Source organism: Streptomyces sp. NPDC056734, from assembly GCF_042790455.1.
Taxonomy (GTDB): Bacteria; Actinomycetota; Actinomycetes; order Streptomycetales; family Streptomycetaceae; genus Streptomyces.
Genome location: NZ_JBHTZD010000009.1, coordinates 65,774 through 122,692, shown reverse-complemented (window position 1 = coordinate 122,692; position 56,919 = coordinate 65,774). Strand labels below are relative to the sequence as shown.

Here is a 56,919-nt window from a genome sequence, read left to right as displayed (position 1 = left end):
GCCGTACGGGTCAGCGCAGAGGCCGTACGGGGTCAGCGCACAGGTCGTACGGGGTCAGCGACCCTCGCCCGTCCCCCGGCGGCGGAAGCCGAGGAAGACGGAGCCGCCGCCGACCACGACCAGTGCCCCGGCGATACCGGCGACCATGCCGGTGCTGGAACTCGCGCCGGTCTCCGCGAGGTTGGACTCACCGGCCGCGGGGGAGGGCGCGTTGCTCACCGACTCGGCCGGTGCGGGAGCGCTGCTGCTCTCCTCCGGCGCGGACGGCGTCGGTGTCGGTGTCTGGGCCGGCGTCGGTGTCGCGGACTCCGACTCGGCCGGCGGGGTGGACTCCGGCGGGGTCGGGGTCGGGGTGTCCGTCCGGCACGCGGTGGACGGCGTGACCAGGTTCGGCTTGATGTCCTCGTCGACCTGGTCACCGGCCTTGACGTGGACGCGGTACTCCGCGTTCGGCTGCCAGTCCTCCTCGAAGGTGATGGTCACGCCCTCGAGGGAGCCCTTCACCTCCTGGCTGCCGACCAGCCTTTCGTCGGCGCCGTTGTTCTCCAGGTAGACCGTGACCGTGGCGGAAACGCCCGTCGGGTCCTTGTCCGTGACGGTGATGACACCCTTGCTGCCGTCGCAGTTCGCGGCGGCGGAGAACTCGCTGATGTCACACGCGAGCGCGTTGCCCGCGGCGCTGAGCGCGAGTGCGGCCGCGGCGGCGGCGACACCGAGGGCACGCACGGAACTCCGTGCGGTGCGGCGGGATATGGACACGTTTGTCCTTACGGGATCTGAAAATGCGGGGGGTTGAGGGAGTCGCCGTGAAGACGGCACCCCTTGAGGCTCATAGCTCTATAAGCGTCCCGTAAGGACCGTCAATCCCCCTGTCCGTTTGATCCACCCTCTTTGAGATGTCTTTGCTGAGCCCGGTGTTTGGGTGGATGCGGGGGAGGCGTGGATCAGCCCTCCACGACCGCCGGGTCCATCCAGACGATTTCCCAGGTGTGGCCGTCGAGGTCGTCGAAGGCGCGGCCGTACATGAAGCCCTGGTCCTGGGTCTCGCCGGTGGCGGTGCCGCCCGCCGCGATTGCCCCGTCGACCAGTTCGTCGACCTTCTCGCGGCTCTCGGCGCTCAGCGCGATCAGCACCTCGCTGGTCCTCGTCGCGTCCGCGATCTCCTTCTTGGTGAACGTCCCGTAGAACTCCTTGGTGAGCAGCATCGCCACGATCGTGTCGCTGATCACCACGGAGGCGGTGTTGTCATCGCTGAACTGGGGGTTGATCGGGTAGCCCAGCTCGGTGAAGAACTTCTTCGAGGCGTCGAGGTCGCTCACGGGCAGGTTCACGAAGATCATCTGCTGGTACATGCGGATCTCTCCCATCGGTGTTGTCGTGTTCGATGGGGTAGACCCGGGCGGGGCGGGGAACTCATCGCCGGGCGCCGATCTTCTTCGCCGGGGGGCGGTCCTTTTTCGATTCCGTTCGACCGGCCGTCACGGCAGCAGCGGCTGTGCCGCCAGCTGGGCCACCACCAGGGTGAGCGGTCCGAACAGGGCCAGCAGGGCGCCCGCGCGCAGGGCCGCCGCGCTGCGCAGGGTGGCGGCCGGGGCGCCGAGCCGCAGCAGCGCGGCCGTGGTGTCGGCGCGGGCGTGCCGGGCCTCGACGGCGGCCGTGCACAGCGTGGCCAGGGTGCAGCCGGCCACCAGCAGCGCCCCGAGGGTGGTGAGCGGGCCGAAGACCGGTTCGTCCGCGCCGCCGGGGCCGCGCAGGGCGGCCGTCGCGAACCCCGCCGACGCGACCGCGCAGACCACGCCGAGCGGTCGGCCGATCCGGCCCGCCTCGGCCATCAGCACCCGGCCCGCCAGCAGCCGCAGCGCGCCGGGCCGTCCGGCCTGGAGCAGCCGCCCGCACAGATGGGTCAGACCGGGTCCGGCCAGGGCCAGCCCCACGGCCGTCAGGGTCCAGCCGACCAGCACACTGACCGGCCCGGCCGCGAGCCCGCCGGGCAGGGTGGTGGCGTCGGTGCCGGGGGTGACCCGGGTGGCGTACGCCTCCACCGCGAGCCCCGCCGCGAGCACGGCGACGCCCCAGGGGAGACCGGTGGGGGCCTTGTCGGGCGCGGGGATCTGGCCGGTTTCGCGGGCTGTCGGCTGCGGGGTGCTGCCGGGAGCGCCGTCCGGGTCGATCCCGGGCGCCGCCTCCGCGGCCGCCTGTGCCTCCGCGATCCGTGCGACCTCCGCGGCCCGTGCGGCTTGCACGGCGTGTGCGGCGTGCGCGGTCTGTGCCGCGGCCGTCCGGCGCTCGTGCCACCAGTTCCGGGCCCTGCGCCGCGCGGCCCCCGGCTCGCGCGGGCGCAGGACGAGGGCCGTCGTGACGGAGGCGGCCACGGGGATCACGGTGAGCAGGGTGAGCGCGGCGGGCAGCGGCAGGGGACGGCCGGCGGCGAGGACGTCGGCCGCGGCGCCGTCGAACGGCATGCCGGTCAGATCGCCCCGCAGATGGAGGAAGAAGAGCAGGGCCAGCATCGAGCCCAGCACGGTCGACAGGGCGGTGGTGGTCGCCGAGACCGCCATCAGCCGGGCCGGGCCCAGGCCGATCGCGGAGAGCCCGGGACGCGGCCGGGTGCCCGGGTCGGTACGGGCCACCGCCACCGCGAACTGCACGGTCGCGGCGATCGGCACCAGGCACCAGGCCAGCCGCAGCGCCGACCCGGTCGCGTTGCCCGGGTGGCTCATGGCGTGGCCGAGGATGCACAGCAGCAGGAAACCGGTACCGCCGGAGGCCGCCGCGACCAGCAGCCGGCGCAGCTGGACGGCCGGGCGGCCGGCCCGGCTCAGACGGACAGCGAGCACGCGGCCCGGCCCTCCTCCGCCTCGGCGACCGGCGGCAGATGGACCGTGCGCACCCGCCGCCCGTCCAGCAGCGCGACGGTGCGGTCGGCCAGCGCGGCGGTCTCGGCGTCGTGCGTGGCCAGCAGCACGGTGATGCCGTGCGAGCGGGCGGCCGTGGTGAGGGTGCGCAGCACATGGGCCCGGTCGGCGCGGTGCAGCGGCGCGGTCGGCTCGTCGGCGAACAGCACCGAGGGCGCGGGCGCGAGGGCGCGCGCGATACAGGCGCGCTGCCGCTCGGCCTGCTTGAGCTGGTGCGGGTACTTGCGCGCCCGGTCACCGATGTCGAGCCGTTCCAGCCACTCCAGGGCGGCGGTCTTGGCCCGGTGCCGGCTGGTGCCGCGCAGCATCAGCGGCAGCGCGGCGTTCTCCCAGACGGTCAGCTCCGGTACGAGGACGGGGGCCGGGTCGATCCAGCCGAACCGGTCGCGGCGCAGCCGTTCCCGGGCCAGCGGGCCCATGGTGTGCACGGGGACGCTGTTGAACCAGACCTCGCCCTGCCGGGGCCGGGCCAGTCCGGACAGACAGCGCAGCAAGGAGGTCTTGCCGCTGCCGCGCGGGCCGCCGACGGCGAGGATCTCGCCCTCCTGGACGCCGAGCGAGACCCCGCTGAGCGCGGGGGAGCCGTCGTCGTGGGTGAAGTGCAGGGAGCGGGCCCAGAGCACATCGTTGTCCGGCGGGGCCTCCATGGGCGTACACCTCAGTTCGGATCGTCCGGGTTTCCGGGTCTCCCGTGGCCGTCTCCCCGGGCGGGGGAAGGAGGGCTGGGCCGATCGGTCACTGGGCACGCTAGGGACTGGGCGCGGCGGGGCCGGACAGCACGCGGCCCCGGGCCGCCGTTTCTCACTCGAACGGACGGCACCGGGGCCGGAAATGATCATCCAGAAGGAAGATCACAAGCCAGGTGGCTGTGCCACTGCCGCTGCCACTGGAGGTGGCTGGGGCCTACAGCTTGGTCCACGCCTCCGTGAGGGTGGCGCGCAGGATCTGCTCGATCTCGTCGAAGGTCGACTGGTCGGAGATCAGCGGCGGGGCGAGCTGGACGACCGGGTCGCCGCGGTCGTCGGCCCGGCAGTACAGGCCGTTGTCGTACAGCGCCTTGGACAGGAAGCCGTACAGGACGCGCTCGGTCTCCTCGTCGTCGAAGGACTCCTTGGTGACCTTGTCCTTCACCAGCTCGATGCCGTAGAAGTAGCCGTTGCCGCGGACGTCGCCGACGATCGGCAGGTCGTGCAGCTTCTCCAGGGTGGACTTGAACGCCCCCTCGTTGTCCAGCACGTGCTGGGTGAGGTTCTCCCGCTCGAACAGGTCGAGGTTGGCGAGGGCCACCGCGGCCGACACGGGGTGGCCGCCGAAGGTGTAGCCGTGCAGGAAGGTGTTGTCGCCCTGGTAGAACGGCTCGGCGAGCCTGTCGGAGATGATGCACGCGCCGATCGGGGAGTAGCCCGAGGTCATGCCCTTGGCGCAGGTGATCATGTCCGGGACGTAGTCGAACTTGTCGCAGGCGAAGAGCGTGCCGAGCCGGCCGAAGGCGCAGATGACCTCGTCCGAGACCAGCAGGACGTCGTACTGGTCGCAGATCTCGCGCACCCGCTGGAAGTAGCCGGGCGGGGGCGGGAAGCAGCCGCCCGCGTTCTGCACCGGCTCCAGGAAGACGGCGGCGACCGTCTCCGGGCCCTCGAACAGGATCTCCTGCTCGATCTGGTCGGCGGCCCAGCGGCCGAACGCCTCGGGGTCGTCGCCGTGGATCGGGGCGCGGTAGATGTTGGTGTTGGGCACCTTGTGCGCGCCCGGCACCAGCGGCTCGAAGGGGGCCTTGAGGGCCGGCAGGCCGGTGATCGACAGGGCGCCCTGCGGGGTGCCGTGGTAGGCGACCGCGCGGGAGATGACCTTGTACTTGGTGTGCTTGCCCTTGAGCTTGAAGTACTGCTTGGCGAGCTTCCAGGCGGTCTCGACGGCCTCGCCGCCACCGGTGGTGAAGAAGACCTTGTTCAGGTCGCCGGGCGCGTGGTGCGCGAGGCGCTCGGCCAGCTCGACGGCCTTCGGGTGGGCGTAGGACCACACCGGGAAGAACGCCAGCTCCTGCGCCTGCTTGGACGCGGCCTCGGCGAGTTCGACCCGGCCGTGACCGGCCTGGACCACGAACAGACCGGCCAGACCGTCGAGGTAGCGCTTGCCCTTGTCGTCGTAGATGTAGGTGCCCTCACCCCGCACGATCGTGGGGACGGGGGAGTTCTCGTAGGACGACATGCGGGTGAAGTGCATCCACAGGTGGTCGTACGCGCTCTTGCTGAGGTCCTTGGTGCTCACGGTTATCGGGTCCTCACGGGTTATCGGGTTCCCCACATATAGGTCTGCTTCTTGAGCTTCAGATAGACGAAACTCTCGGTGGAGCGCACGCCGGGGATGGCCCGGATGCGTCGGTTGATGACGTCGAGCAGGTGGTCGTCGTCCTCGCAGACGATCTCCACCATCAGGTCGAACGAGCCCGCGGTCATCACCACGTACTCGCACTCGGGCATGTCCGTCAGCGCGTCGGCCACGGACTCCACATCGCCCTCGACATGGATGCCGACCATCGCCTGCCGGCGGAAACCCACGGTGAGCGGGTCCGTGACGGCGACGATCTGCATCACTCCCTGGTCGAGCAGCTTCTGGACGCGCTGGCGCACGGCCGCCTCGGACAGGCCGACGGCCTTGCCGATCGCGGCGTACGGCCGCCTGCCCTCCTCCTGGAGCTGCTCGATGATGGCGAGGGAGACATCGTCCAGAGTGGGACTGCCGTTCCCGGTTCTGGACTGACTGGAGCCCCTGGGCTCTGCGCTTCGACTGGCCACGCAGCTCACTGTGCCCGAGGTCTCGACCGTTTAGCAAGAGCTGCGCAATGAATTTCGTTGATTATGGCGTCCAAGTTTGCGGATTTCGCAGCTCTGATGCGGCGAGGGGTGTTGAAACCGTCGGCATTCCGATTAGTCTGGGTGTCTCAGCCATTGGACATGGGACACCGACACTTGGAGGGCCGGCAGTGAGCACCGAGCTGCGTCGTCTGCGCAACTACATCGACGGAGAGTTCCGGGACGCCGCCGACGGGCGGACCACCGAGGTGGTGAACCCTGCCACCGGCGAGGCGTACGCGACCGCCCCGCTGTCCGGACCGGCCGACGTCGACGCCGCCATGGCCGCCGCCGCCGCGGCGTTCCCGGCGTGGCGGGACACCACCCCGGCCGAGCGGCAGAAGGCCCTCCTGAAGATCGCGGACCTTGTCGAGGAGCGCGCCGAGGACCTGATCGCCGCCGAGGTGGAGAACACGGGCAAGCCCATCGGGCTGACCCGCACCGAGGAGATCCCGCCGATGGTCGACCAGATCCGCTTCTTCGCGGGCGCGGCGCGGATGCTGGAGGGCCGCTCGGCCGGTGAGTACATGGAGGGGATGACCTCGATCGTCCGCCGTGAGCCGGTCGGCGTCTGCGCGCAGGTCGCGCCCTGGAACTACCCGATGATGATGGCCGTGTGGAAGTTCGCCCCGGCCCTCGCCGCGGGCAACACGGTCGTCCTCAAGCCCTCGGACACCACCCCCGCCTCCACCGTCCTGCTCGCCGAACTCATCGGCTCGGTCGTGCCCAAGGGTGTCTTCAACGTCATCACCGGCGACCGCGACACCGGGCGCCTGATGGTCGAGCACCCCACGCCCGCGATGGCCTCCATCACCGGTTCGGTGCGTGCCGGTGTCTCGGTCGCCGAGTCCGCCGCGAAGGATGTCAAGCGGGTCCATCTGGAGCTGGGCGGCAAGGCGCCGGTCGTCGTCTTCGAGGACGTCGACATCGCCAAGGCCGTCGAGGACATCTCCGTCGCGGGGTTCTTCAACGCGGGCCAGGACTGTACGGCCGCGACCCGGGTGCTGGTCCAGGAGTCCATCCACGACGAGTTCGTGGCCGCGCTCGCGAAGGCCGCCGCCGAGACGAAGACCGGGCAGCCGGATGACGAGGAGGTGCTGTACGGGCCGCTGAACAACCCGAACCAGCTGCGGCAGGTCTCCGGCTTCATCGAGCGGCTGCCCGCGCACGCCAAGGTGCAGGCCGGTGGCCACCGGGTCGGTGAGACCGGGTACTTCTACGCGCCGACCGTGGTGTCCGGGCTGAAGCAGGACGACGAGATCATCCAGAACGAGGTGTTCGGGCCGGTCATCACCGTCCAGTCCTTCTCCGACGAGGCGCAGGCCGTTCAGTGGGCGAACGGCGTGGAGTACGCGCTGGCGTCCTCCGTGTGGACGAAGGATCACGGGCGGGCCATGCGGATGTCCAAGGTGCTGGACTTCGGGTGCGTGTGGATCAATACGCATATTCCTCTCGTGGCGGAGATGCCGCATGGGGGGTTCAAGAAGTCGGGGTATGGCAAGGACCTTTCCGGCTATGGGTTTGATGACTACACCCGGATCAAGCATGTGATGACTTCTCTGGACTGAGGTGTTGTCCGAGGTACTGGGTGGCTGATCTTTCGCGGGGGACTGCGGGACCGTTGTGGCTGGTCGCGCAGTTCCCCGCGCCCCTTGCAGGGGCGTCTTCGACAAGGTGTCTTGGACAGTGCCGTTCGCTTGACGTTGCGTCTGTTGCCCGAGGTTCGGGAGGCGGCGCATGCTGCGGGGATGCTGGCTATGAGTGCTTCCGGGGTGTCTCGTCGGAGTCTGCTGCGTGGGCTTGGTGGGGGTGTTGCCCTGGGGGCGCTTGCCGGGTGTGGGGTGCCCGCCGCCTATGTGGCGGCCGGGGATCGGGGCGGGGCCGATCGGTCCGAGGAGGACCGGCGGCTGGTGTTCGCCAACTGGCCGCTGTACATCGACACCGACGACGAGGACGCCACCAGGCGGCCGACGCTGGACGCGTTCGAGCAGCGGACCGGGATCTCCGTCGACTATGTCGAGGAGATCAACGACAACGACGAGTTCTTCGGCAAGATCAGCCCGTCCCTGATGAACCACCAGGCCACCGACCGCGATCTGATCGTCATCAGCGACTGGATGTGCGCCCGGTTCGTCCGGCTGGGCTGGGTGCAGGAGATGGACCGCGCCCGCCAGCCGAATGTGACCCGATACCTGGATCCCCTGCTGCGCTCGTCCGCCTTCGACCCCGGCCGCAAGTACACCGTGCCCTGGCAGTCCGGGATCACCGGCATCGCCTACAACCGGCGCCGGGTGGGCCGGGAGATCCGGCGGGTGTCGGACCTGTGGGAGAGCGACCTCAAGGGGCGGGTGACCCTGCTGTCCGGGCTGGACGAGGCGTTCGCGCTGCTGATGCTGGGCAATGGCGTGGACATCACCCAGTGGACCGCCGACGACTTCCACCGGATCTGCGACCAGGTCGACCGGCAGGTCCGCAGCGGCCAGATCCGCCGCTTCACCGGCAACGACTACATCAAGGACCTCTCCAGCGGGGACGTCCTCGCCTGTCAGGCGTACTCCGGCGATGTCATCCAGCTCCAGGCCGACGACCCCGACATCGAGTTCGTCGTCCCCGAGGAGGGCGCCGAACTGTGGGCCGAGTCCCTGATGATCCCCAACCTCGCCGCCCACAAGGCCAACGCCGAACAGCTCATCGACCACTACTACGAGCCCGAGGTCGCCGCCGAACTGGCCGCGTGGGTCAACTATGTGTGCCCGGTCCCGGCCGCCCGTGACATCCTCGCCTCCTCCAAGGACCAGGAACTCGCCGCCCTCGCCGAGGACCCGCTGATCTTCCCCGACGACGTCATGCGCGAGCGGCTGTCCATCGCCCGGGACATCACCTCGCAGGAGCGGGTGGAGTTCGGGAAGCGGTGGAACGCGATCGCGGGGTTGTGACGACGGGGGCCTCCCGGGGTGGCGGGCGGGCCGTCCGTCCGTCCGTGGCTACTTCTCCTTCCGCCGCCGGCGCTGCCCCCAGTGGCGGAAGCTCGCCGCCGGGTTCCAGGCCGGGGCCCGGCCCCAGGTCACCGGGTAGCAGGCCAGCCCGATGAGGACGGCCGTGAAGTGGCCCACGTCGGTGAAGGTGCGGCTGATGAACAGCGGGGGCGTGAACACCGCCAGGACGCCCGCCAGATACACGTACCGCCAGGGGGCGGTGATCCGGTACGTCAGCACCGCGACCACGCCCGCCAGCGCGTAGCTCACCCCGATGTCGAGGGTGTTCACGGCGGAGTGCGGTGCCAGGCCCTGGCGGATCGCCCAGGCCAGGGTGGCCTGGCTGATGTAGGTGGCCAGGACGTGCGCGGTGAACGCCACCAGCAGCCAGCGCGCGGTGCCCAGCCAGCGTTCGGCCTGCGCGTGGAAGACGCTGTACAGCACCGCGTACGACAGCCAGCCGCCGCCGTCGATCCACAGTGCGCTGGAGATCAGGACCCGCACCGGGTCGGTCCTCAGCTCGTGGATGTTCGTGGACCGCTGCCGCAGGAAGTCCGTCTCGAAGTCCGGTGACATGTAGTGCAGCAGGACCGTGGTGACGAGGAGGACGGCCAGCCAGATGTAGGTACCGGGTGCGCTGCGCACGTACGCGACCACGTACCGGCCCGCGCGCCGGAGCTGCCTTCGCATGCGCTGATTCACCCACGCGGTACCGCCGGGGCGGGGGACCGACACCCCGGCCGGGTGGTCCCGGGGCGGGAATCGGGAAAATCGTGAATAGCGGCTGCCGTGCTCGGCAGGATGAGGGTATGGGGTATGGGCACAGCAGCAGGGACAGTGGCAAGGACAGCGGCAGCGACGACGTCAGGGGTCAGGACGGGCGGATGTGGCCGATCGTGGTGCGGCAGCCGCAGGATCCGGTGGAGGCGGTCGTGGAGGCCGACGCGTACGACGCCTCGCTGAACGCGCGGACGATGCTGGTGCGGGGACCCTTGTTCGGGGTGGCCGCGCAGGACGCCGGGCAGGCGCCGCGCTGGCGGGTGGTGGTCCCGGTCGCGGCCGGCTTTCCGCAGGAGGCCCGGGACAGCCTCAACTCACGGCTGTGGGACCGGGCGCGGAACGAGGCCGGCAGCCGGGAGGAGCGGCGGGCGCTGCTCGCGGCGGTCGACCGGCTGGAGCGCGAGCGCGTCGATGAACTCACCGTGCTCGGGACCCGTTACCGGGTGGTGCGGGCCGAGGAGTACGCGGGTGCGGGGCCGGACGGCATAGAGCAGCCCCGGCCGACCGACCCGGAACCCGCCGACCCCGACTGGGAGCGGGCGACCAAGGAGCGGCGGGTCGACGCGGACCTGGTGCTGGACCCGGAGGCGCCCCTCACGCCCGTACAGGCTGCGGAACGGCTGATGCTGCGTGACCTGGCGTACACCGGGAAGCGGTTCCCCCAGCGGGTGCGCGACGAGTCGCGGCGGGCGCTGCGGACCCATCCCGATGTGCTGCTGATGCCGGCGGCGTTCCGGGTCGTGGAGGGGCGGATGCTGGAGAACGGGTCGGCGGGTGGCTGGCAGATGGGCGGCAGCCTGCACACCACCGCGCATGACGCCCGCCGGGCCCTGGACTTCTCCCTGACCTGGTTCGCGCCACGCCAGCGGGGGCTGATCCCCTGGCAGACGGAGGCCCCCATGGCCGACGCCCGTACGGTGTCCGCCGAGGGCGACGAAGAGATGGTCGGCAAGCTGGCCGAGTACGTCCGGGCCGCCGACCGGCTCCGGGCCGAACGCGCCAACCAGGTCGAGATCGGGGGCTGCGTCCACCGGATCTGCCGGGCCCGCCGGCTGCTGCGCTGGGGCCCCGACGGTCCCGAGGGCCCGCGCCCGACCGACACCGAGTCCGACCCCCACCCGCCCAGCCGGATCCACCCCCGGATGGACGAGGACGGGGTCATCCACTACGACGAGGAAGGCGACGAGGGCGACGACGACTTGGAGAGCTGAGCGTGGCAGCACCCGCTCCGGCGGGTGCCCCGACCAGGACTCCGGGTACGCCGTCCGCACGAGGGTGATCCGTGCGCGGGCCGCCGCCGACGGGCGGCGGCCCGCCGCTGTCACCAGGGAGGTCACGAAGAGCGGCTGCGGGTGGACCGGGCGCGGGGTCAGGCCCCGGGAGCCGGTGGCCGGGAGCCGGTGGCCGGTGAGCGGTGAGCGGCTGAGGAAGGCGAAGCCGAAGCCCGCGCGGACCAGTTCGACGCCCGTCGGGATGTGGCGACCTCGACCGCGACCGTGCGGCGCAGGCCGGCTGTTCTTCGCCGCACCGCGACCTGGCTTGCCGCCCTCTCCGTGTTCGGCGTCTTCACCTCGTCGGCTCCCAGCTTTCTGGTCGACACCCTGCACCGGGACTCGCACGCCGTGGCCGGCCTGGTCGCCTTCGCGGCGGGCTCGCCTTTCGGGGCGCGCCGGCCGCCGCCGGTTCGGCCGCCCCGCCCGGGTCCCGGGCCGAGGTCCCCTCCGGGTTCTTCCTGGGCGCCTGCATCGGTCTCGGGTCCCGTGGTGGGCCTGGGCGTGGCCGGGCTGTTCTTCTCGTCCCGGGTGGTGATGCCGGCGTTCGTGGTGCTGGTGGTCGCCGCCATCGTGCTGTGCGGCCGGGCGGTTCTGGCCCATCGGGGTGACGGCGAGGCGGCTCACCGCAATGCCGATGCCGATGCCGACGCCGACGCCGCGGTGCGGTCCGTGCAGCCGGGATCGCGGTATGTCCGTGCCGATGGTCTGCCTGGACCGGCGGCAGGGTACATACCGGGATATACATCCCGGCACCCCGGCCGGGCGGCCCCACCGGCCCTCGCCGGTTCCACTCGGTTCCAGTCGGTCTCGGCCGGTCCGCCCGGCCCGAGGGGCCGTCTGCCGTACCGAGTTCGGCGCGGCACCGGGGCATAGCATGGAAAGCATGGACGGTATGGACCGTATCGGCGATATAGGTGGTATGGGTGGTGATGCCGCCCTGCGGACCGATCGGCGCGTGGCCCTGCTGAACGCGCGCCGGGACGCCTGTCTGGCCGCCGCCCTGCGCGCTATCCAGGCCCGGCTGCACCCCGGTACCAGCACCGCCTATCTGGTGACCGGCGGTCCCGTCGGCCTCACCGAGGGTGACCTGGGTGAACCCGCGATGCTGCTGCCCGCGATGGCCGTCGACACCCCGCTCGGCTTCACCCTCACCCCCGGCATGCCGACCGACGACAAGCGGTTCTCCACGGCCGTCGCCCATCGCACCGGCAAGCCCGTGATCTGGGACAACGAACGCGTCCGCAGTCTCGTCCGGAGCGAACCCGCGATGATCCAGTACGTGCCGTACGCGATGATCGCGATCTCCGTGCCCCTGCGCACCCAGCGGCACCGCTTCGGCACCCTGACCCTGCGCTGGGCGCCGCCCCGCGCACTGACCGCCGAGACCGTCGAGTACCTCACCGGCGCCGCCGACCGGCTCGCCCTCGAACTGGAGGCGCTGGCCGGACAGGGCGCACGGCTGGAGCCGCCCCCCGCCCCCGTGTTCATCCCGGAGAACCCCGAGAACCCCGAGAACCCCGGCCCCGAGTGGGGCCCCGCCTCCAGCACCGGTTTTCTGTACCGCTTCCAGCGGCTGGCCACCGGCCTCACCGCCGCCAAGGGCGTCCGGGACGTCGTCGCCACCAGCCTGTCCGAGGTGGTCCGGCCCTTCGGCGGCCGGGCGATGGCCCTGTGCCTGACCGAGCGGGGCCGGCTACGGGTGGTGGGGACCGCCGGATTCGCCCGCCCGGAGCTGCGCGGCCTCGACGGACTGGTGCTCACCGGGCACTGCCCGGAGGCGGACACCACCGTCGGCCTGCGCCTGCTGTCCTTCCCGTCGGCCACCGCGCTGCACCGCGCCTACCCCGGACTGGACCGCTACGACGACGACTCCAGCAGCTGGCTCTTCCTGCCGCTGATCGCCGACGGACAAGCGGTCGGCTGCTGTGTCCTGGCCGCCGAACGGTCCTGCACCCTGCACGACGCCGACCTCTCCGTCCTCATGATCATGCTGGGCCAGGTCGGCCAGGCGCTCCAGCGGGCGCGGGCCTACGAGCGCGAACACCTGATCGCCCGCAGCATGCAGCACGGACTGCTGCCCCGCACCCTGCCCCACCTCCCGGAGATCGTCTCCACCGCCCGCTATCTGCCCGCCGACGCGGGCGCCCAGCTCGGCGGCGACTGGTACGACATGATCCGGCTGCCCGTCGGCAGCGGCGTCGGGCTCGTCATCGGGGACGTCGAGGGCCACAGCCTGGAGGCCGGCGGCACCATGGGCCAGCTCCGCAGCGCGGTCCGCGCCTACGCCACCGAGGGCCACGACCCCGCCGGGGTGCTCAACCGCAGCAACCGGCTGCTGGCCGCGCTCGACACCAACCACTTCGCCACCTGCTGCTGCCTCTGGCTCGACCTCGACACCGGTACGGCGACCATCGCCTGCGCCGGTCATCCGGTCCCCGTGATCAGCGGCCCGCAGGGCGAGGGCGTCGCCCTCGACGTCCCGGTCGGCCCGCCGCTCGGCGTCGACGCCGACTCCGTCTACCGCCAGACGGAGTTCGCGCTGCGGCCCGGCTCCGTCGCCGCCCTCTACACCGACGGCCTGCTCGCCCTCAGCCACCGGGACGTCGACACCGGTGTGGCCCTGCTGCACAGCACCCTCGCCGACGGCCGGGACGAGGACCTGGAGATCCTCGCCGACCGGCTGGTGGGGGCCGCCGGCTCGGCCGCCCTGCGCGACGACGACCTCGCGCTGCTGCTGGTGCGCTACGACGGACACAGCGAGGGCCCGTACGGGCATGTCGCCCAGGTCTTCGTGCAGCGCCGGGATCTGCGGCACGTCCGCCGCCTGCGGCACTATCTGCACGAACTGCTGCCCGGCTGGGGGCTCGCCGGGCTCCAGGACGAGCTGGAACTGCTGCTCACCGAGGTGGTGACCAACGCGCTGGTGCACGCCGACAGTGATGTCGACGTACGGCTGCGGGAGTACCCCGACCATCTGCGGGTCGAGGTCCGCGACAGCGACCCCCGGCCGCCGCTGCTGGTCGCCGACCTCGGGCCCGGGGCGACCGGGGACGCCGAGGCCGAATCCGGCCGGGGCATGCTCATCGTCGACGCGCTGGCGTCGGCGTGGGGCAGCTCACCGGCCGGCCGGGGCAAGACGACCTGGTTCGAACTGGGCGTGCCGCAGCGCGTGTGACGTACGGCTCCGCGCACAGGACCGCAGTGCGGCTCACGCCGTGTGCGGGGCCCACCGGGTGCCGGTCAGCGGGCGGTCGCGGTGGACGCGCCAACACCTCCCGCACGTGGCCGTCCTGCGGGCACACCGCGAGGGAGAACCGTGTCACCCAGGCGAAGTTTTGGTGCACGGCGTGCAGATACACCGCGCACGCGGACCACGTCGGCGCGATGAACGTCCTCAACAGGGCCGGGCTGGTCCTCTGCGACGTGGCGTAGCCACCGACACAGGAAGCCCGCGCGCATTCGCGCGGGGGCGCCAGTCACGGAGCAGTTGACGACCGTGCGGGCGGCGGCGGCCAGCAGGGTCCGGCCGACCTCGGTGGAGCCGGTGAACGACAGCTTCCGCACCCGGGGGTCGTCCAGCATCGTGCCGACCACCGCGCCCGAACGCCGGGAGGGCAGCACGTTCACCACCCCGGCGGGCACCCCCGCTTCCTCGAAGAGGGCGGCGACGGCGAGCGCGGTCAGCGGGGTGTCAGTGGCCGGCTTCAGGATCACCGTGCAGCCCGCCGCGAGCGCCGGGCCGACCTTCCGGGTGGCCATCGCGGCCGGGAAGTTCCACGGCGTGACCAGCACCGACACCCCGACCGGCTGGCGCAGTACGAGGATCTTGTTGCCGCCGGAGGGCGCGGTCCGGACGCTGCCGAGGGTGCGTACGGATTCCTCCGCGTACCAGCGGAAGAACTCGGCGGCGTACGCCACCTCCGCGCGGGCGTCGGTCAGCGTCTTGCCGTTCTCCAGCACGATCAGCTCGGCGAACTCCTCGGCCCGCGCGGTCATCAGGTCGAAGGCCCGGCGTAGCAGCTCGGCCCGCTCCCGGAGCGCGGCGCGCCGCCCAGCCGGGCAGCGCGGCATCGGCCGCGGCGACGGCGTCCAGCGCGTCCTCGGGGGTCGCGGCGGCGACATCGGCGAGCTGGTCGCCGGTCGCCGGGTCCAGGACGTCGAACCGGGCGCCGTCGCCGGAGGGCCGCCACCGGCCGCCGATGAACAGGTCGGTGGGGACTCTCTCGATCCGGAGCCGGGCGGCGGAGCCCGGGTGGTGTGCGCTCACCGCTGTATCGCCTTCCGCGCGGTCGAAGTGGGTGACTCTCGGGTGGCCGGTCTCCGGGGAGGGCCGAGACCGGCGACCGGCTCGAAGGGGGCGCTTTCGCCGGGTATGCGGTTCAGTACGCGTTGGCGACGAACAAGTCCTGCGCCGGGAACCTGGTGAGGATCCGCGGACCGTCGGCCGTGACGACGACCTCCTCCTCGATCCGCGCGGCGGAGAAGCCGTCCGAGGCCGGGCAGTAGGTCTCCAGCGCGAAGACCATGCCCTCCTCGATCTCCACCGGATGCTCCAGGCTGTTGAGCCGGCTGATCACGGGCCGCTCGTGCAGCCCGAGGCCCAGCCCGTGCCCGAACTGGAGCCCGAAGGCGGCCATCTCGCTCGGGAAGCCGAACTCGGTCGCGGCCGGCCACACCCGGGCCACGTCGTCCGTGCCGATCCCCGGCCGTACGACGGCGATCGCCGCGTCCATCCACTCGCGGGCCCTGGTGTAGGCATCCCGCTGGGAGGCGGTGGAGCTGCCCACCGCGAAGGTGCGGTAGTAGCAGGTCCGGTAGCCGTTGTACGACTGGATGATGTCGAAGAACGCCTGGTCGCCGGGGCGGATCAGCCGGTCGGAGAAATTGTGCGGATGCGGGTTGCAGCGCTCGCCGGAGACCGCGTTGATGGCCTCGACCTGGTCCGAGCCCATCTCGTACAGCCGCTTGCTGGCCAGCGCGACGATCTCGTTCTCCCGGATGCCGGGCCTGAGCACATCCACGATGTCCTGGTAGACGCCGTCGACCATGGCCGCGGCCATCGACAGCAGGGCGATCTCGTCGGAGGACTTGATGGCCCGCGCGTCCAGCATCAGCTGCTGCGCGTCGACGACCCGCAGGCCCTGGCGCTGCATCTCGAACAGGAACGGCGGCTCGACGATGTCCACGCCGACCGGCAGGTCCGCCACTCCGGCGTCCTGGAGCATGCCCTTGATCTCGCGTACGGCCGACTCCATCAGCCCGGCGTCCGGGGCGATGGCGCCGCGCAGGCCGAGCATCCCGGCGCGGGAGTTCTCCGGCTTCAGCCAGGGGGCGTAGAGCTGGTGGTGGCGGGCGGCGGAGCCGAAGTCCCACAGCACCGGGTCGCCGCCGTCGCGGGTCAGCAGCGCGTAGCGGGTCATCTTGTCGCCGAGGGCGCCGCCGATCCAGGTCTGGGTGGAGTAGCGGATGTTGTAGAAGTCGAAGAGCAGGAAGGCACCGCACTCACTGGCGTCCAGCGCGGCGCGGGTACGGGCCAGCCGGTAGGCGCGCAGCCGGTCGTAGTCGACGCGCGTCTCGTAGTCGACCGCGCTGTGGCCGGGGGCGGGGAGGGGGCGGGCGGGGGTGGTCGTGGGGGTGGTCGCGGTGCCGTTCGCGGAGGTGCTCGCGGTGGTGTTCACCGTGGTGGTCGGTGTGGTGGTCGGTGTGGTGGTCGTGTGGGTCGTCATCGGGTCTCCTCCGTCAGGCCGTCGTCCTCCGTCAGGCCGTCGTCCACCGCCGTGCCCTCCGGTTCCAGGGTGACGCCGGAGCGGCGGGCCTGCTCCAGGATCAGGGTGGCGAAGTCGTCCGCGGTGTGTCCGGCGCCCACCGCCGACTGCACGAGCTGGGCGGTGGCGGCGGCGACCGGCATCGGGACCTCCAGCTCGCGGGCGGCGGCGAGTCCGAGGTCGAAGTCCTTGCGCAGCAGCACATTGGTGAAGGTCGGGGTGAAGTCCAGGCTGACCAGCGCGGGCGACTTGTACCGGGTGAAGACGGAGCCCATCACCGAGTCGTTGAGGAACTCCAGGAAGGCCGCGCGCCGCACCCCGCCCTTCTCGGCGAGCAGCGTGATCTCCGCGAGCGACTGGGTGACCACGCCCAGGAACACGTTGTGCGCGATCTTCACCAGCCGGGCCACCTCGTCGTCGCCGACGTAGGTGACACCCCGGCCGAGCAGGTTCAGCAGCGGCTCCACGGCCTCGTAGACCTCACGGGGTCCGGAGACGGCGACGGTGAGCATGCCGGCGGCGATCACCTTGGGGTTGCCGCTGACCGGGGCGGCCAGGAAGTCGGTGCCGCGCTTGGCGGCCTCGTCGCGGACGAGCGCGGACGCCTCGGTGGAGACGGTCGAGCTGTCGATCAGCACGCCGGGCGCGGAGCCCGCGGTGAGCACCCCGCCGGGGCCGGTGGTGACGGACCGGAGGTCGGCGGAGGCGGAGACCATCACGAAGACCACGTCCCGGTCGGCGAGCTGGTCGGGCCGGTCCACGATCGTGGCGCCCCGCTCGGCGAGCGGCTCGGCCTTGGCCCGGGTCCGGTTGTACACGGCCACGTCATGGCCGGCGTCCAGCAGCCGGGCGGCCAGCTGGTAGCCCATCCGGCCGGCTCCGATCCAGCCGATGCGGGGGCGGTCGGTGGCGACGTACGTCATGGTCTTTCCTCACTTCGGGAGAACCCGGGACGTCGGGAGAACCCGGGGAGATCTTCGAGAACGGCTCGGGGCGGCCGGGGGATGCGATGCCCGTGTGCGATGGCGGTTGCGATGGTGGTTGCGATGGTGGTTGCGATCGCGGTGCGAGAAGTGCCTGCCGGGTCCCGGGACGGCCCCGCCCCGGCTCCACGGGCTTGGCTTGTCATCTCCACGGCTCTGCAATCGATTGCATTCATCGTTGTCCCGTTCCCGTGGTGCTGTCAAGAGGGTGAGATGCAACCGATTGTTACGAGTACCCGATTGTCCCTAGACTGCCGGGGTGAACAAACGCCCGACCATCGCCGACGTGGCCGCCCTCGCCGGGGTGCACAAGGCCACCGCCTCCCGTGCCCTCGGCCCCAGCACCAGCGCTCTGGTGAACGCGGCGACGGCCCGGCGGGTGCGCCAGGCCGCCGAGCAGCTCGGGTTCACCCCCAATTCGGCCGCCCGGAGTCTGCGCACCAACCGTTCCTTCACCGTCGGCGTGCTGCTCCCCGACCTCACCAACCCGCTGTTCCCGCCCATCGTGCGCGGGATAGAGGAGGCGCTGGGCCCGCGCGGCTACACCGCGCTGCTGGCCAACACGGACAACGACGAGGCCAAGGAGCGCGCCGGTTTCGACGCGCTGCGCGGGCGTCAGGTGGACGGTTTCATCGTCGCCACCGCCCGGCGCGAACACGCTCTGCTGGACCGGGCGCGGGCGGCGGGCGTCCCGATCGTGCTGGTCAACCGGCGGACCGACGATCGGCTGCTGCCGTGGGTCGCGGGCGACGACGCCACCGGTATGACCCTCGCCGTCGAGCATCTGACCGGCCTCGGGCACCGGGCCGTCGGCCATGTGGCGGGGCCGTCGTCCATGTCGACGGGGGTGATCCGCGCCCAGGCGTTCCGCGTGGCGGCCGAGGCCGCCGGGATCGGCCCGGGGGCGGCGCCGGTGGTGGAGAGCGAGGCGTACACGGTGGCGGCGGGGGAGAGGGCCACCCGGGACCTGCTCGACCGGTACCCCGCCACCACCGCGATCTGCGCGGGCAACGACCTCATCGCGCTCGGCGCCCTGCGCGCGGCCCGCGCCCGGGGGCTGCGCTGCCCGGAGGATCTCTCCCTGGTCGGCTTCAACGACATGCAGTTCGCGGACGAGTTCCAGCCACCGCTGACCACCGTGCACGTGCCGCACCTCGACCTGGGCGCGGAGGCCGCCCGCCTGCTGCTGGAACAGCTCGACCGCAACGAGGAGCGGGGCACGCCCGCGCCTTTGGCGAAGACGGTCCTGCTCCCCGTACGGCTGGTGGTGCGGGCGTCGACGGCGGGGCCGGGTGGCGGTGTTGAGGGTGGTGGCTGTGGTTGAGGGCGCCGTTCAGGTGTAGGGCCGGGCGGCGCCGCGCGGCGGTGTTCATGGGCGTTGCCAGGTGGCGTGGCTGAGGGTGGTGGCTGTGGTGGCTGTGGTGGCGTTGGCGTGCGGCGGTGGCTGTGGGGGCTGGTCAGGTGTACGGCTGAGCAGCGTCGGCGGTATCGCCGCGTGGCGGTACTCACGGCGTCGTGGCTGAGGGTGGTGGCTGCGTGCGGCGGTGGTTGAGGGTGCTGCTCAGGTGTACGGGCGAGCGGCGTCGGCGGCGGGGCCGCGTGGCGGTACTCGCGGGCGTCGCTCAGGCGCACGGCTGAGGGTGGTGGCCGTGATGGCGTCGGAGTGCGGCGACGGCTGAGGGCGCCGCTCAGCCGCACAACTGAGCGGCGCCGATGGGCACCACCGCGCGCTGGTACTCGGTCCCCCGGCCGAGGGCGGCGGCGCGCGGTGGTGCCCGGCCTGTGCCGGTCGCTCAGGCGACCAGCCGCAGCGGCTCCTCCAGGGCGTTGATCAGCGCGCCCATCCACTGGGCGGCCAGCGCCCCGTCGATGGCCCGGTGGTCGACGGACAGCACCAGCGCCATCTGGGTGGCGACCTCGATCGCCCCGTCCACGACGACCGGTGCCGGGCGGCCGGCGCCCACCGCGAGGATCGCCGAGTGCGGCGGGTTGATGATCGCCGAGAACTCCTCGACGCCGTACATCCCCAGGTTGGTGACCGTGATGCTGCCGCCCTCCAGGTCCCGCTGCTGCAACGCGCCCTCGTTCGCCCGCCGTACGTAGTCCTTCACCTCGCGGGCGATCGCGCTCGGGGACATCCGCTCGACGCCCGTGAGGACCGGTGTCACCAGCCCGCGCTCCGAGGCGACGGCCACCGCCACATCGACCGACTCGAACCGCCGCATGCCGTCGTCGGTCCAGATCACATTGGCGTCGGGCACCTCCCGGTGCGCGACCGCGACCGCCGCGATCACCAGGTCATTGACCGAGATCTTGTGTGGCGCCACCGCGTTGAGCTGCTGCCGCAGGGCGAGCAGGGCGTCGATCCGGGCCGTGCGCCTGAGATAGAAGTGCGGGATCGTCTGCTTGCTGGCGGTGAGCCGGTTCGCGATGGCGCGGCGCAGCCGGGTGTGCGGGACGTCGTGGAAGCCGGTCGCGGGGGCCGGAGGCTGGGGGAGCGCGACCGGCGTCGCGGGTGCGGCCGGTTCGGGGGCTGCGGAGGCCGCCGTACGCTCCGCTTCCGCCACCGCCTCCGCCACCGCCCGTTCCGCGTCCCGCCGCACGATCCGTCCGCCCGGCCCGGTACCGCCGACCTGGCCGATGTCCAGGTCCGCCGCCCGCAGGATCCGCCGGGCCAGCGGGCTGCTGAACACCCGCCCGTGCTCGGCGTCCGTGGTGACCGGCGGTGCGGCCGGGGCCTCCTGGGTCTCCGGCCGCACCACCGGCGTCTCGTGGGGCCCACCGGATCCCGTGCCGGCGGATCCGGTGCCGCCGGATCCCGTGCCGGGGGAACCCCCTGCGTCGGAAGCCCCGCCACCGGACCCCCCGCCACCGGACCCCCCGTCGCCGGACCCCTCGTCCACGCCGAGTTCCGCCAGCAGCCGGGCCACGTCCGCGCCCGCCTCCGACGGGTCGCCGACCAGGGCCATCGGGGCGCCCACGGCGACGGTCGTGCCGCCGGGCACCAGGGTGCGCAGCAGCATGGCGTCCGTCTCGGCGGCCACCTCCACCAGCGCCTTGTCCGTCTCCAGGACGACGATCGGATCGCCGGTCCGGTACGGGGTGTGTTCCTTGACCAGCCATTCGGACAGGACGGCTTCCGTCGCTCCGGCGGCGACTTCGGGTACCCGAAGCAGCGTTGCCATGGGTCTTCTCCTACCTGGGTCTTGGGCCGTGGGCTCAGTACGCGGCGATCTCGCGCAGCGCGGTGACGACTTCCTCGGTCCGGGCGATCGCCGCCCGCTCCAGGACCTTGCTGATGTTGGGCGACGCCTCGCCGCCGGTGACCCGCTCGATCGGGGCGTCCAGCCAGTCGAACAGGCGCCGCTGGATCTCGTCCGCGAGCCAGCCGCCGTACGACGTCCCGCGCGCCCCCTGTTCCACGATGAGGACCCGGTTGGTCTTCCTCACGCTCGCCTCGATGGTGTCCCAGTCGAGGGAGGCCCGGTCCAGCCAGCGCAGATCGATCAGGTCGGCCCGGATCTCCGGCACTTGGTCCAGCGCCTCCTGGCAGTGACGGACCATCGAGAGGTACGAGATGACGGTGAGGTCGTCGCCCTCGCGGCGCAGGGCCGCCCTGCCCACCGGGATGCGGTAGTCGAGGTCGTCGACGGGTGCCGGGCCCGTCGAGGTGTACAGGTCGACGTGTTCCAGGACGACGACCGGGTCCTCGCAGGCCAGCGCGGTGTTCATCAGGCCCACGTAGTCGAAGGGGGTGGACGGGGCGACCACCCGCAGACCGGCCGCCGTGGTGAGCACGCCCGCCGGGTCCATCGTGTGCTGGGAGCCGTAGCCGGAGCCCGCCGCGAGCTTGGAGCGCAGCACGAACGGCACCGCCTCGTCGCCGCCGAACATGTGCCGGGCCTTGGCCACCTGGTTGAACAGCTGGTCGGCGGCGACCCACATGAAGTCGGCGTACATGAACTCCACGATGGGCCGGAACCGCCCGTCCATCGCCATGCCCCCGCCGAGCCCCGCGAACGCGTTCTCGCTGATCGGCGTCCCGAGCACCCGCTCCGGGGCCACCTCCTGGGCCCGCTTGGTGGCCCCGTTGGTGCCGCCGCGCAGCCGGTCGACGTCCTCGCCGAGGACGACGATCCGCTCGTCGGTCTCCATCCGGCGCCCGATCACATCGCTGACCAGGTCGATGAACCGCCGCTCCGCGAGCTGCCCGGAGAACGTCCCGGCCTCCTCGTAGCGGCTGCCCGCCAGCTCGCTCAGATCGCCGCGCACCCCGACGTCCACCAGCGCCGGGTCCGGCCAGGCCGAGGGGCGGATCCGGCGTACCCCGGGCTTGCCCGTGGGGTCCTGCTCCAGCAGGGTGTCGCCGATCTCGCGGAGCACTGCGGCGACCTGCTTCTGCGCGGCGGTCACCTCCCGCGCGGTGGCCAGCTTGCGCCGTACGACATGGCGGCGCAGCAGATCCAGCGGGTCACGCGCCCGCCACGCCTGCTCCTCGGCCTTGTCCCGGTAGCCGAACGCGCTGCCCGGGTACGGGCCGTTCTGGTGGAAGTAGCGGTACACCTCCGCCTCGATGACGGTCGGGCCGTGCCCGGCGCGCATGTGCGCGAGCGCCTCGGTCATCGCCAGCTGCACGGCGAGCGCGTCCATGCCGTCCACCCGCCAGCTGGGGATGCCGAAGCCGGGGCCGCGGCCGGACAGCCGGGCCTCGGCGGTCACCTCGCCGATGGGGGTGGAGACGGCGTACAGGTTGTTCTCGATGAAGAAGCAGACCGGCAGCTTCCAGGCCGCCGCGAGATTGAAGGTCTCCAGGACCGAGCCGATGTTGACGGCCCCGTCCCCGAAGTAGGTCACCGTGACCGCGTCCGTCCCGGCGCGCAGCTGGTTGAAGGCGAACCCGGCGGCCTGCGGGACCCCGCCGCCGACGATGGCGTTGGTGCCCATCGCCCCGGCCTCCCGCCACTGGAGGTGCATCGAGCCGCCCCGGCCCAGGCAGAAACCGTCGGCGAGGCCGCAGATCTCGGCGAGGGTGCGGTGCAGCACCATGCGCACGTCGTCACTCAGCTCGGGCAGTCCGTCGGACTTTTTCGGCAGTACGTGGGTGAGCGCCTTGGCGAGGAACTGGTGATGGCCGCGGTGGGAGCCGTTGACGAAGTCGTCGCTGCGCAGCGGCAGCACCGAGCCGACGGCCCCGCCCTCCTGCCCGACGCTCGAATGCACCGGGCCGTGGATCAGACCCTGACCGGCCAGTTCGAGCGCGTACTCCTCGAAGGCGCGGATCCACAGGCCCTGGCCCAGCATCCCCAGCAGCAGGGCCGGGTCGGCGGCGTCCCAGTCCCCGGTCGAGGCGCTCAGCTCCACCCAGGGCGAGCTGGGGGACAACGGATCACGGCTGGGCATGGGCCCTCCCTGGAGATGACTGACCGATGAGAAACGGCGGGGAACGGTGAGAAACAGTGGGGAACGGTGGGGAGCTGCGGGGGTCGGCGGCGCTGGATTGGATCCATTACCGAGCGACTGACCCGCACTCGGGGGTCGTATGACCTAGACTATGCGCCCAGCGAGACGTGATCGCAAGACCGAATGGATCCAATCGTTCGGATTCATCGAAGAAGGCGGAGGCGGCATCATGGCGATTCCCGGACTGACCCGGCTCGACCACATCGGGCTCACGGTGCCGGATCTGGACGAGGCCCATACGTTCTTCGTGGAGGTGCTCGGCTGCGAGTACCTGTACGCGCTCGGCCCCTACCAGGACGACGGCCACTGGATGAGCACCCACCTGGACGTCGACGACCGGGCCGTGATGCGCCGGCTGCACTTCTACCGGCTCGGCGGACAGGCGGTCTTCGAGGTCTTCGCGTACGAGGCCCCGGACCAGCGCACCAGGGGCCCGCGCAACAGCGATGTCGGCGGCCACCATGTCGCCCTGTACGTGGAGGACCTGGACGCGGCGGTGGCCGATCTGCGCCGGCGCGGGCTGCGGGTGCTGGGCGAGCCGACCACCAGCCGGGGGGCCAGCGAGGGACAGCGCTGGGTCTACTTCCTGGCGCCCTGGGGGATGCAGTTCGAGCTGGTTTCCTATCCTGGCGGCAAGGCTTTCGACCATGATCCCGGGGCCTTCGCCTGAGCAGGGGAGTGAGTGAGCCAGTGTCCGACGGCAAGGGCGACAAGGGCGACAAGGGCGGCACCGGCGTGCTGCGGGCCGGAGTGGCCAGTCAGCGGATCGCCGATCAGCTGCGCGAGCGCATCCTGGCGGGCCGGCTGGCCCCCGGGACGCGCATCATCCAGGACGACCTCGCGGACGAGCTGAACACCAGCCGGCTGCCGGTGCGCGAGGCGCTGCGCATCCTCCAGTCCAAGGGGCTGGTCACCCTGCGCGCCAACCAGGGCGCCTGGGTCACCCAGATGGACATGCGCGAGTGCGAGCTGAGCTACAAGATGCGCGAGCGCCTCGAACCGCTGCTGCTCGCCGAGTCCGCCCCCCGGCTCACCGGCGCGGACATCGCCGAACTGACCGGGATCCAGGACCGGATCGAGGAGACCCGGGACGTGGAGGAGTTCCTGGTGCTGGACCGGCGGCTGCACTGGGCGACGTACCGTCACCACCGGGCGGACGAACTCGCGGGGGTCGTGGCCCGGCTGTGGGACACCACCCAGCACTACCGGCGGGCCTTCACCCGGCTGACGCTGGGCCGGCACGGCTGGATCATCAACGCCGAGCACCGTCTGCTCATCGAGGCCCTGCGCGACGGCGACGGCCGCTCGGCGGAACGGATCCTGGAACTGCACATCCGCCGGACCCGGGTGGAACTGGCCCAGCATCCGGACGTGTTCCGCGGCGAGGACGCGGCCGGCTGAGGCGGGCGGTCCCCCGTGACTCGCCTCGGCGGTAGTTGATGCGGTAGTTGATACGGAGGCTCCGCGCGCCGCCGGTTCGGCCCGGCAGGCGGTCGCGGGGGCCGACGGGCGGCGCGTGTGCCGGGCCCGCCGGCCGTCGCGGTGGACCGGTGACAGCCGTGGTGGATCGGTGACCGTATCGCGGTGGATGGCTGACCGTCGCGGTGGACCGGTGACCGTATCGCGGTGGATCAGTGGCCGTGCGGAGCCTCCTCGCCCGTGTTGCCCGTGTCACCCGTGTTGCCCGTGTCGCCCGACGGCTCGCCCGCCGGGCCTTCCCCGGCGCTGACCGTGAACGCCGCCGTGTGGACCTTGCCTTCCGCCTTGAAGTCGAGGAACAGACGGTAGTCGCCGGTGCTGGGCGCGGCGGCCGTGAAGGTGACGTCCGGGCTGCCGGACAGGGCGTCGCCGCTCGCCTCGTCGTGCGGGTGGACGTGCAGATACGCCAGGTCGCCGGAGCGCAGGGCGACCAGATGGCCGTAGGCGCCGAGGTAGGGCTCCAGGTCGGTGACCGGCTCGCCGTCGCGGGTGACGGTGAAGGTCAGCTCGCTCTGGGCGCCCGCCGCCAGGGTGCCGGTCAGCTTCACCTCGTAGCCGTCGACCGTCGCGGTGGCACCGGCCGGGGGCAGTGCGGCGGGCTCGTACGCGCCCGAGACGGCCAGGTCCGCGCCCAGGGTGAGGCCCTCCTCCTCGGCGGCCGGGCGGAAGTCGGCGAAGACGCGGTAGCCGCCGGGCTCGGGGAGCGTGGCGGGCGTGCTCCAGGTGCCGTCGGCCGCGCGGACCGGGTGGAGATGGCGGAACGTCGTCAGATCGCGCGAGGCGACGATCAGATGCAGTTCCTTCTCGTGCTCACGGGCGAAATCGGTCACCGGGCGGCCGTTCGCGTCGCGGATGGTCAGCCGCAGCTCGGTGGGGTCACCGGCCGCCACCTGCCGGGTGGCCAGGTCGAGGGTGTAGCCGTCCTGGGAGATCTGGAGACCGCCCGGGGTGGTGTCGGTTGCGGCGTCCTGCGTATTGCCGGTGGCCTCGGTGGGGTGGCCTTCCTGGTGCGCGGCCGGCTCCGGGTCGGCGTTGATCGGAGAGACCGCGGTGCCGACCCCATAGGCGGCGGCGAAGCAGACGGCGACGGCCGCGCCGAAGGTGCCGATCTTCTGGAGGGCGTTCATCTCGGGCTCCTGAGGTCGATGCCGAACATGGAACGGGTGGTTCCGTGCGGTCGGGCGGTTCTGTGCATTCCTTGCCTTTGATACCCGTGGGGGGTATACATGGGTAGAGCTTATACCCCTAGGGGGTATAAAGTGAAGAGGAAGCGGCCCAGGAGGAGCGATGAGGAGTGAAGTCGCCGTGAGTACCACCACAGCACCCGGCGCCACCGAGGTCGAACTCGCGATTGGCGGGATGACGTGCGCCTCCTGCGCTGCACGCATCGAGAAGAAGCTCAACCGCATGGACGGCGTCACCGCGACCGTCAACTATGCCACCGAGAAGGCCAAGGTCAGCTATGACGGCGAGATCGCCGTCGCCGACCTGATCGCCACCGTGGAGGCCACCGGTTACACCGCCCGTGAGCCCGCGCCGCCCCGGCAGGACGGCGGGCCGGGGGAGGGGGCCGCCGAGGCGCCGGACGAGCTGCTGCCGCTGCGCCAGCGGCTGATCACCGCCGTGGTCCTCTCGGTCCCGGTGATCGCCATGGCCATGATCCCGGCGTTGCAGTTCGAGTACTGGCAGTGGCTGTCCCTGACCCTGGCCGCGCCCGTGGTCGTCTACGCCGCCTGGCCCTTCCACAAGGCGGCCTGGACCAACGCCCGGCACGGCGCCGCCACCATGGACACCCTGATCTCGGTCGGCACGTCGGCGGCCCTGATCTGGTCCCTGTGGGCGCTGTTCTTCGGCACCGCGGGCATGCCCGGCATGACCCACCCCTTCGAGCTGACCATCGAGCGCGGCGGCGGCGCCGGGAACATCTATCTGGAGACGGCGGCCGGAGTCACCGCCTTCATCCTGGCCGGGCGCTACTTCGAGGCCCGCTCCAAGCGCAAGGCGGGCGCCGCGCTGCGCGCCCTGATGGAACTGGGCGCCAAGGACGTGACCGTCCTGCGCGACGGCCACGAGACGCTCATCCCGGTCTCCGAGCTGGCGGTCGGCGACCGCTTCCTGGTCCGCCCCGGCGAGAAGATCGCCACCGACGGCACGGTCGTCGAGGGCACCTCCGCCGTGGACGCCTCCATGCTGACCGGTGAGTCCGTGCCGGTCGAGGTCGCCCCCGGCGACGGGGTGACCGGCGCGACCGTCAACGCGGGCGGGCGCCTGGTGGTCGAGGCCACCCGGATCGGCGCAGACACCCAGCTCGCCCGGATGGCCAGGCTGGTGGAGGACGCCCAGAACGGCAAGGCCGCCGCCCAGCGCCTCGCCGACCGGATCTCGGCGGTGTTCGTACCGATCGTGATCGCCCTGTCCCTGGCCACCCTCGGCTTCTGGATCGGCAATGGCGCCGGGGCGGCCGCGGCCTTCACCGCCGCCGTCGCCGTACTGATCATCGCCTGCCCCTGCGCGCTGGGCCTGGCCACGCCGACCGCGCTGATGGTCGGCACCGGGCGCGGCGCCCAGCTCGGCATCCTGATCAAGGGCCCCGAGGTGCTGGAGACGACCCGCAAGGTCGACACCGTCGTGCTGGACAAGACCGGCACGGTCACCACCGGCAAGATGACCCTGCTGGCCGTCCGCACCGCCGAGGGCACCGACGAGAAGGACGTCCTGCGCCTCGCGGGCGCCCTGGAGCACGCCTCCGAGCACCCCATCGCCCAGGCCATCGCCACCGGCGCCGCCGAGCGCACCGGCACCCTCCCGGTGCCGGAGGACTTCGCCAACATCCCCGGACTGGGCGTCCAGGGCGTGGTGGACGGCCACGCGGTCCTGGTCGGCCGGGAGAAGCTGCTCGCCGAGTGGGCGATGGAGCTGCCCGCCGAGCTGAAGCTGGCCAAGCAGCAGGCCGAGACCGCCGGCCGGACCGCCGTCGCGGTCGCCTGGGACGGCGAGGCACGGGCCGTCCTGGAGGTCGCCGACGCGGTGAAGGACACCAGCGCCGAGGCCATCACCCGGCTCCGCGCGCTGGGCCTGCGCCCGGTGCTGCTGACCGGCGACAACAAGGCCGTCGCCGAGTCCGTCGCGGCCGAGGTCGGCATCGACGAGGTGATCGCCGAGGTGATGCCGGAGGACAAGGTGGACGTGGTCAAGCGGCTCCAGGCCGAGGGCCGCTCGGTGGCGATGGTCGGCGACGGTGTCAACGACGCCGCCGCGCTGGCCCAGGCCGACCTGGGCCTGGCCATGGGCACCGGCACGGACGCCGCGATCGAGGCGAGCGACCTCACCCTGGTCCGCGGCGACCTGCGCGCCGCCGCCGACGCCATCCGCCTCGCCCGCAAGACCCTGGGCACCATCCGCACGAACCTGTTCTGGGCCTTCGCCTACAACGTGGCGGCCCTCCCGCTCGCCGCGGCGGGCCTCCTCAACCCGATGATCGCCGGAGCGGCCATGGCCTTCTCGTCGGTCTTCGTGGTGGGCAACTCCCTGCGGCTACGGGGGTTCCGCCCCACCGGCTGACCCCGGGGACGCCCTCGCGCCCCCGCGCCCCCCCCCGCAGTCCGACGCTCCGGTGCCGACAGGCCCGGGGCGTCGGGTGTTTTCCCCATCCGTCGTGGGCCGGAGGGCGTCGGGGCGTTCGCTCTCCGGTCCGTCACCGGCTTGGGGTGTCGGTGCGTTCGCCCTGTCGGCCAGTGGTCCGGAGTGTCGGGGCGTTCGGTCTGTCCGTCGCGGGCCGGGGGCGTCGGGGCATTCCCCCGCAGGTCCGCCACTGGCCGGGGGCTCGGCGCGTTCACCCCGTCGGCCACAGGCCCGGCGCGGTGGCCCGTTCGGCCCGTCCGTCATCGGCCCGGCGCGGTGGCGCGTTCGACCCGTCCGTCGCAGGCCGGGGGCGTCAGGGCGTTCGCCCCCCCGGCCAGCCACAGGTTGGGACCGTGGGCGCGCGTTCACCCCGTCCACCCCGGCCTCACCCAGTCCGCCTCCCCCGCCGCACACCCTGCCCCCACGAGCGCAGAGCCGCCCAACCGAAGCGCCCCGTACGCCACCCGCCGGAAGGTCGAGCGCCTGGAGTCACCAGCCGCCCCGCCCGCCCCGGCTCACCCGCCGGCGGTCACGGCCTGAGTGCCGGGACGGCGAAGCGCAGGGTCTCGGTCTGCTGGCCGTCGCCCTTGGCGTCGGTGGAGTTGACCGCGATGACGACCGTCCGCCGCAGGTCCGCGGTAGCGGCGACGGCCGTCACGTACCCGGGCCGGGAACCCGACTTGCCCCAGAACTCCACCCCGTCGAGCGTCAACCGCTGAACGCCCATGCCGTAGCTCGCCCCGGCGAGGTCCGGCACGGTGAACATCTCGGGGAGCAGCGCGGGCGGTACGGCCTTCCCGCCGAACACCCCCTTGAGCAGCCGCTCCAGATCGGCGGCGGTGGAGATCAGATCCCCGGCGGCCCAGCGGTCCGCCATGTTCCACTCGGTGACATCGGTCAGCGTCCCGTCGATCCAGTCGTAGCCCAGATTGTGCGGCCCCTGGATCGTGGGGTCCGCCCCGGAGGGGAAGGAGCTGTGCCGCATGCCGAGCGGCGTGAGGACCCGGACCTGGGCCTGATGGGCGTACGTGTCGCCGGTCACCTGCTCGATCAGCAGCCCGAGCACGGTGTAGTGGATGTTGCTGTACTGCTGTGTCTCGCCGGGCGCGGAGCCGGGCCCGGCCGCGACCGAGGAGGCGACCACCTCCTGCGGGGTCACCGTCTCGAACCGGTGCGGATAGCTCGCCTCCACCGAGTCGCCGGGCTGCGCGGCACCCGGCTGGAGCCCGCTGGTGTAGTTCAGCAACTGCCGTACGGTGATCGGCTCGAAGTCGTCGGACAGCAGCCCCGGCAGATACTGCTGGACCGTGCCGTCGAGACCGATCCGGCCCTCGGCGACGAGCTGCAGCGTGATCGCCGCCGTCACCATCTTGGTCACCGAGCCCGCCCGGAAGCGCCCGTTCTCCAGCGCCGGGGCCTGGGTCCCGACGTCCCGCACCCCGCTCGTCCCGGTCCAGGCACAGGTGCCGCCCACCCGCACGGTGGCGGCGGTCGCGGACGCGTCCGGCAGCGTGGCGAGGGCGGCGGTGAGCGCCGCGACATCCGGCCCGCTCGGCGCGACGGCACACACCGGGACCGGCCGGGCGGCCCCCGCGAACGCCGGACCGGCGGCGGGGCCCGCCGCCACGGCGAGGGCGAGGGTCGCGGCGGTGACGGCGAGGACGGACCTACGACGGGGCATCTGCGGCTCCTGACGAGTCGTTCGAGGGGAACGGCTCATCCTGTGGCCGCGGGGGACACCCCGGGATCGTCGGCGAGTAGGGCACCCGGCCCTGAGGTGTCCCTGATCAACTGACCCGATATTCAAGGGGGTTGTGGGGATGCTCCCCTAGGGATGGGGATGTTCCCCTAGGGAGCCGAGCGCACCCGGCACAGGACATCCACCCGGTTCGTGGTGATCGAGTCCACCCCCATGTCGATCAGCCTGCGCATCGAGCGGCCGGTGTCAGGGGTCCAGCAGGAGACCAGGAGGCCGTCCCGGTGGACGGCGGACACCAGGTCCCGGTCCAGCAGGGTGAAGCGGAAGTTGAGCCAGCGCGGCCTGATCGCGGCCAGCAGGGCCGCCCTCGGCGGTGCCAGGGTCGACCGGGTCAGCGCGATCTCCGCCGCCGGGTCGGCCCCGCGCACCGCCAGCATCGCCTGGGCGTCCGCCGTGTAGTACACCCGCTCCCCGGCACCGCGCTCGCGGATCACGTCCACGATCCGGCGGGCCGCGCGGACGTCCGGCAGCCCGGGCAGGTCCAGCATCAGCCGGGCCTCACCGGTCGCCGTCAGCGCCTCGGCCAGTGTCGGCACCCCGCCCCCGGTCAGCTCCCGCACCTCGTCCGCCGACAGCGCCGACAGCGGCCGGTCGTGCTCCCACAGCCGTTTGAGCGTCGCGTCGTGGAGCACGACGGGCACGCCGTCGCGGGTCAGGCGTACGTCGATCTCCACGGCGTCCGCACCCCGGGTGAGCGCGGAACGCAGCGAGTCGAGGGTGTTCTCGCGGAAGCGGTAGGGGTCTCCGCGGTGGGCCACGGCGGTCACGTTCTCCATGGCCCCATTGTGGCGGCCCCGCCGTACCGCTCGGGGGCGCTCAGCTCAGGGCGCGAGCCACATCGTCGTGTACGTGTCGATCTCGGCCGTGATCCGCTCCTTGCCCGCCCGGTCCAGGAACGACGCCTCGACCGCGTTCTTCGCCAGGCCGGCGATACCGCGCTCGTCCAGGTCCAGCAGACGCGCGGCGATCGCGTACTCGTTGTCCAGGTCGGTGCCGAACATCGGCGGGTCGTCCGAGTTGATGGTGACCAGGACCCCGGCGCGGACGAACTCCTTGATGGGATGCTCGTCCAGCGTGGTCACCGCGCGCGTGGCGATGTTGGAGGTCGGGCACACCTCCAGCGGGATCCGGTGCTCGGCGAGATGCGCCAGCAGCTTCTCGTCCCGCGCGGAACTGGTGCCGTGGCCGATGCGCTCGGCCCGCAGATACGTCAGCGCGTCCCACACCGTCTGCGGGCCGGTCGTCTCGCCCGCGTGCGGCACCGAGCGCAGCCCGGCGGCGATGGCACGGTCGAAGTACGGCTTGAACTGCGGGCGCGGCACGCCGATCTCCGGGCCGCCGAGCCCGAAGGACACCAGGCCCTCGGGGCGCAGCCGGTCGTCCGTGGCCAGCCGGACCGTTTCCTCGGCGGCCTCCAGACCGGCCTCGCCGGGAATGTCGAAGCACCAGCGCAGCACCGTCCCGAACTCCGCCTCGGCCGCCTTGCGGGCGTCCTCGATGGCGTCCATGAACGCCCGCTCGTCGATCCCGCGCCGCGTGGACGAGTACGGCGTCACGGTCAGCTCCGCGTACCGCACCTGCTGCCGGGCCAGCTCCCGGGCCACCTCGAAGGTCAGCAGCCGGACGTCCTCCGGCGTGCGGATCAGATCCACGACCGACAGATACACCTCGATGAAGTGCGCGAAGTCCGTGAAGCTGAAGTAGTCGGCCAGCGCTTCGAGGTCGGTGGGGACCGTGGAGTCGGGGTGACGGGCGGCCAGTTCGGACACGATCCGCGGGGAGGCGGAGCCGACGTGGTGCACATGCAGTTCGGCCTTGGGCAGTCCCGCGATGAAGGCGTGCGGGTCGCGCCCGTCACGGGCGCCGGAAACGGACTGCTGCACGGAGTGATGCGCGGACTGCTGCGCGGAGCGCTGCTCGGTCAAGGGGACCTCCCCGGAAAGGGCGCCGGACGCCCTGGCGGGGCGCGGCGCGGGCGATCGGCTGATCAGGTTGCAGGGACATCGTAGGACGGAACCGTCCGGCCCCTTCGTGCCGTCGTTCCCGGCGGAGCCATCACGTCCCGGGACCGGCGGCGGCGCCGTCGGATCAAGGCCGTAGCATGGCGGGACGATCGACCAGGGGGGCACGACATGACGGACCCGATAAAGCCGGATGGGACGAACGGGGGCGGTTACGACCCCTGGGCACCGCCCGAGAGCAGGCCGCCCGCCGCCCCGGACGGCCCCTCCGGCGGCCCCGCGAGCGGCCCCGCCACCCCCGGCCCGCCGCCGTCCGGTCCGTCCGGCCCGCCCTCCGTGCACGACCAGGCGACCGTCACCTCGATGCCGTCCACCGGCTACCCGCCACCCGGCGGCCCCACGCCGTTCGACACCGGCGGCCACACCCCCTATGACACCGGCGGCCCCACGCCGTACGGCACGGGCGGTCCCTCGCCGTACGACACCGCGGGCCACTCCCCGTACGACACCACCGGCGCCGTACCGCCCCCGCCCACCGCGCCCGGCGGCCCGCAGCCCGGCGGCTACGGCTACCCCGGCTACCCGCAGGGCTACGGCTGGACCGGCGCCCCGATGGCACCGCAGAACGGCATGGGCACCGCCGCGATGGTGCTCGGCATCCTGGCCTGCTGTCTGTTCTGTCTGTACGGCGTGGTCTCGATCGTCCTCGGCGTCCTCGCCATCGTCTTCGGCATCAAGGGCAAGAAGCGCGCCGAGCAGGGCCTCGCCGCCAACCACGGTCAGGCGCAGGCCGGTCTGATCACCGGCATCATCGGTCTGATCCTGGGCATCGCGACGGTCGTCCTCATGGTGATCGGCTTCACCGCCGCCTTCAACGAGATCGAAGAGGACCCGTACTACGACGACCCGTACTACGGCGCCCACAGCGCGCCGCTGGATGTCACACGGGCCGCCTGAGTCCCCCCGGGCGGCGGTGACCGCCATCCGTCTCCCGGCCGGTCGGCGAGGCCACTACGATGCCTTGTCGGTCAACGAGGGGAGACAACTCCATGTCCGGTGCCAATCCCGGTGGGTTCGGACCGCCAGAGCCTCCGCAGCAGCCGCCCGGCGGCTACGGACACCCGCAGGGCACCCCGGGGTACGGCTACCCCAACCCGGCCTATCCGCCCGCCCCGCCCGTGGCCTACCCGGGCGCCTACCCGCAGGCACCCGGCTATGTGATGCCGATGCAGCCGAGCAACGGCATGGGCACCACCGGTCTGGTGCTCGGCATCATCGGCGCGGTGTGCAGCCTGACCTTCTTCATGTGGTTCCTGGGGGTCATCCTCGGCATCCTCGCGATCATCTTCGGCGCCATCGGGCGCGGCAAGGCGAACCGGGGCGAGGCCACCAACAAGGGCGCCGCGACCGCCGGTCTGGTCTGCGGCATCGTGGCCACCGTGGTGCTGCCGGTGCTGGGCTTCCTGGTCTTCGCGAGCTTCATGAGCGTGGTCTGAGCGAGCCTGGTCGGGGAGCGAGCCCGGTCGGGGAGCGAGCCTGGTCTGAGCGAGCGTGGTCCGGGCGAGCCTCGTCCGGGCCAGCCCGGTCCGAGCCAGCGTGGTCCGAGCGATCACGTGCGCTTCATGAGCGCGGTCCGAACCGGCGGGCGCGTCCGCTCACGCGCCCGCCGCCAGCCGCCCCCGCGCCGCCATCAGCGCGAACCCCAGCAGATTCAGCCCCCGCCAGCGCTCGGGATCCGCCGCGGCCGGATCGTCGGCGGCGAGTCCGATGCCCCACACCCGGTCCACCGGACTGGCCTCCACCAGCACGCGGTCCCCCGTGGACAGCAGAAACGCCCCCAGCGCCGGGTCCGCGGCGAATTTATGGACGCTGCCCTCGGTCACGATCCGCAGCCGCTCGCGCTGCCACACCGTCTCGTCGAAGCCGCGCACCAGCCGCCCCGCCTTCTTCGCCTCGGCCGGATGCCCGGCCGCCAGCACCCGCCGCTCCGCCTCCGCGTCACCGAACAGCCGGGCCTTGGCGGCCATCATCCAGTGCTCGGCCGTCGCGTACCGCACCGATCCCACCTCGAAGGGTGACGGCCACCACTGGCTGAGACAGCTCGCGCCGAGCCGCCCCGACGGCAGCGGGCGATGCCCCCAGAAGGTCAGATACCGGACGCGGGACCCCGCCCGGACCGCCCTGACCAGGGCGTCCAGCGAGGTCGGCGAGTCGGGGGTGTCTGTGATCCGTGCCATACACGCGAGTCTGGCAGGCACCACTGACAGTCCGTCCTTCCTTTTCCTGGCGCACTCGACACCTGGTCGACAGATTCCGTTGCGTAACCAAAAGGCAACAACGGAATCACTTGTTGGCCTTACGTCACTCTGTCAGGATCGGCACTCAAATCGAGCTGGAGCTACGCCACCCGCCTCGCAGCGAAGCGGGGCGAAGGCGGAGGAGAGCGACATGCACAACCCGGGCAAGACCACCCCGGACCGATTCCCCGCCCAGGAGCGCTTCGCGGAGGGTGCCCAGTACATCGCGGGCCGCCTCGCGAAGGGCACGTCCGGCCGCTCCTTCGCGGTCGTCGACCCCGCCACCGGGGAGGAGGTCTACCGCTACGACCTGGCCGGTCCCGACGACGTGGACGCGGCCGTCGCCGCGGCCAGGGCCGCCTTCCCCGGCTGGGCGGGGGCGACCCCGGGCGAGCGCTCGGACGCGCTGCACCGCTTCGCCGCCGTCCTCGCCGACCGCGCCGACGACATCGCCCGCGCGGAGTCCCTCCAGTGCGGCAAGCCGCTGAAGCTGACCCGCGAGTTCGACGTACCGGGCACCATCGACAACGCCGCGTTCTTCGCGGGCGCCGCCCGGCACCTCCAGGGCCAGTCGGCCGGTGAGTACTCCGGCGATCACACCTCGTACGTGCGCCGTGAGCCGATCGGGGTGGTCGGGTCCATCGCGCCCTGGAACTACCCGCTCCAGATGGCCGCCTGGAAGATCCTCCCGGCCATCGCCGCCGGCAACACCATCGTGCTGAAGCCCGCCGAGCTGACCCCGCTGACCTCGCTGCTGTTCGCGCAGGCCGCGACCGCCGCCGGGATCCCGGACGGCGTGATCAACATTGTCACCGGCACCGGCAAGGAGGCCGGTGAGCACCTGGTCGGCCACCCGGACGTCGCCATGACCTCCTTCACCGGCTCCACCGCGGTCGGCAAGCGGGTCGCCGAGGTCGCCACCGCCACCGTCAAGCGGATCCACCTGGAGCTGGGCGGCAAGGCGCCCTTCCTGGTGTTCGACGACGCCGACCTGGAGGCCGCCGCCAACGGCGCCGTCGCGGGCTCGCTGATCAACACCGGCCAGGACTGCACGGCCGCCACCCGCGCCTATGTCCAGCGCCCGCTGTACGAGGCGTTCGTCGCCCGCACCGCCGAGCTGATGGCGTCCGTGCGGGTCGGCGACCCGTTCGCCGCCGGGACCGACCTGGGCCCGCTGATCTCGCACGTCCAGCGCGACCGGGTGGCCGGATTCGTCGACCGGGCCCGCGGCTACGCCCGGGTCGTCACGGGCGGTGAAGCTCCCCTGGGCGATCTGGAGCGCGGCGCGTACTATCGCCCCACGCTCGTCGCCGACGCGCCCCAGGACAGCGAGATCGTCCAGTCCGAGATCTTCGGGCCGGTCCTCGTCGTCCTTCCGTTCGACGGCGACGAGGAGGGGATCCGGCTCGCCAACGACACCCCGTACGGGCTCGCCGCCTCCGCCTGGAGCCGCGATGTGTTCCGCGCCAACCGCGCCACCCGGGAGATCAAGGCGGGCTGTGTGTGGATCAACGACCACATCCCGATCATCAGCGAGATGCCGCACGGCGGCTACAAGGCGTCCGGCTTCGGCAAGGACATGTCCGCCTACTCCTTCGAGGAGTACACCCAGATCAAGCACGTGATGTTCGACAACACCGCGGTGGCCCGCAAGGACTGGCACCGCACGATCTTCGGGGACCGATAGCCGAACCGGCCGCGACCACGGCCTTCCGACCCTCCCGAAAGGGCAGATACGCGCATGGAGCAGTTCGAGCCCGACCGCCTCTCACCGGCCCAGGTGGCCGCCATGCGGCGCAGCCTCCGGGGCGGCCGGGCCGCCCTCAGCCGCCGTTCCCTGCTGCGCGCCTCCACCGGCGGCGCGCTGGCGCTCGGCGGCCTCGCGGCGCTGAGCGGTTGCGGTATCCCCCCGGCGGCCAAGTCCGCCGGGGTGTCGTCCGAGGACCATTCGGCCGAGGAGAAGACCGTCAACTTCTCGAACTGGACCGAGTACATGGACGTGGACGAGAGCGGCACGGGGCGCCCCACGCTCGACGCCTTCAAGAAGCGGACCGGGATCTCGGTCAAGTACACCGAGGACGTCAACGACAACGTCGAGTTCTTCGGGAAGATCCAGCCGCAGCTCGCGGCCGGCCAGGACACCGGCCGCGACCTGATCTGTGTGACCGACTGGCTGGCCGCCCGGCTGATCCGGTTCGGCTGGGTGCAGAAACTGGACGCGTCCAATCTGCCCCACGCGTACAGCAACCTGTCCGCCCAGTTCCGTAACCCGGACTGGGACCCGGGGCGCGCGTACTCCTATGTCTGGCAGGGCATCTCGACGGTCATCGCGTTCAACAAGAAGGCGCTGGACGGCGTGGAGGTCACCTCCATCTCCGATCTGCTGGACAAGCCGCAGCTGGCGGGCCGGGTGGGCTTCCTCTCCGAGATGCGCGACAGCATGGGGCTCACCCTGCTCGACATGGGCAAGGACCCCGGCAAGTTCACCGACGACGACTTCGACGCGGCGATCGCCCGGGTCCAGAAGGCCGTCGACAAGGGCCAGATCCGCCGCTTCACCGGCAACGACTACACCTCCGACCTGTCCAAGGGCGACCTCGCCGCCTGTGTCGCCTGGGCCGGGGACGTCGTACAGCTCAAGGCCGACAACCCGGACGTGGACTTCGTGATCCCGGACAGCGGATACATGACGTCGACGGACAATCTGCTGGTGCCCAACAAGGCCCGCCACAAGACCAACGCCGAACGGCTCATCGACTACTACTACGAGCCGGGCCCGGCCGCCCAGGTCGCCGCGTACATCAACTTCGTGTGCCCGGTCGACGGGGTGAAGGCCGAACTCGCCAAGATCGACGAGGACGCGGCGAACAACCCGCTGATCATCCCCGACGCGGAGATGGCGGCGAAATCCCGGGCCTTCCGTTCGCTCAGTTCGGACGAAGAGACGGCCTACGAAGAGAAGTTCGCGAAGCTCACAGGGGCGTGACGACGATGACGACGACAGACAGCAGCGGCGACGTCCGCCTCACCGGGATCAGCAAGACCTACGGCTCCTTCACCGCCGTGCACCCGCTGGATCTCACGGTCCCGCAGGGCTCCTTCTTCGCCCTGCTCGGCGCGTCCGGCTGCGGCAAGACCACCACCCTCAGGATGATCGCGGGCCTGGAGGAGCCGAGCGGCGGCACCGTCCGCCTCGGCGACCAGGACGTGACCCACCTGCCGCCCTACAAGCGCCCGGTGAACACGGTCTTCCAGTCCTACGCCCTCTTCCCGCACCTCGACATCTTCGAGAACGTCGCCTTCGGGCTGCGCCGCCGGGGCATCAAGAGCGTGAAGAAGCAGGTCGGGGACATGCTCGACCTGGTCCAGCTCGGCGAGCAGGCCCGCAAGAAGCCGCACCAGCTCTCCGGCGGCCAGCAGCAGCGCGTGGCCGTCGCCCGCGCGCTGATCAACCACCCCAAGGTGCTGCTCCTGGACGAGCCGCTGGGCGCCCTGGACCTCAAGCTGCGCCGCCAGATGCAGCTGGAGCTGAAGCGCATCCAGACCGAGGTCGGCATCACCTTCGTGCATGTCACGCACGACCAGGAGGAGGCCATGACCATGGCCGACACGGTCGCCGTGATGAACGCGGGCCGCGTCGAGCAGCTCGGCGCCCCCGCCGACCTCTACGAGAACCCGGGCACCACGTTCGTCGCCAACTTCCTCGGCACTTCCAACCTCATCGAGGCCGAGGTCGACACCCGCTCCGGCGACGAGATCGTCCTCAAGGCGGGCGGCGGCAAGCTCAGCCTGCCGAGCGCCCGATGTTCGGCGCCGGCCGCGCCCGGCGGCAAGGTGCTGCTCGGTGTGCGCCCCGAGAAGATCTCCCTCACCCACGCCGACGCCGCGGGCGAGATCCCGGCCGGCCGCAACCGCCTCACCGGCACCATCACCGACGCCAGCTTCATCGGCGTCTCCACCCAGTACGTGGTGGACAGCCCCGGCTGCCCCGGCCTCGCCGTCTACGCGCAGAACGTCGACCGGGACGCCCGGCTGGTCCCCGGCACCGCCGTCGTCCTGCACTGGAACCCGGCGCACACCTTCGGCCTCGATGCCACGCAGGACATCGACGCGGGCGTGGAGAAGGTCGAGGAAGAGGTCTGATGGCGACCACCCTCGCCGAGGCGCCCGCGCCACCGGCGCCCGAGATCCCGGCGAAGCCGCCGCGCAAGCGGGGCCGCTGGACGCCGTACCTCCTGCTGCTGCCCGGACTGCTCTGGCTGGTCGTCTTCTTCGCCCTGCCGATGGTCTATCAGGCGTCCACCTCGGTGCAGACCGGCTCCCTGGAGGACGGCTACCAGGTCACCTGGCACTTCGCGACCTACTGGGACGCCGTCTCCGAGTACTGGCCGCAGTTCCTGCGCTCGGTGCTGTACGCCGGGTCCGCGACGATCCTGTGTCTGCTGCTGGGCTATCCGCTGGCGTATCTGATCGCCTTCAAGGCGGGCCGCTGGCGGAACGTGATCCTGATCCTGGTGATCGCGCCCTTCTTCACCAGCTTCCTGATCCGCACCCTGGCCTGGAAGACCATCCTCGCCGACAGCGGACCGGTGGTCAGCACGCTGAACTCGCTGCACCTCCTGGACGTCACCAGCTGGCTCGGCATCACCGCCGGGGACCGGGTGCTGGCCACCCCGCTCGCGGTGGTGTGCGGTCTGACGTACAACTTCCTGCCGTTCATGATCCTGCCGCTGTACACCTCTCTTGAGCGGATCGACGGGCGGCTGCACGAGGCGGCGGGCGATCTGTACGCCCGGCCCTTCACCACCTTCCGCAAGGTGACCTTCCCGCTGTCGATGCCCGGCGTGATCGCCGGCACCCTGCTCACCTTCATCCCGGCGACCGGCGACTATGTCAACGCCGATCTGCTCGGCTCGACCGACACCCGGATGATCGGCAATGTCATCCAGACGCAATTCCTGCGGATCCTGGATTATCCGACGGCCGCCGCGCTGTCGTTCGTCCTGATGTTCGCGATCCTCATCATGGTGACGCTGTACATCCGTCGGTCCGGCACGGAGGAGCTGGTCTAAATGGCCTTCGTCAACTGGCTCAAGCGCCACTTCGTCGTCATCGCGGGACTGATCACCCTCGGATATCTGCTGCTGCCGAATGTGATCGTCACGGTCTTCTCCTTCAACAAACCGAAGGGCCGCTTCAATTACGAGTGGCAGGAATTCTCGCTGGACGCCTGGAAGGACCCGTGCGGGGTCGCCGACCTGTGCGGCTCGCTCTCGCTCAGCCTCCAGATCGCCTTCTGGGCCACCCTCGGCGCGACCCTGCTCGGCGCGATGATCGCCTTCGCGCTGGTGCGCTACCGGTTCCGGGCGCGCGGCGCGGTCAGCTCGCTGATCTTCCTGCCGATGGCGATGCCCGAGGTGGTCATGGCCGCCTCGCTGCTCACGCTCTTCCTCAACATGGGCATCCAGCTCGGCTTCTGGACCATTCTCATCGCCCACATCATGTTCTGCCTCAGCTTCGTGGTGACGGCGGTCAAGGCGCGTGTGATGTCGATGGACCCGAGGCTGGAACAGGCCGCGCAGGATTTGTACGCCGGTCCCTTCCAGACCTTCATCCGGGTGACCCTGCCGATCGCGGCCCCCGGTATCGCGGCGGGCGCGCTGCTCGCCTTCGCGCTCTCCTTCGATGATTTCATCATCACCAATTTCAACGCGGGCTCGACCGTCACCTTCCCCATGTTCGTCTGGGGCTCGGCCCAGCGCGGAACGCCCGTTCAGATCAATGTCATCGGCACGGCGATGTTCCTGATCGCCGTACTGTTGGTCATGACCTCGATGGTCATCAGCAATCGCAGAAACAGGCAGAAGGCAAAGGCATAAGGAAAAGGCGCGAGGCAAAGGCACCTGGCTTTTGCCGCACGCCCCTGTAGGGAGTTGAAATCATGGCCCCGAGCGCCATGAGCCGTGACAGCAACTGGACGTCCTCGCTCGCCGAGGCCCAGCCGGTCCCGTACTGGCTGGACGACCCCGGCCGGCCGGCCCCCGAACCCGCCCTCACCGGCGCGAAGACCTGCGATCTGCTGGTCGTCGGCGGCGGGTACAGCGGACTGTGGACCGCGCTGATCGCCAAGGAGCGCGACCCCGGGCGCGAGGTCGTCCTGGTCGAGGGGCGCGAGGTGGGCTGGGCCGCCTCGGGCCGCAACGGCGGCTTCTGCGCCGCCTCCCTCACCCACGGGCTGGCCAACGGGCTGAGCCGCTGGCCCGACGAGATCCGAAAGCTCCAGGAGCTGGGCGCCCGCAACCTCGACGAGATCGAGGCGGCGGTCGCCCGCTACGGGATCGACTGTGAGTTCGAACGCACGGGCGAGCTGGATGTCGCCACCGAGACCTACCAGGCGTGGGAACTGCGCGACTGGTACGAGGAACTGGAGCGCGAGGGCCTCGCCGACGGACTCGAACTCCTGGACGCCGACGCGGTCCGCGCCCAGGTCGACTCCCCGACCTTCCGGGCGGGCCTGTGGGACCGCCGGGGCGTCGCCATGCTCCACCCGGCCAAACTCGCCTGGGGCCTCAAGCGCGCCTGCGCCGAACTGGGCGTACGCGTCTACGAGCACACCCCCGCGCTCGACCTCAAGCCGCACGGCGCCGGGATGGCCGTACGCACCCCCTACGGCTCGATCCGCGCCCGCAAGGTCGCGCTCGGCACGAACATCTTCCCCAACCTGGTCAAGCGGGTCCGCGCCTACACCGTGCCGGTCTACGACTACGCCCTGATGACCGAGCCGCTCACCGCCGAGCAGCTCGGCGCGATCGGCTGGAAGAACCGGCAGGGCCTCGGCGACTCCGCCAACCAGTTCCACTACTTCCGGCTGTCCGCCGACAACCGGATCCTGTGGGGCGGCTACGACGCGGTCTATCCGTACGGCGGTCAGGTGCGCGCCGAGTACGACGACCGGCCGGAGACCTACGCCAAGCTCGCCGGGCACTTCTTCACCTGCTTCCCGCAGCTGGAGGGCGTCCGCTTCAGCCACGCGTGGGGCGGCGCGATCGACACCTGCTCGCGCTTCTCCGCGTTCTTCGGCACCGCCCACCAGGGCAAGGTGGCCTACGCGGCGGGCTACACCGGCCTCGGCGTGGGCGCGACCCGGTTCGGCGCCGACGTCATGCTCGACCTGCTGGCGGGGGAGCGGACCGAGCGCACGGAGCTGGAGATGGTCCGCAAGAAGCCGCTGCCGTTCCCGCCGGAGCCGTTCGCCTGGACCGGGATCGCGCTCACCAAGTGGTCGCTGGCCCGCGCGGACGAGCAGGGCGGGCGGCGCAATCTGTGGCTGCGGACGATGGACCGGGTGGGGCTGGGCTTCGACAGCTGAGCGCCGCCCGGCGGGGTCCATGTGATCCGCTTCACTCCAACGGTTCGTCAGAACCGGCGTAATGCCCGGCAGGGACCTCCCTCTCCCTCATGACGCGAGCGCGTCGTCTCGACGAGAGGGAGGTCTTTGTCATGACAGGTGCCAAGACGGCGGTCGAATGGCTGGCATCCGTCGCACCCGATCCCGACGCCTGCCGCTGGGAGTGGGAGCGCAACCCCCTGGGGGTCGCCCTGCTGCCGGCGGGCCGGGCCTGGGACGTACTGATCCTGCCGGGCGAGCTGGGGTATCCGACCCTGGACGTCGTCACCCGCATGCCGGCCCGGCCGGGCCCGGTGCTGGTCGACTTCGGCGACGCCCGGATGGGGTTCCTGGTGCCGCCGGGCACCGCCGGCCGCTGGGTCGGCAAGGGCATCCGCACGGTGGGCGCCGGGACCTGGATCGTCGTCCCGTACCCGGGCCGGTCCCTGGGCGGGGTGCGCTGGCTGGTCCCACCGGACGGCTCCGGCACCCTCACCGATCCGGCCCTGCTGGAACTCGCCATGCACGAGGCGGCGGCGGGCCTGGCCATGGACGGCGACCGGGACCGGGACGGCTGAGCGGGGGCCAGTCGAACGGGCGCCCGATGGGCCGGTCGGTATGAAGTGAGCTGAAGCAACAGCAGGTGCAGTGTGCAGTGAAGTGGAGCCCGGTTCCTTCGAACCGGGCTCTTTCGCGGTGCCGGTGCCGGTGCCGGTGCCGGTGCCGGTGACGGCGGGTCGGCGGGGCCGGGCGGCGTTCGGTGCGCCCGCGAGGTCTTGACAACGGAATTGGTCTGGACCAAATTGTGTGCGCGCCCCCGTTCCGTCATTTCCTCATCCCCTCCCCCCTCTTGGCTTCGCTCCACCCCTCCGCTCCACCCCTCCCATTCCCTGTACGGAGGCACTCGTGGAACGCACACCCCGCACCACCCACCACACCCGTCGCCCCAGACCCCTCTTCCGGCGCGGCCTGCTCGCCCTGCTCATCACCGCGGCCCTCGCCGCCGCCGGACTCACGTCCACCGCCTACGCGGTCGACGTGGACCTCGCCCGCAACGGCGGCTTCGAGTCCGGCCTCACCAACTGGACCTGCACCAACGCGACGAACGTCAGCACCCCGGTGCGCACCGGCACCTCCGCCCTGCGCGGCACCCCGGCAGGCAGCGACAACGCCCGCTGCTCGCAGAGCGTGAACGTGCAGCCCAACTCCCAGTACACCCTGACCGGCCAGGTCCAGGGCTCGTACGCCTATCTCGGCGCCAGCGGCACCGGCACCACCGATGTGTCGGCCTGGACGCCGAACGCGCCGAGCTGGCAGCAGCTCAGCACCACCTTCCGCACCGGCGCGACCACCACGCAGGTCACGATCTACACCCACGGCTGGTACGGCACCCCCGCCTACTACGCCGATGACATCACCCTGGTCGGCCCCGGGGTGGACCCCGGCCAGCCGCCCGCCGTGCCGACCGGGCTCAGGGCCGGCACGATCACGTCGTCCAGCGTCGCCCTGTCCTGGACCGCGGTGACCGGCGCGACCAGCTACGCGGTCTACCGTGACGGCGTCCGCGTCCAGACGCCCACCGGAACGTCGGCCACGATCAGCGGGCTCACGCCTTCCACCCCGTACTCCTTCCAGGTCACCGCGGTCAATGACGCGGGGGAGTCGGCCCGTTCGGCGGTCGTCACCGCCACCACCACCGCCGGGGGCGGCGGCAACCCGGGCCAGCTCCCGCCGCACGCCCTCGTCGGCTATCTGCACGCCAGCTTCGCCAACGGCTCCGGCTACACCCGGCTCGCCGACGTCCCCGACAGCTGGGATGTCATCGATCTCGCGTTCGGTGAGCCGACCTCGGTCACCTCCGGCGACATCCGGTTCGAGCGCTGCCCGGTGACGGAGTGCCCGAACGTGGAGAGCGACGCCGAGTTCAAGGCAGCGATCCAGGCCAAGCAGGCGGCCGGCAAGAAGGTGCTGATCTCCATCGGCGGCCAGAACGGCCAGGTGCAGCTCGCCACCACCGCCGCCCGGGACAAGTTCGTCGAGTCCGTCTCCCTGATCATCGACGAGTACGGTCTCGACGGCCTCGACATCGACTTCGAGGGCCACTCCCTGTCCCTCAACACCAACGACACCGACTTCAAGAACCCCACGACCCCGGTGATCGTCAACCTCATCTCCGCGGTGCAGACCCTCAAGGCCAAGTACGGCGAGGACTTCGTGCTGACCATGGCCCCGGAGACGTTCTTCGTGCAGCTCGGCTACCAGTTCTACGGCACCGGCCCGTGGGGCGGCCAGGACCCGAGGGCGGGCGCGTACCTGCCGGTCATCCACGCCCTGCGCGACGACATCAGCCTGCTGCACGTCCAGGACTACAACTCCGGCCCGATCATGGGCCTCGACAACCAGTACCACACCATGGGCGGCGCGGACTTCCACATCGCCATGACCGACATGCTGCTCACCGGCTTCCCCGTGGCGGGCAACCAGAACAACATCTTCCCGCCGCTGCGCCCCGACCAGATCGCGATCGGCATGCCCGCCTCGGTCAACGCGGGCAACGGCTACGTGGCTCCGGCCGAGGTCACCAAGACCCTGGACTGCCTCACCAAGAAGACCAACTGCGGCTCGTACACGACCCACGGCACCTGGCCGGATCTACGCGGCCTGATGACCTGGTCGATCAACTGGGACCGCTTCGCGAACTGGGAGTTCCAGCGGACCTTCGACAGCTACTTCCCCTGACCTGAACGCGGGCGCGGGTCCCCCTGTCGCCTTCGGGCGGTAGGGGGCTCTTCCTGCGCAGCTCAGGTGCGCTCACCCAGGGCGGCACGCAGCCAGTCCAGCGGCGCCTGGGCCAGCAACGCATCGGCGAGGCGCCGCCCGGACTCCGTGACGATCCGGGCCCGGCTGTTGTCCACCCACCGCTGGGCCGCCTCGTACCCCTGTGCCCGGTACTCCAGCCCCTGCACCATGCACTCCAGCCTGTCCGCGTCGCGCGCGCAGACGGCCTCGGGTGTCTCGCCCGCCTCGTACTCGGCGACCACGGCCCGGATCGCGCCGCGCAGCACCTCCGGCATGCCGGCCGTCTGGTCCGCCGTCACCGCCTCGGGATCACCCGGCGCCGCGTACTTCTTCCCCAGATGATTCACATCGCCCGTGCGCGTCTCCTGGGAGTCGTGCCACACCGCCAGGTGCGCGGCCCGAGCGGCGTCCGCGCCCTCCAGAGTCGCGATGACCGAGGCGATGACAGAGGTCCGCCAAGCGTGCTCGGCGACGCTCTCGGGGTCCCGGACCCCCGCCATCCACCACCCTGTCCGGCGTGCCGACTTCAAGGTGCCGGCCTCCCACAGGAAGTGGGCCACGTCCGCCAGATCCTGATCACCCACGGGTTCCCCTTTCACGCCTCGGCGAGGCGGGTTGCGTACCTGATGCCCGCCGGCTCCCGCCGGGCCCGCGGCGAAAGCCGGGAGTCATCCAACACGTCTGCCGTGGCTACACATCGGCCACCGGCTCCGCGCCATGGGCCTGCGCGATTGCGTCGATCCGCCGGGCCAGATCGAAGTCGTCCGCCGTCAGCTTGTGCCCGGCATCATGGGTGGTGATTCCGAAGCGGATCTTGCCCCACCGCAGATCGATGTCCGCGTGATGGCCGATCAGCCGCTCCACATCCGCAACGTGAACGATCATCGCGACCCCGCCGTGATACCGGATCGCGTACGAGCGGGTGATCTCGTCACCGACCCGCCGCCACCCGGGTGTCTCCGCCAGCGCGGCCTCGATCTCGGTCTCCGACAACGGCACCGCGTCCGACACGGTCAGCTCCCCTCGGTCGCCGGAGTCACCATCAGGCGCCGGTTCGTCGGCCGATGGCCAGCAGGTGGGAGCTGGCGGCGAGCAGTTCGGGGTACGGCTCGGCCAAGCGGGCCGCGGCGAGCGCCGATTCGAAGAGCGGGCCGTCGCGGAGGTCGGCACCCGTGGTGCGCTCGGCGGCGGCGAGCATGGACCAGGCCGGGCCCTCGATGCCGAACACCTCGGCGTCGTCGAAGCCCGCTTCGGACACCTCGTCGCGCAACTGCTCGCCGCTGTGGAAGTAGGCCGCGGTGAATGCCTTCCGCCCGTCGTGGATCTGCGAGGCGAGGATGCCACCGACGCTCTCCCGCATGGCCTCCTGGTGAAGGTGCGCGAAGGCGGCGTGCTCGAAGAGGGACGCGTAGCGGTTGATGCCCGCGGCCGCGAGGATGCCGCTGGGCTTGAGCACGCGGTGGGCCTCGGCGAGGGCCTGAGCGCGGTCCGCGCGCTCGATCAGGTGGTAGAGCGGCCCCAGCAGAAGCACCACGTCGTACGAGTGATCCGCCGCGGTGAGATGGCGGGCATCACCGAGTTCGACGCCGGCGCCGGTCCGTGCGGCCTGCTCGATGTGCCGGGCGACCGGGTCGACCAGGTGCACGCTGTACCCGTCCTCGACGAGCCAGCGGGCATGGGCCCCAGGCCCGCCGCCGACATCGAGGATCCGCGCGGGCGGCGCGGGGAGATAACGGCGGAGCAGTTCCTGGGTGCGTACCATCTCCAGTCTGCCGTCGGCCGTCGTACTCAGCCGGTCCTCCTCGTCGGCCGACGTGTAGTACCTCACGATCTCCGGAGCTACCTCGATTCCCGTCATGGGGGCATTGTGGTGACCGCACCTGCCCGCTGTCATGCCCGGCGGGCGCGCGGCCCCGTACGGGGTGCGCAGCCCACAGAAAACTCACGCCAAATTCGTCCCGCCCCATACTCTGGCAGTGCCTGGCCGTTCAGAGATTGGGGCGAGACGATGTCATCGGATGCCACCCCGGAGCCGTACGCAGACCCGCTGAAGTTCGGCCAGCGGGCCCAGATTCTCCGCGAGCGCAAGGGCATGACCCGCGCGCAGCTCGCCGATCTGATCGGTGTCTCACCCCACACGCTGAAGAAGATCGAGAACGGGCAGCAGAAAGCCCCCGGAATCGACACCGTGCTGCGGATCGCCGAGGCCCTGCGGGTGCGCGAACTCTCCGAGCTGACCGGCCATCCGGACATGAACGTCGACCTCTTCATCGGCCCGGGCCACCCACGCCTCGCCGCCGTCAAGGCCGCGATCGACGACTTCTCCCTCACCTCGGAGACCGAACCCCCGCCGATCGCCCATCTGGAGGCCCGCCTCCACGCCGCGTGGAAGGCCCGCCACGAGGCCGGGAACCACCGCGAAGCGATCGGCCGACTCCTCCCGGAGCTGATGCGCGACGCCCAGGCCCTCGCGCGGAACGCCGACAGCGCGGCCGACCGCCGTCGTACGCACGCGCTTCTGTCCCAGACGTACTCGCTGTCACAGTTCTTCATCGCCTACCAGCCCGACAGCGCTCTCCTCTGGCGCGTCGCCGAGCGAGGCATGGTCGCCGCACAGGATTCCGGCGACCCGCATGCCGTCGGGGTCGCCGCCTGGCTTCTCGGCCAGGCCCATCGCGACAGCGGGCCCCGGCACTACGACGCGGCCGACGCCGTCAACATGGACGCGGCGCGGTTCCTGGAACCGCTGCTGCCCGACGCGGACGACGACATTCTCGCCATCGCGGGCGCCCTGGAGTTCGAACTCGGGTACACGGCGGCCCGGCGCCGCGCGACGGGTACGGCGTGGCGGCACTGGGACAGGGCGAACGACATGGCCGCGCGGCTGCCCGCCGGGTACTACCACCCGGTCACCTCGTTCTCGCGGGCCATCATGGGTGCCCACGCCGTCACGGTCGCGGTGGAGCTGCATCAGGGCGGCGAGTCCGTCCGGCAGGCGGCACGCGCCGACGAGATGACCATCCCGTCGAGGCCGCGCCGGGCCCGGCACCGGATCGAGGAGGCGCGCGGCTACTACCTGGACGCGCAGCCCGATGTGGCGATCGCGACGCTGGAGAAGGCGTTCCGGGCGGCTCCGGAGACGATCCGTTACAACGGCTATGCCCGCAGGATCATTCTGGAGGAAGTGGAATCGAAGCAGGCTCCCAGGCGGCAGCGCGCGGCGGCACTGGCGGAGAATGTCGGGCTGCTCGCGGCCTAGATACGAGGGGACCGGATTCCGGTCCTCGGTGAGGTCCGGGCGCCTCTACGGTCTCGTGGGTGAAGGGATCACCACGACCGTGGAGGCGTAACCATGTCGGCCGATACCACGACCACCCTTGAGGCGACCGCCTTACTTGCTCTCCCGTCCTGGGACGCCCTCACCGACGCCCAGACGCGGGGCGCGGTCTGCGTCTGGGACACCACCGAGCAGCCGCTGACCACCGAAGCCGCCGTCGATCTCCTCCTCATCCGCCGCCACCACGCGCCGCCCACCAGTCATCGGGGGAAGCCGTGACCGGGACCGGGCGGGACCGTGGGTGCCCCGGTCACGGGCGGGGCGGGGCGGTGGCGCGGTGAACGTCGGCAGTTGGCCCGAGCCGGGCACCTCCCGTATGACCATCGAGACGTACCGGGTCGGCCCGGACGGTGTGCGGACCGGCCCCACCGTGCGGCGCACCTACCGGCCCTCTCCGGGTCCGCTCGCCGTCGTCTCCCACCGCTGGCCGCCGTGCCGCTGCCCCCGCTGCCGGTCCGGCCGGGGGCCACGGTCCGAGGCTCCGGAGTCCTTGGGGTGGGAGGGGTGAGGTGGTGTCACCCCTCGGGGCTTCCGTCCGAACGGCCCGGACACCGGGAGTCGGAGCACCGGAAGCCCGTCCCCTCTCCGTACCGGACCGCTGGCCCGGCCACTCCCCCCCGACCCCGCCAGGGCCCCGCTCAGCTCTCAGAAACCCCGTGTCCCGGGTACGCGCGGGTGCATTTGTCCAGCACCCGCACATAGCACAGCAACAGCGCCGCGCCGAGGCACCAACTCGCCACCACGTCCAGCGGCCAGTGATAACCCCGGCGCACCAGCCCGTACGACACCCCGGCGACCGCCACCCCGCAGCACAGCACCAGCGCCCGGCGCGCGGTCGCCCGGCGCAGCCAGGGCAGCAGGAGCAGTGCGACGGCCCCGTAGGCGACGAGCGCGGTCGCCGTGTGACCGGACGGGAAGTAGCCCGTCGCCGGCGGCACGGCAGGCGTGCCCGGCCGGTCGGTGAACACCTTGACCGGTACGACGATCAGCGGCACCAGGGCCATGAGGACAAGGGCGCCCAGCGTCGGGAGCCACCACCGCTCCGCCCCCGCCACCCGCGCCCGCCACGCCGCCCAGCCCGCGGCGAGCGCCAGCACCGGCACGGCCACCTGCACATTGCCCAGGTCGGAGAGCAGCTCCGAGAACCGGTCCGGATGGATCAGCCCCCGGCTCATCCTCTCGTCGAGCCCGATCAGCCATCCGTCGGCCATCACTTGCCAGGTGAGCAGCAGGAAGACGGCGACGAGGACCGAGGGGAGGACGAGGACGCGGGCGACGCTGAGCGGTGGCACGGGGTACAGCTTGGCAGCCGAGCGGGACAAGCCGGTAACGGGACGGGGCGGCCGGTAACGGGACGAGGCGCTCCATCCCACATCATGAACCGCATCTTCTTACAGTTGACTCAGTCCAAACTCGCCATTAGCTTGGCTTGAAGGAGTCAGGCAGCCCGGCGACATCAGGGCACACCCCCTCCCCCCTCCCCGCCGCCCTCGGTGTCGAGCGGCGCGCGCCCCGTCCGGCCAAGTGCCGATCCCCGCAATGGAGTTGACCATGACCTGCTACGACTGTGTCCTGGAGGACCGCACCGGCACGCCCGCCATCGGCGTCTGCGCGCGCTGCGGACTGGCCGCCTGCCAGGACCACGCCCGTGTCCTCACCTCCCTCATCTCCCAGGTCAACGGCATGGGGGTGTCCACCGGCCCGGTGCCCGCCCGCCGGTTCGTCTGCACCGCCTGCCACACCGCGGAGACCGCGTACTGACCCGCCCCCGGTGATGTCCGGAACCGAGGGCGCGAGGGCCGTCCCTGCGATGTGAATGGGTCCATTACCGGGCGACCATTGACATATCGCCACCGGTCACCGCATCGATTGGAGTTCCCCGTGAGTGAGGTCATCGCGGGTGTCGAGATCCCCGAAACCACCGTCGTCACCGAAGCCACCGAACTGATCCGGGCCACCACCACCTCCCTGATCTTCCACCACTCCCGCCGGGTGTTCGTCTTCGGCACCCTCCAGGCCCGCGCCCTGGACCTGAAACCCGATCCGGAACTGCTCTACGTCGCCGCGCTGTTCCACGACACCGGTCTGGTGCCGCCCTACCGCAGCGACGACCAGCGGTTCGAACTCGACGGCGCCGATCAGGCCCGCGCCTTTCTGCGGGACCACTCCTTCTCCGAGGCCGACGCGCGGCTCGTCTGGACCGCCATCGCCCTGCACACCACCCCGGAAGTGCCGTGGAAGATGGCCCCGGAGATCGCCGCGACCACGGCCGGAGTGGAGACGGACGTGCTCGGCATGCGCCTGGGCAATCTCACCGCCGCGGACATCGCCGAGGTGACCGAGGCCCACCCCCGCCCCGACTTCAAGAACCGCATCCTCCAAACCTTCACCGACGGCTTCCGGCACCGCCCCGACACCACCTTCGGCACGGTCAACGCCGATGTCCTGGAGCACTTCGTCCCCGGCTACCGCCACCTCGACTTCGTCGACGTCATCCAGAACTCGGCCTGGCCCGAGTGACCGACTCGTACACTTCGGGCGTGGCATTCGTGAGCACCCCGCACCGCTTCCTGTGACCGGGAGCCCCGAGGGCGACGTCACCCGACGTCGCCCTCTTCGTCGCGCCCACCCGGCGCGACCGCCTCCACCTCACCCCAGCCCGGAGTGCCGATGCCCACGCCGCTGCCCAGCTCTCAGCCCACCCCGAAGCTCATCCCCCCTCTCCCCGCCCCCCTCGACCGCATCCTCGACCTGCTCCGCTGCCCACCCTGCGGTGCCGGACTGCGCCCCGTCGCCCGCGCCCTGCGCTGCCCGGCGGGCCACACCTTCGACCTCGCCCGCCAGGGTTACGCCGCGCTCCTCACCGGCACCCGTGCAACCAGCGCGGACACCCAGGCCATGGTCAGCGCCCGCACCGCCTTCCTGGCCACGGGCCACTACGCCCCCCTCCACCGCGCGGTGAGCGACCTGGCGGCCGACGCCGCGCCTGACCGGCGTACCGTCGCGGACGCCCCGCCAGACCGCCCCACCATCCTGGACGCCGGATGCGGCACCGCCCACTACCTCGCCGCCGTGCTCGACGCCCTCCCCGGCGCCCGCGGCCTGGGCCTGGACGCCTCCGTGCCCGCCCTGCGGAAGGCGGCCCGCGCGCACCCCAGGGCCGCGGCGGTGGCCTGGGACGTCTTCCGTCCGTTCCCGCTGGCCGACGCGGCGGCCGATGTCCTGCTGAACGTGTTCGCGCCGCGCAACCCGGCCGAGTTCCACCGGGTGCTGCGCCCGGACGGACGGCTCATCGTGGTCCGCCCGACCGCCCGTCACCTCACCGAACTACGCGAGCGACTGCCGACGGCGGTCACGGTCGACCCGGCGAAGGAGACCCGACTGAGCCGGACCCTGGACCCGTACTTCGCACCCGTCCGCACCGAGCGGATCGAGTACGGGATCCAGCTGACCGGGCGTGAGGCCCGCGACCTCGTGGCGATGACCCCGAACGCGCGGCATCTGAGGCACGCGGATGCCGTCGGTGACGGATGGCTGCCGCGGGAAGGACGCCTCACCGTCTCCGTGCTGGCCGGTGTCTACCGGCCCCGGCCCCAGCCCCGACGGGACTGAACCCCCGACGGAGGTCACGACGTCGTACGCGCCGCCTCCTTGAAGCGGCGGCAGTCACCGCACAGCCCCCACCACGTGATCTCGGCCTCGTCGACGACGAAACCCTTGCTCTCGACGAGGTCCAGACACGGCGCCGCGCCCACACTGCAATCGACGTCCTCGATCCGGCCACAGCTGCGGCACACCAGGTGATGGTGATTGTCGCCCACCCGCAGCTCGAAGCGGGCCGGGGAGCCCGCGGGCTCGATACAGCGGATCAGCTCGACCCTGGTCAGATCCTCCAGCACGTTGTAGAGGCCCTGCCGGGACAGACCGCTCGGGGCGCCCCGGCCCACCCCGATCCGCGCCTCGATCTCCGACGCGGTCGAGTGCGGATTGCCCAGCAGGGCGGTCAGCACAGCGCGGCGCTGGGACGTACTGCGCATCCCCTTGCCCTTGAGCATGTCACCGGCCAGTTGCTCCGTGTCCATGATGTGCCCCACTTCTCCGACGGACTCATCGTCAAGGATGCGCACCATCTTGATTGTGTCAAATGTGACCGCCCGGCAGTGTCCCGTCGGGCAGTGTCCCGTCCGGCGGTGTCCCGTCCAGCAGCGTCCCGAGGATCTCCCGCGCATGCGTCCAGGGCAGCGCCGTACCCGCGTCCGCCAGCACATGCCGCCGCGCGCCCGGGATCCGCGCGGCGAGAGTGGCCCCGAGGTCCGGCGAGTGGAAGGGGTTCCCGTCGTCCGCGCTGTACCAGAGATCCACCGGCACCCGGATGTCCGCCGGGTCGAACGGCCAGCGCGTCGCCGCCAGTACCGTCTCGCGGGCGTACCCACCCGGCCCTCGCGCGAAGCCCTCCGCCAGCGCCCGCCGGTACGCCCGCCGGAACCCCGCATCACCGAAGACCCGGCGATCGTGCTCCCCGGGCACGCCCGTCACCACCTCGAACAACGCCTCCGCACTCGCCGCCTCGGCCAGCAGCCGCCCGGCCTTCTCCGGATCCTCCGCCGCCCGCCGCAGGACAAAGCGTGCCTCCGGCTCCAGCAGGCCCCCGAACGCCGGATGCGCCAGCTCGTCCGTCCCGGACACCACGGCCACCCCGGCCGTCAGCCCCGCCGCCGCGCAGGCCAGCGCGAAGGGCCCGCCGATCGAGTAGCCCACGGCGGCGAAACGGCCGAGCCCGCGGATCCGGGCCAACTCCCCGATGTCCTGGGCCCAGTCCCGCAGGGTCCAGCCGGGCAGCGCGTCGGACACCCCCAGCCCCGGCCGGTCGACGGTCACGAGCCGCACCCCGAGCGCGGCCACGGCATCCGTGTCCAGGCCCAGCCGGCGCCCGGTCGCCGACCCGGAGCACAGCAGCACGGGCACCCCCGGCTCCGGCCCCCACTCCGCCCAGCCCAGCCCCCGCCCATCGCCCAGCCGGACCCGCCCCACCCGCTCGGGCGCCCGCACCCCCATACGCCCCGACCCGGGACGCGCACTCGACCATGCCTCGGACATGCCCCCACCGTACGTCCAGATTGGACTAACGCCAATCTAGCCAATCCAGACGAGGGCCCCTGAGCCCCCGCCCCTAAGCCCCAGCCCCTAAGCCCCTGGATGCGGAATCCGCGCCCGCAGATACAGCGACGACGCCCCCCGCCCGCTCCGCCCCTCCGGTATCTCCGACGGCGACTCCCAGTACGAGTGCGTCACCGCGCTCCACCAGATCGCGAAGTTGCCCGCCAGCTCGTCCACCGTGCACTCGCGCGCCACCCGCATCGTCGCCCGGTCGTCCCACCGGCAGACCAGCCGCCCCGGCCGGGCCTCCCGCGCCAGCGCCTTCAGCCTGCGCTCCAGGCCGACCGCCGTCAGCGGCTCCTCCGAACCCCGCACGGCATCACCGGGCCGCCCCGACGGCGGTACGTCGTACCGGTACACCCACACCTCACGCGCCCCGCCCCGCTCGGTGAGCGTCCACCCCCACACCGCCTGCGCGGCGACCACCAGATGCCGTTTCGACTGCTCCCGCCGGCGCGTCGCGTCCCGCTCGGCCCGCTCCCGCCACCGCCGGTTCAGCTCCTGCTGCCGGCGCCGCCGTTCGGCCTGCTCGGCGGCGCGGCGCCGCTCGATCTCCGCGATCACCGGCCGGTACGCCCGCACCGCGCCCCGCAGCACCTCCCGGCAGCGCTCGGCGGCCAGCGCCCGTCGCCGGGCCGCGCCCGGCAGGAACCGGTTGCGCAGACTCGTACGGGCCGCCGCCCGCGCCCGCTCGGCCGCCACCACCGTCTCCTGGAAGCGCCGGGTCGCCAGCCGCCAGGCACCGTGCTCGTCCGGGGTGGCCGCCACCGAGTCCGCGGGACCCCAGCCGACGCCGCCCGGTGGTCCGTCGGCGAGCCGGGTGAACATCGCGTCGACCGGCTCCCCGAAGCTGCCGCCGACTTGATGGGCCAGTTCCCGCAGGACAACGCGACCGCTCGTGGACATCGCAGGGTCTCCCTCCCGATGGGGTCACGACGCCACAGGGTCCGGCGTACCGCACGACGCGGGGAAGGGCGGACAGGCGGCGCACAGAGGGCGGCGACGGGGGCATGACCGGGAGACGGGCGCGGAGCGGGGCGGCCGGCCGTCCAGCCCTCCGACGGCCGGAAATCACCGTCGTACGGGTCCGGCGGCATCCCAGGAACCCAGCGGGTGTCCCAAGAACCCACCGGGCATCCCAGGAACCCAGCGACGTAACTCAGGAACAGGAACCCAGAAGGCACCGGCACATCGAAGACCCTGGGACGCCAAAGGGCCGGCACACGGGGGGGTGTGTGCCGGCCCTTCATGGGCGTGCCGTCCGGGGCAACCCCCGTGAGCCGCTCTCGCGGGCGTCACGGTGGTGTTCCGCGTCGGCCGTCCGGAAAGGATCGTCGCACGCCCCGGGGGGTGTGGGGCGGGCGACCGTCCGATCCTGAAGAGATTCCGGAGCCGAGGCCCCGGGTGCGTGCGCGAGGCACGACCAGGTCGAAGCTGGGGAGGCCCCGGCCTGATACCGCCCACAGTCCCCTGTGGACGGGTGTCTCTCTCATCCGGGACGAACCTACGACAGGGGATCCGGCGAGGACACCCCGAACCGCGTCCCGCCATCCACCGCGCACACCTTCTTCACACCCGTGCCGCCGTGCGGGGGCCGTCCGCAGCTGCCCCCGCACGACCGCTGAGCTGCCCCGACGCGCCTCAGACGCGCGTGAACGCCTGCTCGATGATGTCCAGGCCCTCGGTCAGCAGGTCGTCGCCGATCACCAGCGGCGGCAGGAAGCGCAGCACGTTGCCGTAGGTGCCACAGGTCAGGACCAGCAGGCCCTCGGCGTGGCACGCCTTGGCCAGCGCACCGGCCGCCTCCGGGTTCGGCTCCTTGGTCGTACGGTCCTTGACCAGCTCGATCGCGATCATCGCGCCCCGGCCCCGGACCTCGCCGATGATGTCGAACTTCTCCGCCATCGCGGTGAGCCGGCCCTTCATGACCGTCTCGATGTGCCGCGCCCTGGCGTTGAGGTCCAGCTCCTTCATCGTCTCGATGGCGCCGAGCGCGCCCGCGCAGGCGACCGGGTTGCCGCCGTAGGTGCCGCCCAGGCCACCGGAGTGCGGGGCGTCCATGATCTCGGCGCGACCGGTGACGGCGGCCAGCGGCAGCCCGCCCGCGATGCCCTTGGCGGTGGTGATCAGATCCGGGACGATCCCCTCGTCCTCGCACGCGAACCACTGCCCGGTACGGCAGAAGCCGGACTGGATCTCATCGGCGACGAAGACGATCCCGTTGTCGTTGGCGTACTTCACGATGGCCGGCAGGAAGCCCTTGGCCGGCTCGATGAACCCGCCCTCGCCGAGCACCGGCTCGATGATGATCGCGGCGATGTTGTCCGCGCCGACCTGCTTGGACATCTGGTCGATGGCCTGCGCGGCGGCCTCGGGCCCGGCGTTCTGCGCACCGGTCGGCCAGCGGTAGCCGTAGGCCACCGGAACCCGGTAGACCTCGGGCGCGAACGGCCCGAAGCCGTGCTTGTACGGCATGTTCTTCGCGGTCAGCGCCATGGTGAGGTTCGTACGGCCGTGGTAGCCGTGGTCGAACACCACGACCGCCTGCCGCTTGGTGTACGCGCGGGCGATCTTGACGGCGTTCTCGACGGCCTCGGCGCCCGAGTTGAACAGCGCGGTCTTCTTGGCGTGGTCGCCCGGCGTCAGCTCGGCGAGCGCCTCGGCGACCTCCACATAGCCCTCGTACGGCGTGACCATGAAACAGGTGTGGGTGAAGTCGGCGAGCTGCGCGGCGGCCCGGCGTACGACGGCCTCGGCGGAGGCGCCCACCGAGGTCACGGCGATACCGGAACCGAAGTCGATCAGCCGGTTGCCGTCGACGTCCTCGATGATGCCGCCGCCCGCCCGCGCGGTGAACACCGGCAGCACCGAGCCCACGCCCGCGGCGACCGTCGCGGTACGGCGGGCCTGAAGCTCCCGCGACTTCGGGCCGGGAATGGCGGTGACGACGCGGCGCTCCTGCGGAAGTGCGGTCATGGGGGCTCCCTGTGATCGTGCGTTCGGGGCAGGTCGAGGGTGGTGCTTTTCGGACGCTTGCCTTCTTTTTCTCGCAGGCTAGGGCGGTCGGCGGGGGCTGGGCATGCTCCATGTGGGCGTTTTCGGCGGGGCGGGTTGTCCGCGGTGGACATACCCGCCACCGGCCGCCGGGCGAGGGGTCCGCCGGGACCCGGCCGCGTATGCGGTGAACTCCCCTTGCGGGGGCGTTAGATTGACTCGCGGACGGTGGACGGAACGGCTGCTCAGGGGGCAAGGCGATGGACAGCGACGGGACCCAGGACGCGCGGGGCACGCACGCCGACCCCGTACCCCGCCCGGCGGCACCACCGGACGCGTCCCCGGTACCGCCCCGGCCGTCCGCGGTACCGCCCCGGCCGTCCCCGGCACCGCCCCGGCCGGACCGGGCGCCGGGGGTTCCCCCGAGGCCGCCCGCCGACCCGTACGGCACGCCGCCCCACCAACGGCCGGTGCCCGACGCGTACGGCACCACCCCGCTGCCCGCGGAGGCGTACGGCACCACCCCGCTGCCCGCGGAGGCGTACGGCACCCCCCCGCCCCCCTCCGCCATGGCCGGCTGGCTGGACACCCCCCGGCCCGCTGCCCGCCCCGGGATCTGGCGGTTCGGGCACCGTCCGGCGCAGGACGCGGGCGGGGCCGAGCGGCTGGCGCCGATCACCGTCGTCGGGCTGCTGATCCCGCTCGTCGTGGGGCTGCTCCTGTGGTCGCTGTGGCGGCAGGGCGGGCTCCCGTACCAGTTCGCCCCGCTGCGGCTGGTCACACCGGACGACTGGTGGTGGGGCGGCACGATCGCCTCGCCGCAGGGCATGGAGGGCAGCGAGGCCCGGGTCGTCTACGACGGGGTCTTCTTCGCCGCGCTCGTCTACGGCGTCGGCCGCCTCGGCAGCTGGCCCGAGGTGATCCGGTACTACATCGGACGCCGCCCGCAGCCCGCGCGGGCCCTGCTCGCGCTGCTCGCCGCGCTGATCGTGCTGAGCCTCGTCTTCCCGGACGCGTTCCCCGGCGCGGGCTGGGACCCGCTGCCCGTGGTCGCCCCCCTGTTCTCGCTGGTCGTCCTCATCTCCGGCGGCTACGACCTGTTCACCTCCCAGCTCTTCGTCGAC

At 71.7% G+C, this 56,919-nt stretch carries 48 protein-coding genes and 3 pseudogenes (1 of these 51 running past the window's edge); 25 read left to right on the top strand and 26 right to left on the bottom strand.

All coding sequences use genetic code 11. The features are described from left to right. Positions 1–54: 54 nt before the first annotated feature. The 6 genes from ACFRFC_RS15800 to ACFRFC_RS15775 form a co-directional block, all read right to left on the bottom strand. Positions 55–759, bottom strand: coding sequence for an LAETG motif-containing sortase-dependent surface protein (locus tag ACFRFC_RS15800; protein WP_382689934.1), 705 nt, complete (start codon positions 757–759; stop codon positions 55–57). Between the two features lie 185 nt (positions 760–944). Further along, positions 945–1,352 carry a VOC family protein gene (locus ACFRFC_RS15795; protein ID WP_382690131.1) on the bottom strand — a complete coding sequence of 136 codons (408 nt, stop codon included), beginning with the start codon at positions 1,350–1,352 and terminating at the stop codon, positions 945–947. Between the two features lie 126 nt (positions 1,353–1,478). Beyond that, a complete protein-coding gene (locus ACFRFC_RS15790; RefSeq protein WP_382689936.1) occupies positions 1,479–2,837 on the bottom strand; it encodes a hypothetical protein in 1,359 nt (452 codons plus the stop codon). Further along, positions 2,819–3,562 carry an ABC transporter ATP-binding protein gene (locus ACFRFC_RS15785; protein WP_382689938.1) on the bottom strand — a complete coding sequence of 248 codons (744 nt, stop codon included), beginning with the start codon at positions 3,560–3,562 and terminating at the stop codon, positions 2,819–2,821. Before ACFRFC_RS15785 ends, ACFRFC_RS15790 begins: the two co-directional genes overlap by 19 nt. A gap of 256 nt (positions 3,563–3,818) precedes the next feature. Further along, positions 3,819–5,183: an aspartate aminotransferase family protein gene (locus ACFRFC_RS15780; RefSeq protein ID WP_382689940.1), complete on the bottom strand. Its 1,365-nt coding sequence runs from the start codon at positions 5,181–5,183 to the stop codon at positions 3,819–3,821. 20 nt (positions 5,184–5,203) lie between these two features. Further along, positions 5,204–5,710: an Lrp/AsnC family transcriptional regulator gene (locus tag ACFRFC_RS15775; protein ID WP_382689942.1), complete on the bottom strand. Its 507-nt coding sequence runs from the start codon at positions 5,708–5,710 to the stop codon at positions 5,204–5,206. A 188-nt stretch (positions 5,711–5,898) separates the two neighbouring features. Between ACFRFC_RS15775 and ACFRFC_RS15770 the strand changes: the two genes are divergently transcribed. Together ACFRFC_RS15770 and ACFRFC_RS15765 are read left to right on the top strand one after the other, a co-directional pair. Further along, complete coding sequence (locus ACFRFC_RS15770; protein ID WP_382689944.1) at positions 5,899–7,335, top strand: gamma-aminobutyraldehyde dehydrogenase; 1,437 nt, start codon at positions 5,899–5,901, stop codon at positions 7,333–7,335. Between the two features lie 180 nt (positions 7,336–7,515). Next, positions 7,516–8,703: a spermidine/putrescine ABC transporter substrate-binding protein gene (locus ACFRFC_RS15765; protein WP_382689946.1), complete on the top strand. Its 1,188-nt coding sequence runs from the start codon at positions 7,516–7,518 to the stop codon at positions 8,701–8,703. 48 nt (positions 8,704–8,751) lie between these two features. On the opposite strand, the gene ACFRFC_RS15760 is transcribed toward ACFRFC_RS15765, so the two are convergent. Then, a complete protein-coding gene (locus tag ACFRFC_RS15760) occupies positions 8,752–9,432 on the bottom strand; it encodes a rhomboid-like protein (RefSeq protein WP_382689948.1) in 681 nt (226 codons plus the stop codon). A 119-nt stretch (positions 9,433–9,551) separates the two neighbouring features. Here ACFRFC_RS15760 and ACFRFC_RS15755 point away from each other — a divergent pair, with 119 nt between their 5' ends. The 3 genes and pseudogenes from ACFRFC_RS15755 to ACFRFC_RS15745 all read left to right on the top strand — a co-directional run. Continuing rightward, positions 9,552–10,733, top strand: a complete 1,182-nt coding sequence (locus tag ACFRFC_RS15755; protein ID WP_382689950.1) for a DUF5954 family protein — start codon at positions 9,552–9,554, stop codon at positions 10,731–10,733. Between the two features lie 946 nt (positions 10,734–11,679). Beyond that, positions 11,680–13,971 carry a SpoIIE family protein phosphatase gene (locus tag ACFRFC_RS15750; RefSeq protein ID WP_382689952.1) on the top strand — a complete coding sequence of 764 codons (2,292 nt, stop codon included), beginning with the start codon at positions 11,680–11,682 and terminating at the stop codon, positions 13,969–13,971. Further along, a pseudogene (locus tag ACFRFC_RS15745) lies at positions 13,902–14,138 on the top strand (hypothetical protein); the annotation flags it as partial. The gene ACFRFC_RS15750 and the pseudogene ACFRFC_RS15745, both read left to right, overlap by 70 nt. On the opposite strand, the gene ACFRFC_RS15740 reads toward ACFRFC_RS15745, so the two are convergent. The 4 genes and pseudogenes from ACFRFC_RS15740 to ACFRFC_RS15725 all read right to left on the bottom strand — a co-directional run bounded on the left by ACFRFC_RS15740 (position 14,037) and on the right by ACFRFC_RS15725 (position 17,484). Beyond that, positions 14,037–14,792, bottom strand: a complete 756-nt coding sequence (locus ACFRFC_RS15740) for an aldehyde dehydrogenase family protein (RefSeq protein WP_383112623.1) — start codon at positions 14,790–14,792, stop codon at positions 14,037–14,039. The pseudogene ACFRFC_RS15745 and the gene ACFRFC_RS15740 overlap by 102 nt on opposite strands. A 112-nt stretch (positions 14,793–14,904) precedes the next feature. Then, a pseudogene (locus ACFRFC_RS15735) lies at positions 14,905–15,063 on the bottom strand (hypothetical protein); the annotation flags it as partial. 112 nt (positions 15,064–15,175) lie between these two features. Then, positions 15,176–16,522 carry a M24 family metallopeptidase gene (locus tag ACFRFC_RS15730; RefSeq protein ID WP_382689956.1) on the bottom strand — a complete coding sequence of 449 codons (1,347 nt, stop codon included), beginning with the start codon at positions 16,520–16,522 and terminating at the stop codon, positions 15,176–15,178. Then, complete coding sequence (locus ACFRFC_RS15725) at positions 16,519–17,484, bottom strand: NAD(P)-dependent oxidoreductase (protein WP_382689958.1); 966 nt, start codon at positions 17,482–17,484, stop codon at positions 16,519–16,521. The genes ACFRFC_RS15730 and ACFRFC_RS15725 overlap by 4 nt, the downstream gene beginning before the upstream one ends. Before the next feature lie 319 nt (positions 17,485–17,803). Here ACFRFC_RS15725 and ACFRFC_RS15720 point away from each other — a divergent pair, with 319 nt between their 5' ends. Further along, the gene (locus ACFRFC_RS15720) at positions 17,804–18,868 is read left to right on the top strand and encodes a LacI family DNA-binding transcriptional regulator (RefSeq protein ID WP_382689960.1); all 1,065 of its coding nucleotides are present in this window, start codon (positions 17,804–17,806) and stop codon (positions 18,866–18,868) included. 469 nt (positions 18,869–19,337) lie between these two features. Here the strand turns inward: ACFRFC_RS15720 and ACFRFC_RS15715 are convergent, their stop codons facing one another. Both ACFRFC_RS15715 and ACFRFC_RS15710 read right to left on the bottom strand, forming a co-directional pair. Continuing rightward, positions 19,338–20,729, bottom strand: a complete 1,392-nt coding sequence (locus ACFRFC_RS15715; protein WP_383112622.1) for a dihydrolipoamide acetyltransferase family protein — start codon at positions 20,727–20,729, stop codon at positions 19,338–19,340. A gap of 34 nt (positions 20,730–20,763) precedes the next feature. Beyond that, positions 20,764–22,944, bottom strand: coding sequence for a thiamine pyrophosphate-dependent enzyme (locus tag ACFRFC_RS15710; RefSeq protein ID WP_382689966.1), 2,181 nt, complete (start codon positions 22,942–22,944; stop codon positions 20,764–20,766). Positions 22,945–23,173: 229 nt separating this feature from the next. Here ACFRFC_RS15710 and ACFRFC_RS15705 point away from each other — a divergent pair, with 229 nt between their 5' ends. Together ACFRFC_RS15705 and ACFRFC_RS15700 are read left to right on the top strand one after the other, a co-directional pair. Next, positions 23,174–23,674 (top strand): VOC family protein, encoded by a 501-nt coding sequence (locus tag ACFRFC_RS15705; RefSeq protein ID WP_382689968.1) that lies wholly within the window; start codon positions 23,174–23,176, stop codon positions 23,672–23,674. A gap of 20 nt (positions 23,675–23,694) precedes the next feature. After that, a complete protein-coding gene (locus ACFRFC_RS15700; protein WP_382689970.1) occupies positions 23,695–24,405 on the top strand; it encodes a GntR family transcriptional regulator in 711 nt (236 codons plus the stop codon). Between the two features lie 230 nt (positions 24,406–24,635). Here the strand turns inward: ACFRFC_RS15700 and ACFRFC_RS15695 are convergent, their stop codons facing one another. Then, the gene (locus ACFRFC_RS15695; protein WP_382689972.1) at positions 24,636–25,610 is read right to left on the bottom strand and encodes a hypothetical protein; all 975 of its coding nucleotides are present in this window, start codon (positions 25,608–25,610) and stop codon (positions 24,636–24,638) included. A gap of 160 nt (positions 25,611–25,770) precedes the next feature. On the opposite strand from ACFRFC_RS15695, the gene ACFRFC_RS15690 reads away from it, so the two are divergent. Next, a complete protein-coding gene (locus ACFRFC_RS15690) occupies positions 25,771–28,044 on the top strand; it encodes a heavy metal translocating P-type ATPase (RefSeq protein ID WP_382689974.1) in 2,274 nt (757 codons plus the stop codon). Between the two features lie 589 nt (positions 28,045–28,633). Here ACFRFC_RS15690 and ACFRFC_RS15685 read toward each other — a convergent pair. From ACFRFC_RS15685 to ACFRFC_RS15675, 3 genes and pseudogenes are all read right to left on the bottom strand, one after another. After that, the gene (locus ACFRFC_RS15685; RefSeq protein WP_382689976.1) at positions 28,634–29,785 is read right to left on the bottom strand and encodes a serine hydrolase domain-containing protein; all 1,152 of its coding nucleotides are present in this window, start codon (positions 29,783–29,785) and stop codon (positions 28,634–28,636) included. 167 nt (positions 29,786–29,952) lie between these two features. Continuing rightward, positions 29,953–30,639, bottom strand: a complete 687-nt coding sequence (locus ACFRFC_RS15680; protein ID WP_382689978.1) for a glycerophosphodiester phosphodiesterase — start codon at positions 30,637–30,639, stop codon at positions 29,953–29,955. A 45-nt stretch (positions 30,640–30,684) separates the two neighbouring features. Continuing rightward, positions 30,685–31,919 (bottom strand): annotated as a pseudogene (locus ACFRFC_RS15675) (adenosine deaminase). Between the two features lie 76 nt (positions 31,920–31,995). On the opposite strand from ACFRFC_RS15675, the gene ACFRFC_RS15670 reads away from it, so the two are divergent. Further along, on the top strand, positions 31,996–32,781 hold the full coding sequence (locus ACFRFC_RS15670; protein WP_382689980.1) for a DUF4190 domain-containing protein: 786 nt from the start codon (positions 31,996–31,998) through the stop codon (positions 32,779–32,781). Positions 32,782–32,873: 92 nt separating this feature from the next. Further along, complete coding sequence (locus ACFRFC_RS15665) at positions 32,874–33,320, top strand: DUF4190 domain-containing protein (RefSeq protein WP_382689982.1); 447 nt, start codon at positions 32,874–32,876, stop codon at positions 33,318–33,320. A gap of 159 nt (positions 33,321–33,479) precedes the next feature. Here the strand turns inward: ACFRFC_RS15665 and ACFRFC_RS15660 are convergent, their stop codons facing one another. Beyond that, complete coding sequence (locus tag ACFRFC_RS15660; RefSeq protein WP_382689984.1) at positions 33,480–34,061, bottom strand: NADAR family protein; 582 nt, start codon at positions 34,059–34,061, stop codon at positions 33,480–33,482. Positions 34,062–34,272: 211 nt separating this feature from the next. Between ACFRFC_RS15660 and ACFRFC_RS15655 the strand changes: the two genes are divergently transcribed. The 8 genes from ACFRFC_RS15655 to ACFRFC_RS15620 all read left to right on the top strand — a co-directional run bounded on the left by ACFRFC_RS15655 (position 34,273) and on the right by ACFRFC_RS15620 (position 44,247). Further along, positions 34,273–35,808, top strand: a complete 1,536-nt coding sequence (locus ACFRFC_RS15655) for a gamma-aminobutyraldehyde dehydrogenase (RefSeq protein WP_382689986.1) — start codon at positions 34,273–34,275, stop codon at positions 35,806–35,808. Between the two features lie 54 nt (positions 35,809–35,862). Continuing rightward, the gene (locus ACFRFC_RS15650; protein ID WP_382689988.1) at positions 35,863–37,107 is read left to right on the top strand and encodes a PotD/PotF family extracellular solute-binding protein; all 1,245 of its coding nucleotides are present in this window, start codon (positions 35,863–35,865) and stop codon (positions 37,105–37,107) included. Continuing rightward, a complete protein-coding gene (locus ACFRFC_RS15645) occupies positions 37,104–38,264 on the top strand; it encodes an ABC transporter ATP-binding protein (protein ID WP_382689990.1) in 1,161 nt (386 codons plus the stop codon). The genes ACFRFC_RS15650 and ACFRFC_RS15645 overlap by 4 nt, the downstream gene beginning before the upstream one ends. Next, positions 38,264–39,193 (top strand): ABC transporter permease, encoded by a 930-nt coding sequence (locus ACFRFC_RS15640; protein ID WP_382689992.1) that lies wholly within the window; start codon positions 38,264–38,266, stop codon positions 39,191–39,193. The genes ACFRFC_RS15645 and ACFRFC_RS15640 overlap by 1 nt, the downstream gene beginning before the upstream one ends. Beyond that, complete coding sequence (locus ACFRFC_RS15635) at positions 39,194–40,000, top strand: ABC transporter permease (RefSeq protein WP_382689994.1); 807 nt, start codon at positions 39,194–39,196, stop codon at positions 39,998–40,000. A gap of 62 nt (positions 40,001–40,062) precedes the next feature. Continuing rightward, the gene (locus ACFRFC_RS15630) at positions 40,063–41,490 is read left to right on the top strand and encodes an NAD(P)/FAD-dependent oxidoreductase (RefSeq protein WP_382689996.1); all 1,428 of its coding nucleotides are present in this window, start codon (positions 40,063–40,065) and stop codon (positions 41,488–41,490) included. A 131-nt stretch (positions 41,491–41,621) separates the two neighbouring features. After that, complete coding sequence (locus tag ACFRFC_RS15625) at positions 41,622–42,086, top strand: hypothetical protein (protein ID WP_382689998.1); 465 nt, start codon at positions 41,622–41,624, stop codon at positions 42,084–42,086. Between the two features lie 328 nt (positions 42,087–42,414). Next, on the top strand, positions 42,415–44,247 hold the full coding sequence (locus ACFRFC_RS15620; protein WP_382690000.1) for a chitinase: 1,833 nt from the start codon (positions 42,415–42,417) through the stop codon (positions 44,245–44,247). A gap of 62 nt (positions 44,248–44,309) precedes the next feature. Here the strand turns inward: ACFRFC_RS15620 and ACFRFC_RS15615 are convergent, their stop codons facing one another. The 3 genes from ACFRFC_RS15615 to ACFRFC_RS15605 all read right to left on the bottom strand — a co-directional run bounded on the left by ACFRFC_RS15615 (position 44,310) and on the right by ACFRFC_RS15605 (position 46,165). Beyond that, positions 44,310–44,891 (bottom strand): HD family hydrolase, encoded by a 582-nt coding sequence (locus tag ACFRFC_RS15615; RefSeq protein ID WP_382690002.1) that lies wholly within the window; start codon positions 44,889–44,891, stop codon positions 44,310–44,312. 106 nt (positions 44,892–44,997) lie between these two features. Then, positions 44,998–45,318 carry a 4a-hydroxytetrahydrobiopterin dehydratase gene (locus ACFRFC_RS15610; protein WP_382690004.1) on the bottom strand — a complete coding sequence of 107 codons (321 nt, stop codon included), beginning with the start codon at positions 45,316–45,318 and terminating at the stop codon, positions 44,998–45,000. 31 nt (positions 45,319–45,349) lie between these two features. Next, positions 45,350–46,165, bottom strand: coding sequence for a class I SAM-dependent methyltransferase (locus ACFRFC_RS15605; RefSeq protein ID WP_382690006.1), 816 nt, complete (start codon positions 46,163–46,165; stop codon positions 45,350–45,352). A gap of 150 nt (positions 46,166–46,315) precedes the next feature. On the opposite strand from ACFRFC_RS15605, the gene ACFRFC_RS15600 reads away from it, so the two are divergent. Next, positions 46,316–47,566 carry a helix-turn-helix transcriptional regulator gene (locus tag ACFRFC_RS15600; RefSeq protein WP_382690008.1) on the top strand — a complete coding sequence of 417 codons (1,251 nt, stop codon included), beginning with the start codon at positions 46,316–46,318 and terminating at the stop codon, positions 47,564–47,566. Between the two features lie 93 nt (positions 47,567–47,659). After that, positions 47,660–47,863 (top strand): hypothetical protein, encoded by a 204-nt coding sequence (locus ACFRFC_RS15595; protein WP_382690010.1) that lies wholly within the window; start codon positions 47,660–47,662, stop codon positions 47,861–47,863. Between the two features lie 419 nt (positions 47,864–48,282). Here the strand turns inward: ACFRFC_RS15595 and ACFRFC_RS15590 are convergent, their stop codons facing one another. After that, entirely contained in the window at positions 48,283–48,936 is a 654-nt protein-coding gene (locus ACFRFC_RS15590; RefSeq protein ID WP_382690012.1) for a phosphatase PAP2 family protein, read from the bottom strand. A 259-nt stretch (positions 48,937–49,195) separates the two neighbouring features. Here ACFRFC_RS15590 and ACFRFC_RS15585 point away from each other — a divergent pair, with 259 nt between their 5' ends. The 3 genes from ACFRFC_RS15585 to ACFRFC_RS15575 all read left to right on the top strand — a co-directional run bounded on the left by ACFRFC_RS15585 (position 49,196) and on the right by ACFRFC_RS15575 (position 51,256). Continuing rightward, the gene (locus tag ACFRFC_RS15585; protein ID WP_382690014.1) at positions 49,196–49,405 is read left to right on the top strand and encodes a DUF2180 family protein; all 210 of its coding nucleotides are present in this window, start codon (positions 49,196–49,198) and stop codon (positions 49,403–49,405) included. Between the two features lie 120 nt (positions 49,406–49,525). Then, positions 49,526–50,164: an HD domain-containing protein gene (locus ACFRFC_RS15580; RefSeq protein ID WP_382690016.1), complete on the top strand. Its 639-nt coding sequence runs from the start codon at positions 49,526–49,528 to the stop codon at positions 50,162–50,164. 150 nt (positions 50,165–50,314) lie between these two features. Further along, positions 50,315–51,256, top strand: a complete 942-nt coding sequence (locus ACFRFC_RS15575) for a putative RNA methyltransferase (protein WP_382690018.1) — start codon at positions 50,315–50,317, stop codon at positions 51,254–51,256. Positions 51,257–51,270: 14 nt separating this feature from the next. Here ACFRFC_RS15575 and ACFRFC_RS15570 read toward each other — a convergent pair whose 3' ends face one another. The 4 genes from ACFRFC_RS15570 to gabT all read right to left on the bottom strand — a co-directional run bounded on the left by ACFRFC_RS15570 (position 51,271) and on the right by gabT (position 55,777). Then, entirely contained in the window at positions 51,271–51,726 is a 456-nt protein-coding gene (locus ACFRFC_RS15570; protein WP_382690133.1) for a Fur family transcriptional regulator, read from the bottom strand. Between the two features lie 58 nt (positions 51,727–51,784). Further along, positions 51,785–52,741, bottom strand: a complete 957-nt coding sequence (locus ACFRFC_RS15565; protein WP_382690020.1) for an alpha/beta fold hydrolase — start codon at positions 52,739–52,741, stop codon at positions 51,785–51,787. An 87-nt stretch (positions 52,742–52,828) separates the two neighbouring features. Further along, positions 52,829–53,707 carry a hypothetical protein gene (locus ACFRFC_RS15560; protein ID WP_382690022.1) on the bottom strand — a complete coding sequence of 293 codons (879 nt, stop codon included), beginning with the start codon at positions 53,705–53,707 and terminating at the stop codon, positions 52,829–52,831. Positions 53,708–54,442: 735 nt separating this feature from the next. Next, on the bottom strand, positions 54,443–55,777 hold the full coding sequence (gabT, locus tag ACFRFC_RS15555) for a 4-aminobutyrate--2-oxoglutarate transaminase (RefSeq protein ID WP_382690024.1): 1,335 nt from the start codon (positions 55,775–55,777) through the stop codon (positions 54,443–54,445). A gap of 278 nt (positions 55,778–56,055) precedes the next feature. On the opposite strand from gabT, the gene ACFRFC_RS15550 reads away from it, so the two are divergent. Further along, positions 56,056–56,919, top strand: partial view of an ATP/GTP-binding protein gene (locus ACFRFC_RS15550; protein ID WP_382690027.1) — the 5' end (the start) only. The gene runs 1,731 nt beyond the window's last position; only the first 864 of its 2,595 coding nucleotides appear in the window; it begins with the start codon at positions 56,056–56,058; its stop codon lies off the right edge, out of view.

Coding starts and splice junctions, on each gene's coding strand:
- ACFRFC_RS15680 (WP_382689978.1), bottom strand. CDS start 30,639: ATGGAGAACGTGACCGCCGTGGCCCACCGCGGAGACCCCTACCGCTTC.
- ACFRFC_RS15605 (WP_382690006.1), bottom strand. CDS start 46,165: ATGACGGGAATCGAGGTAGCTCCGGAGATCGTGAGGTACTACACGTCG.
- ACFRFC_RS15690 (WP_382689974.1), top strand. CDS start 25,771: ATGAGGAGTGAAGTCGCCGTGAGTACCACCACAGCACCCGGCGCCACC.
- ACFRFC_RS15685 (WP_382689976.1), bottom strand. CDS start 29,785: ATGCCCCGTCGTAGGTCCGTCCTCGCCGTCACCGCCGCGACCCTCGCC.
- ACFRFC_RS15565 (WP_382690020.1), bottom strand. CDS start 52,741: ATGTCCGAGGCATGGTCGAGTGCGCGTCCCGGGTCGGGGCGTATGGGG.
- ACFRFC_RS15795 (WP_382690131.1), bottom strand. CDS start 1,352: ATGTACCAGCAGATGATCTTCGTGAACCTGCCCGTGAGCGACCTCGAC.
- ACFRFC_RS15760 (WP_382689948.1), bottom strand. CDS start 9,432: ATGCGAAGGCAGCTCCGGCGCGCGGGCCGGTACGTGGTCGCGTACGTG.
- ACFRFC_RS15625 (WP_382689998.1), top strand. CDS start 41,622: ATGACAGGTGCCAAGACGGCGGTCGAATGGCTGGCATCCGTCGCACCC.
- ACFRFC_RS15660 (WP_382689984.1), bottom strand. CDS start 34,061: ATGGCACGGATCACAGACACCCCCGACTCGCCGACCTCGCTGGACGCC.
- ACFRFC_RS15755 (WP_382689950.1), top strand. CDS start 9,552: ATGGGGTATGGGCACAGCAGCAGGGACAGTGGCAAGGACAGCGGCAGC.
- ACFRFC_RS15585 (WP_382690014.1), top strand. CDS start 49,196: ATGACCTGCTACGACTGTGTCCTGGAGGACCGCACCGGCACGCCCGCC.
- ACFRFC_RS15650 (WP_382689988.1), top strand. CDS start 35,863: ATGGAGCAGTTCGAGCCCGACCGCCTCTCACCGGCCCAGGTGGCCGCC.
- ACFRFC_RS15600 (WP_382690008.1), top strand. CDS start 46,316: ATGTCATCGGATGCCACCCCGGAGCCGTACGCAGACCCGCTGAAGTTC.
- ACFRFC_RS15630 (WP_382689996.1), top strand. CDS start 40,063: ATGGCCCCGAGCGCCATGAGCCGTGACAGCAACTGGACGTCCTCGCTC.
- ACFRFC_RS15570 (WP_382690133.1), bottom strand. CDS start 51,726: ATGGACACGGAGCAACTGGCCGGTGACATGCTCAAGGGCAAGGGGATG.
- ACFRFC_RS15705 (WP_382689968.1), top strand. CDS start 23,174: ATGGCGATTCCCGGACTGACCCGGCTCGACCACATCGGGCTCACGGTG.
- ACFRFC_RS15730 (WP_382689956.1), bottom strand. CDS start 16,522: ATGACGACCCACACGACCACCACACCGACCACCACACCGACCACCACG.
- ACFRFC_RS15640 (WP_382689992.1), top strand. CDS start 38,264: ATGGCGACCACCCTCGCCGAGGCGCCCGCGCCACCGGCGCCCGAGATC.
- ACFRFC_RS15740 (WP_383112623.1), bottom strand. CDS start 14,792: ATGACCGCGCGGGCCGAGGAGTTCGCCGAGCTGATCGTGCTGGAGAAC.
- ACFRFC_RS15655 (WP_382689986.1), top strand. CDS start 34,273: ATGCACAACCCGGGCAAGACCACCCCGGACCGATTCCCCGCCCAGGAG.
- ACFRFC_RS15595 (WP_382690010.1), top strand. CDS start 47,660: ATGTCGGCCGATACCACGACCACCCTTGAGGCGACCGCCTTACTTGCT.
- ACFRFC_RS15670 (WP_382689980.1), top strand. CDS start 31,996: ATGACGGACCCGATAAAGCCGGATGGGACGAACGGGGGCGGTTACGAC.
- gabT (WP_382690024.1), bottom strand. CDS start 55,777: ATGACCGCACTTCCGCAGGAGCGCCGCGTCGTCACCGCCATTCCCGGC.
- ACFRFC_RS15765 (WP_382689946.1), top strand. CDS start 7,516: ATGCTGGCTATGAGTGCTTCCGGGGTGTCTCGTCGGAGTCTGCTGCGT.
- ACFRFC_RS15710 (WP_382689966.1), bottom strand. CDS start 22,944: ATGCCCAGCCGTGATCCGTTGTCCCCCAGCTCGCCCTGGGTGGAGCTG.
- ACFRFC_RS15635 (WP_382689994.1), top strand. CDS start 39,194: ATGGCCTTCGTCAACTGGCTCAAGCGCCACTTCGTCGTCATCGCGGGA.
- ACFRFC_RS15750 (WP_382689952.1), top strand. CDS start 11,680: ATGGACGGTATGGACCGTATCGGCGATATAGGTGGTATGGGTGGTGAT.
- ACFRFC_RS15715 (WP_383112622.1), bottom strand. CDS start 20,729: ATGGCAACGCTGCTTCGGGTACCCGAAGTCGCCGCCGGAGCGACGGAA.
- ACFRFC_RS15785 (WP_382689938.1), bottom strand. CDS start 3,562: ATGGAGGCCCCGCCGGACAACGATGTGCTCTGGGCCCGCTCCCTGCAC.
- ACFRFC_RS15575 (WP_382690018.1), top strand. CDS start 50,315: ATGCCCACGCCGCTGCCCAGCTCTCAGCCCACCCCGAAGCTCATCCCC.
- ACFRFC_RS15560 (WP_382690022.1), bottom strand. CDS start 53,707: ATGTCCACGAGCGGTCGCGTTGTCCTGCGGGAACTGGCCCATCAAGTC.
- ACFRFC_RS15695 (WP_382689972.1), bottom strand. CDS start 25,610: ATGAACGCCCTCCAGAAGATCGGCACCTTCGGCGCGGCCGTCGCCGTC.
- ACFRFC_RS15725 (WP_382689958.1), bottom strand. CDS start 17,484: ATGACGTACGTCGCCACCGACCGCCCCCGCATCGGCTGGATCGGAGCC.
- ACFRFC_RS15665 (WP_382689982.1), top strand. CDS start 32,874: ATGTCCGGTGCCAATCCCGGTGGGTTCGGACCGCCAGAGCCTCCGCAG.